The 57,671-nt window shown below is 33.2% G+C and carries 56 protein-coding genes and 1 tRNA gene (2 of these 57 running past the window's edge); 31 read left to right on the top strand and 26 right to left on the bottom strand.

Annotated elements, in window-relative coordinates; genetic code table 11:
- Window positions 1-329: the start of an MFS transporter gene (locus tag SD960_RS04885; protein ID WP_318801226.1), read on the bottom strand. 934 nt of this gene lie to the left of the window's left edge; the window shows 329 of its 1,263 coding nt (coding positions 1-329); its start codon is at window positions 327-329; its stop codon lies off the left edge, out of view.
- Between the two features lie 154 nt (window positions 330-483).
- On the opposite strand from SD960_RS04885, the gene SD960_RS04880 reads away from it, so the two are divergent.
- From SD960_RS04880 to SD960_RS04865, 4 genes are all read left to right on the top strand, one after another.
- Complete coding sequence (locus SD960_RS04880; protein WP_318801225.1) at window positions 484-846, top strand: DUF2200 domain-containing protein; 363 nt, start codon at window positions 484-486, stop codon at window positions 844-846.
- 216 nt (window positions 847-1,062) lie between these two features.
- Window positions 1,063-1,869: an SDR family oxidoreductase gene (locus SD960_RS04875; protein ID WP_318801224.1), complete on the top strand. Its 807-nt coding sequence runs from the start codon at window positions 1,063-1,065 to the stop codon at window positions 1,867-1,869.
- 12 nt (window positions 1,870-1,881) lie between these two features.
- The gene (locus SD960_RS04870) at window positions 1,882-2,208 is read left to right on the top strand and encodes a hypothetical protein (protein ID WP_318801223.1); all 327 of its coding nucleotides are present in this window, start codon (window positions 1,882-1,884) and stop codon (window positions 2,206-2,208) included.
- Entirely contained in the window at window positions 2,205-3,119 is a 915-nt protein-coding gene (locus SD960_RS04865; protein WP_318801222.1) for a helix-turn-helix transcriptional regulator, read from the top strand. The genes SD960_RS04870 and SD960_RS04865 overlap by 4 nt, the downstream gene beginning before the upstream one ends.
- Window positions 3,120-3,390: 271 nt before the next feature.
- Here SD960_RS04865 and SD960_RS04860 read toward each other — a convergent pair whose 3' ends face one another.
- Genes SD960_RS04860 through SD960_RS04845 form a run of 4 tightly spaced genes read right to left on the bottom strand, consistent with a single transcriptional unit; the run spans window position 3,391 to window position 11,393 of the window.
- Complete coding sequence (locus SD960_RS04860; protein ID WP_318801221.1) at window positions 3,391-5,808, bottom strand: ABC transporter permease; 2,418 nt, start codon at window positions 5,806-5,808, stop codon at window positions 3,391-3,393.
- Entirely contained in the window at window positions 5,809-8,217 is a 2,409-nt protein-coding gene (locus SD960_RS04855) for an ABC transporter permease (RefSeq protein ID WP_318801220.1), read from the bottom strand.
- A 47-nt stretch (window positions 8,218-8,264) separates the two neighbouring features.
- Window positions 8,265-10,676 carry an ABC transporter permease gene (locus SD960_RS04850; RefSeq protein WP_318801219.1) on the bottom strand — a complete coding sequence of 804 codons (2,412 nt, stop codon included), beginning with the start codon at window positions 10,674-10,676 and terminating at the stop codon, window positions 8,265-8,267.
- Between the two features lie 3 nt (window positions 10,677-10,679).
- Complete coding sequence (locus tag SD960_RS04845) at window positions 10,680-11,393, bottom strand: ABC transporter ATP-binding protein (protein ID WP_318801218.1); 714 nt, start codon at window positions 11,391-11,393, stop codon at window positions 10,680-10,682.
- Between the two features lie 276 nt (window positions 11,394-11,669).
- On the opposite strand from SD960_RS04845, the gene SD960_RS04840 reads away from it, so the two are divergent.
- The 3 genes from SD960_RS04840 to SD960_RS04830 all read left to right on the top strand — a co-directional run bounded on the left by SD960_RS04840 (window position 11,670) and on the right by SD960_RS04830 (window position 14,949).
- Complete coding sequence (locus SD960_RS04840; RefSeq protein WP_318801217.1) at window positions 11,670-13,025, top strand: sigma-54 dependent transcriptional regulator; 1,356 nt, start codon at window positions 11,670-11,672, stop codon at window positions 13,023-13,025.
- Between the two features lie 259 nt (window positions 13,026-13,284).
- Window positions 13,285-14,616: a HAMP domain-containing sensor histidine kinase gene (locus tag SD960_RS04835; RefSeq protein ID WP_318801216.1), complete on the top strand. Its 1,332-nt coding sequence runs from the start codon at window positions 13,285-13,287 to the stop codon at window positions 14,614-14,616.
- An 81-nt stretch (window positions 14,617-14,697) separates the two neighbouring features.
- Window positions 14,698-14,949 (top strand): FUSC family protein, encoded by a 252-nt coding sequence (locus SD960_RS04830; RefSeq protein ID WP_318801215.1) that lies wholly within the window; start codon window positions 14,698-14,700, stop codon window positions 14,947-14,949.
- Between the two features lie 19 nt (window positions 14,950-14,968).
- Here SD960_RS04830 and SD960_RS04825 read toward each other — a convergent pair whose 3' ends face one another.
- Window positions 14,969-15,553: an HD domain-containing protein gene (locus SD960_RS04825; protein ID WP_318801214.1), complete on the bottom strand. Its 585-nt coding sequence runs from the start codon at window positions 15,551-15,553 to the stop codon at window positions 14,969-14,971.
- A gap of 600 nt (window positions 15,554-16,153) precedes the next feature.
- On the opposite strand from SD960_RS04825, the gene SD960_RS04820 reads away from it, so the two are divergent.
- The 4 genes from SD960_RS04820 to SD960_RS04805 all read left to right on the top strand — a co-directional run bounded on the left by SD960_RS04820 (window position 16,154) and on the right by SD960_RS04805 (window position 20,744).
- Window positions 16,154-17,296, top strand: coding sequence for a helix-turn-helix domain-containing protein (locus SD960_RS04820; RefSeq protein WP_318801213.1), 1,143 nt, complete (start codon window positions 16,154-16,156; stop codon window positions 17,294-17,296).
- 153 nt (window positions 17,297-17,449) lie between these two features.
- Window positions 17,450-18,916 carry a serine hydrolase domain-containing protein gene (locus SD960_RS04815; RefSeq protein WP_318801212.1) on the top strand — a complete coding sequence of 489 codons (1,467 nt, stop codon included), beginning with the start codon at window positions 17,450-17,452 and terminating at the stop codon, window positions 18,914-18,916.
- A gap of 261 nt (window positions 18,917-19,177) precedes the next feature.
- Window positions 19,178-19,996 carry a DUF5694 domain-containing protein gene (locus SD960_RS04810; protein WP_318801211.1) on the top strand — a complete coding sequence of 273 codons (819 nt, stop codon included), beginning with the start codon at window positions 19,178-19,180 and terminating at the stop codon, window positions 19,994-19,996.
- A gap of 40 nt (window positions 19,997-20,036) precedes the next feature.
- Window positions 20,037-20,744, top strand: coding sequence for a DUF6090 family protein (locus tag SD960_RS04805; protein ID WP_318801210.1), 708 nt, complete (start codon window positions 20,037-20,039; stop codon window positions 20,742-20,744).
- A gap of 256 nt (window positions 20,745-21,000) precedes the next feature.
- Here the strand turns inward: SD960_RS04805 and SD960_RS04800 are convergent.
- Window positions 21,001-21,078 (bottom strand) — tRNA-Val (locus SD960_RS04800).
- Between the two features lie 178 nt (window positions 21,079-21,256).
- Window positions 21,257-22,483, bottom strand: a complete 1,227-nt coding sequence (locus tag SD960_RS04795; RefSeq protein ID WP_318801209.1) for a folylpolyglutamate synthase/dihydrofolate synthase family protein — start codon at window positions 22,481-22,483, stop codon at window positions 21,257-21,259.
- A 130-nt stretch (window positions 22,484-22,613) separates the two neighbouring features.
- Here SD960_RS04795 and SD960_RS04790 point away from each other — a divergent pair, with 130 nt between their 5' ends.
- Both SD960_RS04790 and SD960_RS04785 read left to right on the top strand, forming a co-directional pair.
- Window positions 22,614-23,309 (top strand): MotA/TolQ/ExbB proton channel family protein, encoded by a 696-nt coding sequence (locus tag SD960_RS04790; RefSeq protein ID WP_042565805.1) that lies wholly within the window; start codon window positions 22,614-22,616, stop codon window positions 23,307-23,309.
- A 4-nt stretch (window positions 23,310-23,313) separates the two neighbouring features.
- Window positions 23,314-23,709 carry an ExbD/TolR family protein gene (locus tag SD960_RS04785; RefSeq protein ID WP_073395636.1) on the top strand — a complete coding sequence of 132 codons (396 nt, stop codon included), beginning with the start codon at window positions 23,314-23,316 and terminating at the stop codon, window positions 23,707-23,709.
- 455 nt (window positions 23,710-24,164) lie between these two features.
- On the opposite strand, the gene SD960_RS04780 is transcribed toward SD960_RS04785, so the two are convergent.
- The 3 genes from SD960_RS04780 to SD960_RS04770 all read right to left on the bottom strand — a co-directional run bounded on the left by SD960_RS04780 (window position 24,165) and on the right by SD960_RS04770 (window position 27,365).
- Entirely contained in the window at window positions 24,165-25,067 is a 903-nt protein-coding gene (locus tag SD960_RS04780) for an energy transducer TonB (RefSeq protein ID WP_318801208.1), read from the bottom strand.
- Between the two features lie 349 nt (window positions 25,068-25,416).
- Window positions 25,417-26,643, bottom strand: coding sequence for a Glu/Leu/Phe/Val dehydrogenase dimerization domain-containing protein (locus tag SD960_RS04775; protein ID WP_318801207.1), 1,227 nt, complete (start codon window positions 26,641-26,643; stop codon window positions 25,417-25,419).
- Between the two features lie 146 nt (window positions 26,644-26,789).
- Window positions 26,790-27,365 (bottom strand): chalcone isomerase family protein, encoded by a 576-nt coding sequence (locus SD960_RS04770; protein ID WP_318801206.1) that lies wholly within the window; start codon window positions 27,363-27,365, stop codon window positions 26,790-26,792.
- 461 nt (window positions 27,366-27,826) lie between these two features.
- Here SD960_RS04770 and SD960_RS04765 point away from each other — a divergent pair, with 461 nt between their 5' ends.
- The 13 genes from SD960_RS04765 to SD960_RS04705 all read left to right on the top strand — a co-directional run bounded on the left by SD960_RS04765 (window position 27,827) and on the right by SD960_RS04705 (window position 36,925).
- Window positions 27,827-28,969, top strand: coding sequence for an acyl-CoA dehydrogenase (locus SD960_RS04765; protein WP_318801205.1), 1,143 nt, complete (start codon window positions 27,827-27,829; stop codon window positions 28,967-28,969).
- Between the two features lie 103 nt (window positions 28,970-29,072).
- Window positions 29,073-29,750, top strand: coding sequence for a Crp/Fnr family transcriptional regulator (locus SD960_RS04760; protein WP_318801204.1), 678 nt, complete (start codon window positions 29,073-29,075; stop codon window positions 29,748-29,750).
- A gap of 89 nt (window positions 29,751-29,839) precedes the next feature.
- Window positions 29,840-30,436: a peroxiredoxin-like family protein gene (locus tag SD960_RS04755; RefSeq protein ID WP_318801203.1), complete on the top strand. Its 597-nt coding sequence runs from the start codon at window positions 29,840-29,842 to the stop codon at window positions 30,434-30,436.
- A 5-nt stretch (window positions 30,437-30,441) separates the two neighbouring features.
- Window positions 30,442-30,903 (top strand): YHS domain-containing (seleno)protein, encoded by a 462-nt coding sequence (locus tag SD960_RS04750; RefSeq protein ID WP_318801202.1) that lies wholly within the window; start codon window positions 30,442-30,444, stop codon window positions 30,901-30,903.
- A 5-nt stretch (window positions 30,904-30,908) separates the two neighbouring features.
- Window positions 30,909-31,295, top strand: coding sequence for a DoxX family protein (locus SD960_RS04745; RefSeq protein ID WP_318801201.1), 387 nt, complete (start codon window positions 30,909-30,911; stop codon window positions 31,293-31,295).
- A gap of 2 nt (window positions 31,296-31,297) precedes the next feature.
- Window positions 31,298-31,786 carry a DinB family protein gene (locus SD960_RS04740; protein WP_318801200.1) on the top strand — a complete coding sequence of 163 codons (489 nt, stop codon included), beginning with the start codon at window positions 31,298-31,300 and terminating at the stop codon, window positions 31,784-31,786.
- The gene (locus tag SD960_RS04735; RefSeq protein ID WP_318801199.1) at window positions 31,774-32,484 is read left to right on the top strand and encodes an NRDE family protein; all 711 of its coding nucleotides are present in this window, start codon (window positions 31,774-31,776) and stop codon (window positions 32,482-32,484) included. Before SD960_RS04740 ends, SD960_RS04735 begins: the two co-directional genes overlap by 13 nt.
- Window positions 32,485-32,494: 10 nt before the next feature.
- The gene (locus SD960_RS04730) at window positions 32,495-33,529 is read left to right on the top strand and encodes a D-alanine--D-alanine ligase (RefSeq protein WP_318801198.1); all 1,035 of its coding nucleotides are present in this window, start codon (window positions 32,495-32,497) and stop codon (window positions 33,527-33,529) included.
- Between the two features lie 2 nt (window positions 33,530-33,531).
- Window positions 33,532-34,188 (top strand): hypothetical protein, encoded by a 657-nt coding sequence (locus tag SD960_RS04725; RefSeq protein WP_318801197.1) that lies wholly within the window; start codon window positions 33,532-33,534, stop codon window positions 34,186-34,188.
- A 25-nt stretch (window positions 34,189-34,213) separates the two neighbouring features.
- Window positions 34,214-35,185: a M20/M25/M40 family metallo-hydrolase gene (locus tag SD960_RS04720; protein WP_318801196.1), complete on the top strand. Its 972-nt coding sequence runs from the start codon at window positions 34,214-34,216 to the stop codon at window positions 35,183-35,185.
- Between the two features lie 37 nt (window positions 35,186-35,222).
- The gene (locus tag SD960_RS04715; protein WP_318801195.1) at window positions 35,223-35,900 is read left to right on the top strand and encodes an SDR family NAD(P)-dependent oxidoreductase; all 678 of its coding nucleotides are present in this window, start codon (window positions 35,223-35,225) and stop codon (window positions 35,898-35,900) included.
- A 27-nt stretch (window positions 35,901-35,927) separates the two neighbouring features.
- The gene (locus SD960_RS04710; protein WP_318801194.1) at window positions 35,928-36,296 is read left to right on the top strand and encodes a four helix bundle protein; all 369 of its coding nucleotides are present in this window, start codon (window positions 35,928-35,930) and stop codon (window positions 36,294-36,296) included.
- 26 nt (window positions 36,297-36,322) lie between these two features.
- A complete protein-coding gene (locus SD960_RS04705) occupies window positions 36,323-36,925 on the top strand; it encodes a SprT-like domain-containing protein (RefSeq protein WP_318801193.1) in 603 nt (200 codons plus the stop codon).
- A gap of 98 nt (window positions 36,926-37,023) precedes the next feature.
- On the opposite strand, the gene SD960_RS04700 is transcribed toward SD960_RS04705, so the two are convergent.
- The 6 genes from SD960_RS04700 to gcvP all read right to left on the bottom strand — a co-directional run bounded on the left by SD960_RS04700 (window position 37,024) and on the right by gcvP (window position 44,726).
- The gene (locus tag SD960_RS04700) at window positions 37,024-37,788 is read right to left on the bottom strand and encodes an ABC transporter ATP-binding protein (protein WP_318801192.1); all 765 of its coding nucleotides are present in this window, start codon (window positions 37,786-37,788) and stop codon (window positions 37,024-37,026) included.
- Window positions 37,785-38,534, bottom strand: coding sequence for an ABC transporter permease (locus SD960_RS04695; RefSeq protein ID WP_318801191.1), 750 nt, complete (start codon window positions 38,532-38,534; stop codon window positions 37,785-37,787). The genes SD960_RS04700 and SD960_RS04695 overlap by 4 nt, the downstream gene beginning before the upstream one ends.
- Before the next feature lie 81 nt (window positions 38,535-38,615).
- On the bottom strand, window positions 38,616-39,464 hold the full coding sequence (locus SD960_RS04690) for a glycosyltransferase family A protein (protein WP_318801190.1): 849 nt from the start codon (window positions 39,462-39,464) through the stop codon (window positions 38,616-38,618).
- Between the two features lie 91 nt (window positions 39,465-39,555).
- Window positions 39,556-40,077: a methyltransferase gene (locus SD960_RS04685; RefSeq protein ID WP_318801189.1), complete on the bottom strand. Its 522-nt coding sequence runs from the start codon at window positions 40,075-40,077 to the stop codon at window positions 39,556-39,558.
- Between the two features lie 319 nt (window positions 40,078-40,396).
- Entirely contained in the window at window positions 40,397-41,458 is a 1,062-nt protein-coding gene (locus SD960_RS04680; RefSeq protein WP_318801188.1) for a ketoacyl-ACP synthase III, read from the bottom strand.
- A 418-nt stretch (window positions 41,459-41,876) separates the two neighbouring features.
- Window positions 41,877-44,726 carry an aminomethyl-transferring glycine dehydrogenase gene (gene gcvP, locus SD960_RS04675; protein WP_318801187.1) on the bottom strand — a complete coding sequence of 950 codons (2,850 nt, stop codon included), beginning with the start codon at window positions 44,724-44,726 and terminating at the stop codon, window positions 41,877-41,879.
- Window positions 44,727-44,944: 218 nt separating this feature from the next.
- Between gcvP and SD960_RS04670 the strand changes: the two genes are divergently transcribed.
- Window positions 44,945-45,751 (top strand): hypothetical protein, encoded by an 807-nt coding sequence (locus tag SD960_RS04670; protein ID WP_318801186.1) that lies wholly within the window; start codon window positions 44,945-44,947, stop codon window positions 45,749-45,751.
- A 207-nt stretch (window positions 45,752-45,958) separates the two neighbouring features.
- Here SD960_RS04670 and SD960_RS04665 read toward each other — a convergent pair whose 3' ends face one another.
- The 5 genes from SD960_RS04665 to SD960_RS04645 form a co-directional block, all read right to left on the bottom strand.
- Window positions 45,959-46,417, bottom strand: a complete 459-nt coding sequence (locus SD960_RS04665) for an SRPBCC family protein (protein WP_318801185.1) — start codon at window positions 46,415-46,417, stop codon at window positions 45,959-45,961.
- Between the two features lie 491 nt (window positions 46,418-46,908).
- Window positions 46,909-47,820, bottom strand: a complete 912-nt coding sequence (locus tag SD960_RS04660; protein WP_318801184.1) for a TIGR01777 family oxidoreductase — start codon at window positions 47,818-47,820, stop codon at window positions 46,909-46,911.
- Window positions 47,821-47,940: 120 nt separating this feature from the next.
- Complete coding sequence (locus SD960_RS04655) at window positions 47,941-48,327, bottom strand: hypothetical protein (protein ID WP_318801183.1); 387 nt, start codon at window positions 48,325-48,327, stop codon at window positions 47,941-47,943.
- A 19-nt stretch (window positions 48,328-48,346) separates the two neighbouring features.
- A complete protein-coding gene (locus tag SD960_RS04650) occupies window positions 48,347-48,694 on the bottom strand; it encodes a hypothetical protein (RefSeq protein WP_318801182.1) in 348 nt (115 codons plus the stop codon).
- 65 nt (window positions 48,695-48,759) lie between these two features.
- Window positions 48,760-49,266: a GbsR/MarR family transcriptional regulator gene (locus tag SD960_RS04645; protein WP_042565834.1), complete on the bottom strand. Its 507-nt coding sequence runs from the start codon at window positions 49,264-49,266 to the stop codon at window positions 48,760-48,762.
- A 292-nt stretch (window positions 49,267-49,558) separates the two neighbouring features.
- Here SD960_RS04645 and SD960_RS04640 point away from each other — a divergent pair, with 292 nt between their 5' ends.
- From SD960_RS04640 to SD960_RS04630, 3 genes are all read left to right on the top strand, one after another.
- Entirely contained in the window at window positions 49,559-50,248 is a 690-nt protein-coding gene (locus SD960_RS04640) for a glycosyltransferase family 2 protein (protein ID WP_318801181.1), read from the top strand.
- Window positions 50,249-50,522: 274 nt separating this feature from the next.
- A complete protein-coding gene (locus SD960_RS04635; protein ID WP_318801180.1) occupies window positions 50,523-50,936 on the top strand; it encodes a DUF1842 domain-containing protein in 414 nt (137 codons plus the stop codon).
- 240 nt (window positions 50,937-51,176) lie between these two features.
- Window positions 51,177-52,571, top strand: coding sequence for a hypothetical protein (locus SD960_RS04630; RefSeq protein ID WP_318801179.1), 1,395 nt, complete (start codon window positions 51,177-51,179; stop codon window positions 52,569-52,571).
- A gap of 93 nt (window positions 52,572-52,664) precedes the next feature.
- On the opposite strand, the gene SD960_RS04625 is transcribed toward SD960_RS04630, so the two are convergent.
- Together SD960_RS04625 and SD960_RS04620 are read right to left on the bottom strand one after the other, a co-directional pair.
- Entirely contained in the window at window positions 52,665-53,324 is a 660-nt protein-coding gene (locus tag SD960_RS04625; RefSeq protein ID WP_318801178.1) for a vancomycin high temperature exclusion protein, read from the bottom strand.
- A gap of 122 nt (window positions 53,325-53,446) precedes the next feature.
- Entirely contained in the window at window positions 53,447-55,474 is a 2,028-nt protein-coding gene (locus SD960_RS04620) for a M3 family metallopeptidase (protein ID WP_318801177.1), read from the bottom strand.
- Between the two features lie 218 nt (window positions 55,475-55,692).
- Here SD960_RS04620 and SD960_RS04615 point away from each other — a divergent pair, with 218 nt between their 5' ends.
- A complete protein-coding gene (locus SD960_RS04615; RefSeq protein ID WP_318801176.1) occupies window positions 55,693-56,364 on the top strand; it encodes a hypothetical protein in 672 nt (223 codons plus the stop codon).
- A gap of 57 nt (window positions 56,365-56,421) precedes the next feature.
- Here the strand turns inward: SD960_RS04615 and purE are convergent, their stop codons facing one another.
- Window positions 56,422-56,904 (bottom strand): 5-(carboxyamino)imidazole ribonucleotide mutase, encoded by a 483-nt coding sequence (gene purE / locus SD960_RS04610; protein WP_318801175.1) that lies wholly within the window; start codon window positions 56,902-56,904, stop codon window positions 56,422-56,424.
- A 131-nt stretch (window positions 56,905-57,035) separates the two neighbouring features.
- Window positions 57,036-57,671, bottom strand: the 3' portion of a protein-coding gene (locus tag SD960_RS04605) for a 5-(carboxyamino)imidazole ribonucleotide synthase (RefSeq protein ID WP_318801174.1). The gene runs 519 nt beyond the window's last position; the window shows 636 of its 1,155 coding nt (coding positions 520-1,155); its start codon lies beyond the right edge, outside the window; the stop codon is at window positions 57,036-57,038.

Below are 57,671 nucleotides of genomic sequence, written 5' to 3'. Positions count from 1 at the left end.
AAAATATAAATCTGGTTGAAAGTTGTGGCATAACCCATCGCCATAGTAACTCCGGACCAAATAAAAAGACTTCCTATGATTATTCTTTTTCGGTTAAATCGATCTGCTATAATTCCGGAAACAGGACTCATCAGCGCATATATCCAAAGAAAAATGGCCATTAAGAGACCGAAATTTTCAGCTTTAGCCAATTCAGGAATGTCATCCATCATCGCTGCTTTCATAGTAGAAAGCATTTGTCGGTCTAAATAATTCAACAACGCTACAAACCACAATAAGCCAACAACAATCCATGGATAGGATTTTTTTTCATTCAATTTTGCAATCATTTTCCTTTTTCAAAATAATGGCCGAATATACGAATTCAAACGTAACGGGTATAATTGTTTTTCCATCTGATTTTTGTAATTATTAGAATAAATATTTACGTGAAAATTATTATATTAGTATTGTAATCAGATTAATTGAAATTCAAAGAATATCATGACACCTAACGACAAACAAAATGAGCGTGTAGCCCAAATGACATTTGCTTCGGTTTATCCACATTATATTGCTAAAGTGGAGAAAAAAGGCAGAACCATAGCTGAATTGCATGAAGTAATCGAATGGCTGACGGGATATGACGAAAAAAAATTACAAGAACTGATTGATGAAAAAATAACCTTTAAAGATTTTTTTGAAAAAGCCAATCTTAATCCTAATGCTTCGCTCATTACGGGCGTAATTTGCGGGTACCGCATTGAGGAAATCGAGAATCCCTTAATGCGTCAGGTACGCTACTTAGATAAAGTAGTAGATGAACTCGCAAAAGGCAAAAAAATGGAAAAGATTTTGCGGGTTTAACAGATTTTGGCATCAACTAAAGAGATTTAATTGTTTTTTCATTCAGAATAATCTCTTCTCATACACTACAGAAACCTTACTTTGTAAAAAAACTTCATCAGCTGTGGCTAATGGAATTTTGTTATCCGTCATTTTGGCTAATTCAAACTTCAAAACGGCTAATTCCAACCTCATACTTCATCTGATCTTTGCATTATAAATTTTAAACAATTAAAAATGCAAAAGACAATTTTTATTACAGGCGCTTCATCAGGTTTAGGAAAATCAACAGCCAAATTATTTCAAAGCAAAGGCTGGCATGTAATTGCAACCATGCGTAATCCGGAAAAGGAAACCGAATTAAATCAATTAGAAAATGTAATTGTACTTCCGCTTGACGTTTCAAATTCGGAACAAATAAAAGCAACGATCAAAAATGTTACAGAGAAATATTCGGTTGATGTTGTGCTGAACAATGCCGGATATGGTTTAATTGGTGCTCTTGAATCTTTAAATGAAGAACAAATCGAACGTCAAATCGAGACTAATTTGTTGGGCGTTATTAAAGTTTCTAAGGCTTTTGTATCTCACTTTCGTGAAAAGAAAAGTGGCACTTTTATTAATGTGACTTCGACTTTCGGATTAATGGGATTTCCGACTTGTTCTATTTACAGTGCTACAAAATTTGCTGTTGATGGTTTCTCTGAAAGTTTAGCTTCAGAATTGGTTCAATTCGGGATTCAGGTAAAAGTAATTGCACCAGGCGGAATGCAGACTGATTTTACCGCAAGATCTATGGATGTTGGTCAGCATGAAGCGTATGAAAAACTAACCGCTGAAGTAAGCAAAGGATATAGTGAAGAGCAATTTAGCAATTATACAAAATCCGAAGATGTTGCCCAAATTATTTACGAAGCGGCAACTGACAATAAAACGCAATTGCGATATATTGCCGGAAAGGATGCAAACGCTTTATATGATGAACGTTTGAAATTGGGTGCCGAAAATCAGGTGCAAAACATCAAAACCATGTTTACTTTTTAATTTCGAAATCAGATGAAAAATAAAGCAATAGAATTGACTACTTTTAAACTGAATGGTTTTACAACACAACAATTTATTGACGCCAATGCCGAAATTGATGATTTTTTAAAACGACAAAATGGATTTTGTTCGAGAACTATTTTCGAATTAAAAAAAGGTGTTGTTTACGATATGCTCGTTTGGGACAGCACCGAAGACGGCACAAATGCAATGCATAAATTAATGACAGAATTAAGCGATTCGGTCGTTCATGATATGATCGATCAAAGTTCGGTAAGCTGGAATATTGCGCCAGTAGAACATTTTGTAAATTTGTATACTAGTATTGCTAAAAAATGAAAAATCAGCCTCAAATATTCCAGTCGATATCAGAATTGCATAAAGCGATGGGACAGCCAAAACCCATGCATCCGCTAATTAGCGTTTTAGATTATGGCAAAGCGATTTTTGATCCGAAAGATTTTGAGCAGGGAATTATTTTAGATTTTTACAAGATATCTTTTAAAACAAATTTCTCCGGAAAATTGCGATACGGACATGGTTTCTACGATTTTGAAGAAGGCGGAATGTCATTTGTGGCACCCGGACAAATCCTGAAAATGCAGGAAGAAGAAGCCGATTACAGCGGAATGTCGCTGAATATTCATCCTGATTTTATTCGGCCTTATACTTTAAATGAGAATATTAAAAAGTATGGCTTTTTCTCGTATTCTGCTGCCGAAGCTTTGTATTTATCAGAGAAAGAAAAAGAAACGATTCTGGCGGTTTTTGCTAATATTCAGGACGAACTCGATCAGCGAATTGACAATTTTAGTCAGGATGTAATTATCTCGCAATTAGAATTGTTGCTTAATTACAGCAATCGTTTTTACAACAGGCAGTTTATTACCCGAAAATCAGTTAATAATGATGTGCTTTCGAAACTCGAAAACCTTTTGGAAGATTATTTTAGCACTGAAAAACCTGTTGAAAATGGTTTGCCAACTGTCCAGTTTGTAGCCGATGAATTGCAATTGTCAGCAAGATATTTGAGCGATTTATTGCGAAGTGTTTCTGGACAAAATACACAGCAGTTTATTCATGATAAACTGATCGAAAAAGCAAAAGAATACATTGCAAAAGGAACTTTGTCTATTTCTGAAATTGCTTATAAATTAGGTTTTGAACATCCACAATCGTTCAATAAATTGTTTAAGAAAAAAACGAATGTTAGTCCGGTTGCTTTTCAGGAATTATTCAATAAAAATTAAGTATAAAACATATTATACGTAAATTGATAAAGAGTTTTAAACACATAGAAACATAGATTTTGTTTTGCTTATAAAAGATTATTAAAAGAAACTCGTTTCTCACACATAGCTATGTTTGTTAATGCAAGTGAAACGCCTTTTATAGATTCCAAAAAGCTATGTTTCTATGTGTTTAAAATTATACGCAACGAATTTATAACATCATTAAAAACAGAAAACTCCATTAGCAATAATGGAGTTTTTTGTTTTTAATGAATTAATAAAATGATTTTTACTCATATTTCAAATACCGTAAAATATCAGTTTTTGTTGCCGCATAAGCTCTTGAAAGCACAATGATTAAAGTTAGCATTAATAAAACAAGGAATCCTAAAACGAATGGAAACAAGCTAATATCTATTCTAAAAGCAAAATTCTCCAGCCATTTATTCAATAAATAATAAACAGGAAATAAAGCAATTAAGAAACCAATAACACAATACAAAACATATTGTTTTGATAATTCTTTCAGCAGAACATTTGTATCTGCACCAAGTGTTTTTCTGATGGCGATTTCTTTCATTCGTCTTTGTATCGAATAAGATGCTAAAGCGAATAAACCAAAAAGAGCAATTAGAATAACGACGATATTCAACATCGAAAATAAGTTTTTTTGCTTAATATAAGATTCATAAGTTCTCGCATATTCTTTATCTACAAAATCATATTTAAAAGGATATTCAGTATCAACTTTTGCCCATAATTTTTCAATACTTTTAATCGTAGTTTCCAGATTATCAGGTTTTACTTTTATGTAAACCCTGTTGATGTTGTGCGCCATATTAAAGGTTTTAATATGATAGAAAACAATTGGGGGCACTTTTAATTCCGGGCTCAGTAAATTAAAATCTTTAACAATACCAATAATTTTTAGTTTCTGATCGCGTATCAGGAGTTCTTTCCCAATAGGATTTTTAAGCTTCATTAAATTCAAAGCACTTTCATTTATGATTACCGAATTAACCGTATCCGAAGCTAATTTTCTATCGAAATTCCTGCCTTCTTTCATTTTAACATTCAGTATTTCAAGTAAACCATAGTCTATAGCGATACCTCTTTCTTTAAAAAGTTCATTGTTATAAAGAACGGGTGAAATCGAGTTATCAGATCCATCAAAACAAATAAGTCCGGTTGAAATTTGTTCAACGCCTTTAATTTTGCCTAATTCCTGTTTTAGAGTATTGTATTTAGTATAAATGGTTTGTTCTGCATTTTCGGATGTATATTCTGCCAACGGAATATTTAATGGAACTGTAATTACCTGATCACCTTTAAAACCAAGATCTTTATTTTGTAAATATTGAATTTGCTGATAAACGATATGAGAACCAATTATAAAAAAGGCCGCAATTGCAAATTGAAAAATCAGCATTCCGTTACGGAGCCAGATACCGTTTTTGCTTCTTTCAAAATTACCTTTCAGAACTTTAAAGGTTTGAAAATTGGCAACATAAATTGCAGGGAATAATCCTGCAGTAATAACCGTAATAATAAAAATCAAAACCAATTGTATATAAAACTGACTAGCCAAAAGAGTAATGTTTTTATTTAAAAAGTTGTTGTAATACGGTAAAGTAAGTTCAACAATTACTAACGCCAGTAAAATAGAAAAGCTGGTTGTTAAAACCGTTTCAAAAAGAAATTGTACAATAATATTACTTTTAGACGCACCCGAAATTTTACGTATTCCAACCTCTTTAGCCCGCTTTACGGCATTTGCCGTTGCGAGATTGATGTAATTAACAACAGACAAAATGAGTATCAAAACAGATAAGCCCATCATGATCATTAAAAACTGATAATTTCCTCGTGGCTCCGGGTAACCATCTGCTACAGAATGTAATCTGGCTTTTGATAATGGCTCAAGAACAACGTTAAAATAGCCAACTTTTTTTGCCATTTCTTTGGGTGTAAAACCGGCTTCTTTAGATAGTCGCGTAATAAAATCGTGGTTGTAAATTCTTTCGAGTTTCTGTCTTGTAAGATCAACTTTTGAAGGGTCTTTTACTTTTAAAAGTAATTTTAAAACAAAAGGATTTATCATTCCCGAAGTTGTCAGTTCCTTCATTTTATTGATGATGATGTTTGGCGCAATCGAAGAATTTCCGGGAATATGATACACGGCCCGTACAAAAAACAACTTGTCAAAACATTTTATTTGTTTTCCGATAGGATTTTCATTGCCAAAAATTCTCTTGGCAGTATCGTCAGAAATGGCAATACTCGAATCATCTTTTATGGCTGAAATCGCATTTCCCTGAATAAATTTGAAAGGAAAAAAAGAAAAGAAATTTTGTTCGACATTGATAATTTTATCTACAAATTGCTTCTTTCCGTTATAAATAATTTTATCCTTTTGATACCAACTGTCCGCATACATTATAGTTTCGATATTTGGATCTTCGTCTAAAGCAGGTTTCAGGAATAAGGCACAATCTGACCAGGCCGGCATATCGCTTAGTTGAATCAAAACCTGATAAACATTGTCTTTTTCAGGGTTCCAGTTGTTGTAGTTTTGTTCGTCGTTCCAGTAAAGCAACGCAAAAATTAATCCGGAAATACCAATTGACAATCCCAGAATGTTTAAGAAAGAGAAAAGCTTGTTGTGCTTTAATCGGTAAATAAATATATTGATATAGTTTAGTATCATTTATTCGTATTTTAAATATTTTAAGATATCAACTTTTGTTACTTGGTATGCTTTTGCCAAAACAACGGTAAGTGTCAGGAAAAGTAAAGACACAAAGGCAAGAATAAAGGGCAAAATCGGAATGTCGATGCGAAAGGCAAAATCTTCAAGCCAATTTTTTAATAAAATATAAGCTGGAAATATTCCGATTAAAAATCCCATAATGCAGAAAAATACATATTGTTTAGATAATTCTTTTAGTAAAATATTGGTCTCTGCGCCAAGCGTTTTTCTAATGGCGATTTCTTTGAATCTTCTTTCCATAGAAAAAGATGCCAGGGCAAACAATCCGAAAATGGCGATTAAGATTACTACAACATTTAACAGGGCAAATAAATTTCTTTGGTCTTCATATTTTTTGTAGGTTTTGGCGAAATTTTTATCCACAAAATTATATTCGAAAGGATATTCTGAATCCACTTTTTGAGACCAAAAATTCTTTAATGAAGCAATAGTTTTCTGAATGTCTTTTGGCGAAAGCTTTACAGAAACGTATTCTATATTGCCTTGCGTCCATTTTTGAGTATTTATATGAAATAAAATCATAGGATTAATTTCATTGTCTAAACCAGAATAATGAAAGTTTTTAACGATTCCCACAACTTTATATTTTTCGCCATTCCAGCCGATTATTTTATCCAAAGGATCTTTTTCCTGTAAAATTTTGGCTGCTCCTTCGTTCAGTAGAACATTAGAAATAGTATCTGAGGCAAGTTTTTCTCTTAGCGATCTTCCCTTTATAACTTTTATTCCCAACATTTCCAGCATCCCGAAATCAAACCCGATTTGCTGAATTACTGTCACTTTATTGTTATAAAATAAACCACCTTTTGAAATTTCGTTTTCTCCAATAGAAAATGCTCCGGCAGAAACAGCTTCGACACCGTTGATTTTTTGAAGTTCCTGTTGAATACTTTTGTATTGCTCAAATTTACCTTTGCCTTTTTGTTCCCTAAAAGCGATATTCATGATTTGAGATCCGTTAAAACCCAAATCTTTTTCTACCATAAAATTGACTTGTTGATAGACTATAAAAGAACCGATAATAAAAAAAGCAGCAATCGAAAATTGTATCACAAGCATGCTGTTTCTAATCCATATCCCGCTTTTACTGCGGGAAAAATTTCCTTTTAAAACATTCAAAACAGCAAAATTTGAAATGTAAAGTGCCGGGAACACTCCACAAACAAAGAGTACGATTAAAAAGATTAAAGCGAGCTGCACGCAAAATTGTGATCCTGCCAGAATTAATTCTTTGTTTAAAAATTGATTGTAAAATGGCAAAGAAATTTCTACAATTACGAGTGCCAATAATATGGCAAATAAGGTAATTAATGCGGTTTCAAACACAAATTGAAAAACAATTTGCAATTTTGTAGCTCCAATAATTTTTCTAACGCCTACTTCTTTTGCGCGTTTTATGGCATTTGCCGTGGCTAAGTTGATGTAGTTTACAATTGATAATAGTAAGATCAAAATTGACAGCACCATTAATATTTGCAAAAACTGAAGGTTTCCTGTTCCTTCCGGAAACGGATAATTTCCTTTGTAAAGCCTTGAGTTTTCAAACGGAAGTAATTTAACTTTGAAGGGTTCACCGTACTTTTTTATAAAAGCTTCAAGCGTCATGCCTTCTTTTTTTGCCTGCCTTTTATAATTTTTTTCGATAAACAGTTGTTCCATACTTTTAATGACAAGTCCTGCATCGTTTTTCTTTTTTAGTTTTAACATTAAACCAAAATTAAAACCCCAGTGGTCTTTAAGATGTTCCAGATCTTCTTCAATACTATTCGTGACTGCATTCGGCATTACAACTGATTTCCCGGGTATTCGATAAACACCGCGAACGACAAATAATTTGTCAGCATATTTTACCTGTTTGCCCACAGGGTTTTCATTTTTAAATAATCGAAAGGCAGTTTCTTCAGAAAAAACAATACTTTGAGGATCATTCAGCGCACTTTTTGCATCACCGTATTTGAATTCAAATGGAAAGAAAGAAAAAAAAGTCTTTTGGGCCGAAAACAGTTTATCGACTAATTCTATTTTGCCATTGTACTGTATGGTTTCTTTTGTGTAATAAGTACTGAAATAGCAATAGTTTTCTAAATACGGAGTTGTCGCTTTTAGAGCCGGCGCAGTAATAGCAGAGTTTGAAGCCATGATATTGCCTTCTCCCAAATCATTCAGCACGATAAATGTTTTATCATTTGATGTATTCCATTTATCATAAGAATGTTCATCGTTCCAATACAAAATCGAAAAAATTAATGCGGCAATTCCAATACTCAAGCCCAGAATATTCAAAGCTGTAAAAAGCTTATTGTTTTTAATGTGGTATATAAATATGTTTATCCAGTTAAGTATCATAGTTTTAGTTGTAGCGTTAAGAATAAAAAGAAGAGAATTATCTTTTTTTATTCATATTTCAGATATCTCAAAACATCAATTTTAGTCACCTGATAAGCTTTTGCCAAAACAATCGTCAAGGTCAAAAACATCAAACAAACAAATGCAGTAAAAAATGGAAGCAAAGGAATATCGATTCTAAAGGCAAAATTCTCCAGCCATTTTTGCAATAAAAGATAAGCCGGCAGTATTCCGATTAGAAATCCGATAATACAGAAAATCACATATTGTTGGGATAATCCTTTTAGTAAAGTATTGGTTTCCGCGCCAAGCGTTTTTCTGATGGCGATTTCGCGTAATCTTCTTTCCATAGAAAAAGAAGCCAAAGCAAACAATCCAAAAACGGCAATTAAGATTACTATAATATTTAACAAAGCAAATAAATCTCTTTGGTTTTCATATTTTTTATACAATCTGGCAAAGTTTTTATCTACAAAATCATATTCAAAAGGATATTCGGAATCTACTTTTGTTTTCCAAAACTTTCCAATATTATCAATGGTCTGGGGCATATCATTCGATGAAATTTTGACTGAGATTGTATGCATTTCACTTTGACTCCATGATTGTGCTTTAATGTGATAGAAAATCATTGGTCCAATTTTGTTTTCAAGGCCAAAAAAATTAAAGTCTTTTACAATCCCGACAACTTTATAATTGCCATCTTGCCAGTTTACTATTTTATTTAAAGGGTCTTTTTCTAATAATGTTTTTGCTGCAGTTTCGTTTAATAAAACATTTGAAATGGTGTCTGAAGAAATCTCTTCTCTTAAATCACGTCCTTTTATTACGTGAATACCCAGAAGCTTCAGCATTCCAAAATCAACACCCATTTGTTGCGTTATAACTTCCTGATACGTTTTGTAATGCAAACCAGCCCATGAATTTTCTACGCCTCCAATAGAAAATGATGCTGCAGAAACAGCCTCAACGCCGCTAATTTTTTGAAGTTCCTGTTGAACTGCCTTATATCGGTCAAACTGTCCTTTTCCTTTTTTAGATTTAAATGAAATGTCTATAACTTGTGCTCCTTTAAAACCCAAATCTTTTTCGGCCATAAAATTTACCTGTTGGTACACGATAAAAGAACCAATGATAAAAAATGTGGCAATAGCAAATTGTAAAACCAGCATTCCGTTACGAAGCCAAATCCCGCTTTTGCTTCTCGAAAAGTTTCCTTTTAAAACTTTCAGCACTTCAAAATTGGAGATGTAGATGGCAGGAATAACACCGGAAACAAAAACAACAAGAATGAAAATCAATACTAATTGAAGATAGAATTGACTTCCGATCAGAATAAGATTTTTGTTTAATAAAGCATTATAAAAAGGCAATGAAAGTTCTACAATTACCAATGCAAGCAATACTGAAAACAGCGTAATTAATACGGTTTCAAATACAAATTGCATGATGATTTGCAATTTTGAAGCCCCAACAATTTTTCTGACTCCAACTTCTTTAGCTCGTTTTACAGCATTTGCAGTAGCGAGATTAATGTAATTGGCGATTGATAATAACAAAATAAGTATCGATAAACCTATCAATATCCGCAAAAAAGTCACATTGGCATTTCCTTCCGCAAATGCTGTGTTTCCATTATATAGTCTTGCACAGGTAAGCGGTAACAATTGCGCTTTAATAGGTTGGCCGTATCTTTTTATGAACGACTCAAGATCTAAACCTTCTGCCTTTGCCTGTTTTTTGTAGTTTTCGTCAAGAAAGATTTGATCCAGTTTTTTAATAACCACGGTTGTGTCACTTGCATTTTTTAGCTTAAGCATTAATCCGTAATTCAAACCCCAGCTTTCTCTGTTTTTTTCTAAATCATCTTCTATTATCGTCGTAACGGCAGCTGGCATCACAGAAGATTTTTCAGATAATCGATATACTCCACGAACCACGAAAATTTGTTCAGCATATCTGACTTGTTTTCCCATCGGATTTTCGTTTTTAAACAAGCGTATTGCCGTTTCTTCAGAAATTGCAATGCTATTTCGATCGTGAATTGCGCTTTTTGCGTTACCACGAATAAATTCGAAAGGAAAAAAAGAAAAGAAACTGCTCTGCGCCGTTAAAATCTTATCAACTAACTCTATTTTTCCGTGATATTGTATTGTTTGCTTCGAGTAATTGGTTCTAAAATAGCAATATTCATCTAGGTAAGATGTGGTCGATTTTAAAATAGGAGCAGGAATTGCAGAAGATACAGCCCAGATATTTCCTCCGCCAAGATTACTCATTACCGAATAGATTTTATCTTTTTCGGGATTCCACTGATCGTAGGAGTGTTCATCATTCCAGTACAAAATCGCAAAAATTAATGCTGCAATTCCAATACTCAGACCCAAAACATTCAAAGCTGTAAAAAGCTTGTTGTTTTTGATATGATATATAAATATGTTTGTCCAGTTTTTTAACATGACTTAGTTGTTTAAGTTGACTGCAAAAACATCAACATTTCTATTGTTTACTTTTTCAGAAAGAATAATTCCGTCTTTCATTAAAATAGTTTTTTGCGAGAACGAAGCATCATAATCAGAATGCGTCACCATTAAAATCGTGGCTCCGTTGGCGTGTAAATCCGTTAGTAATTCCATGACCTCATTTCCGTTTTTACTGTCAAGGTTTCCAGTTGGCTCATCGGCAAGAATAATTTTGGGATCATTAATTAAAGCTCGTGCCACCGCCACACGTTGTTGCTGACCTCCGGAAAGCTGTTGCGGATAATGTTTTAAGCGATGCGAAATGCCTAGTTTATTAGCAATCGCATTTACTTTTATCTTTCTTTCAGCTGAAGGCACATTATTGTAAATCAATGGCAATTCGATATTGTCAAAAACAGAAAGTTCATCAATCAGGTTGAAATTCTGAAAAATAAATCCAATGTTTTCTTTTCTGGCTTTTGATTTTAGTTTCTCTTTTAATCCAATCATTTCCTGACCTAACAATTGATAACTTCCTCCCGAAGCGCTGTCCAGCAATCCGATAATATTTAATAAAGTTGATTTTCCGCTTCCGGATGGTCCCATAATCGAGACAAAATCGCCTTCGTTTATTGTTAATGAGATTTCACTTAATGCATTTGTTTCTACTTCTTCGGTTCTGAAAATTTTTGAAAGTTTGTTAATCTTGATCATAATTGTTGTTTTAGATTGATGTTTTTAATTTTTTTTATTGCCGAAGTAATAGAAACAGGCCCGAAATTAAGATAATTAACAATATAGTTGTTCAATATCTATTTTTGTTACTTTTACCAGCAATAATGGTTCACATATTTGATGATTTGTTAGTCTAAATGTGATTTTCATGCCAAAAAATTAAAGATTGTAACTGCCTTATTTTTACGTTTTTATTTTTTATAAAAAACCAGAAGTGTCCATTAGTGGACAGCTTTCGTCCAAAACCGAACAAAAATGAAAAAGACAAATGCCTCGATATTAATCATCGACGATCAGGAAGATATCCTTTTTGCGTCGAAAGTGTTCCTGAAAAAGTATTTTGAAAACATTTATACACTTAATAATCCCAAAAATGTTATCGAATTATTGTCGAAACAAACCATCGATGTTGTTTTGTTAGACATGAATTACAGAATAGGTTTTGAAGATGGAAGAGAAGGTTTGTATTTATTGAAAGAAATAAAAACGCTTTCGCCAAAAACCGTAGTGATTTTAATGACCGCTTTTGGAAAAGTTGAAACGGCGGTTGAAGGTTTAAAATCCGGCGCTTTTGATTATATCCTGAAACCGTGGGAAAACAAAAAACTGCTCGAATCTGTAAAACAAGCCGTTGATAAATCAAGAAAAGAACAGAAAAAAGATAAGAATATTGAAATACAGAACGACTTTTTTATAGGAACTTCTGATACTATAAAAAAAGCGTATTCTCTTGCCGATAAAGTAGCAAAAACCGATGCTAATGTTTTGATTTTGGGTGAAAATGGAACCGGAAAATTTGTTCTAGCGCATCATATTTATTCGCAATCGGAAAGAAAAAACAATCCTTTTATAGCGGTTGATTTGGGATCTCTAAATTCTAATATTTTCGAAAGTGAATTATTCGGTTACGCAAAAGGCGCTTTTACCGATGCAAAAATCGATACACCCGGACGGTTTGAAATGGCGCAAAACGGCACAATTTTTCTGGATGAAATAGGAAATGTTCCGCTGCATTTGCAATCAAAACTTTTGCAGGTTATTCAAACCAAAACCGTAACCAGATTGGGCGAAACAAAACCCAGAGCTTTGAATGTGCGCATTATTACGGCAACGAATTTGAATTTAAAACTGGAAGTTGCCGATAAAAACTTCAGAGAGGATTTGTACTATCGTATTAATACAATGGAAATTATTCTGCCTCCGTTGCGAGAAAGAAACGCAGATAAAATTCCATTGGCCGACTATCTTCTGGAAAAAATGATCGAAAAATACGGGAGGGATGAAATTACTTTTGATAAAAAAGTATTGGAACAAATTGAAAAACACGCCTGGAATGGAAACATTCGAGAAATGGAAAATAAAATTGAACGCGCTGTTATTCTTTGCGAAAACAACAAAATCACAGTAGCTGACTTGGATCTTGAAACCATTACGCTTTACGATGAAAATCCGGATGACATTCAGCTTTCATCTGTAGAAAAAACGACAATCGAACGGGCATTATTGAAACACAATAGTAATATCAGCAAAACCGCCGATGAACTGGGATTGTCACGTGGTTCTTTGTATCGCCGTTTAGAGAAATATAATATTAAAACAGAAGAGTTGTAATTAAAAATAAATTACATAAGTATAAAAACAAACACGAATTTCACTGATTGACACTAATTTTAGTTTGTGAAATTAATTTCACAAACTAAGCTCCCTATTAAAATTTGTGCAAATTCGTGACCCGAGCGATAGCGAACGGACGAAGTAAATTTGTGTTTAAAATTGATTATAATATTTGTGTCCAGATGGTAGCATAGCTATGAGAAAATTACAGTTCAGGATTTTTAATTTTTAATTCAAAATTTTTAATTTTAAAAATATGTTTAAAACATTTCAAACCTATAAACTTTTGTTTATACGATTAATTCTAATCATTGCAGCGATAGAAATTTCAGTTCATTTTTTTAAAATCGATTTGATTTTTACCGGCGTATTTGGTCTTTTTATTGTTTTTCTGCTTATTCGCGAAATTTATTTTTATGTTCGGAATTTTGTTTTGCTTTACGATAAAACCATCTCTTCGATCTTGCAAAATGATTTTACATCGGATTTTTCAAAACATAAATTCAATAGAAGTTACAATGATTTATTTCATTTATACGACACCTTAAAAAACAAGCAAAACGAAGAGGTTTCAAAAGATATAATTTACCGTTCGATTTTGAATAATATTGAAACGGGAATCATCATTTTGCAAAAACAAGACTCAGATTGGAATATTTTCCTGATGAACGAATATTTCTCCAAACAATTTAATGTTCCTAAAGTTTCAAAATGGAAATACCTCAAAAATCAATTGCCTTCGTTATGCGAAATTATTGAAGAAGATGATTTTCAGGAAATAAAAACATCGATAGAAATTAGTATCAACGAACAAAATAAGCAAACATTTGTTTTGCAGGCTTCGAGAACAGAAATTTTCGAGAAAGATTATTTTATTGTTTTATTAGATTCGATTCAAAATGTAGTCGAGAAAAAAGAGAAAGATGCCTGGGTAAATTTGATGAAAGTGATTTCGCATGAACTTTTAAATTCGATAACACCAATTCGTTCTATTTGCCAGAATCTGCAGGATTTGGTAGAGCAGGATTCTTTATCAGCAGAAGATTTAGAAGATATAAAAAACAGCGTTGAAACGATGTTAAGACGAAGCGATCATTTGCAAAAATTTGTTGAAGGATATAGAAAACTCGCCATGCTGCCTTCGCCAAAAAAGGAAGAAATAGAATTACAGCACTTGATAGATAATTGTTTACAAATCATGAATCCGTTATTTAAGGAAAATCAGATTGAAGTTTTAAGCAACATAGCTTTTAAACGCTGGATAAATGTCGATTCACAGCAAGTAGAACAAGTTTTGATCAATTTGCTGACAAATTGTATTTACGCTGTAAAAAATGCCGAATTAAAACAGATTATCATTTCGGCGGAAGCCAAAGAAAACCGAACTTTCATTAAAATTTCAGATAGTGGAAACGGTATTGAAAAGGAAATCGAAAACAAAATTTTCCTTCCGTTTTTTACCACCAGAAATGAAGGCGCCGGAATTGGTTTGACTTTATCTAAAAATATTATCGAAGCGCACGGCGGTTATATTTCTTTTAAAACGGAAGAGGGAAGAACTGTTTTTGAGATTTGTCTGGTTGAATAAGTATTTTGATTTCAATTAATTGTAGTAATTTTTTTATTATATTAGCTTGATTAAAAGCTATTTATAAAAATCAAATAACCAATGGATAAAAAACCACTATCAGATTTAACAGATCAGGAATTATTACAAGAGGCAAAAAAAAGAAAATCAGCTGCAATTACTAACGCTTTTCTAATTGGTTTTTTGATTGGAATTGTGTTTTACAGCGTTATAAAAAATACCTGGGGATTTCTTACGCTGATTCCTTTGTTTCTTGCTTATAAATTGATTAATAACTCAAAATACGAGAAAGAAGAATTAGAAAATCTTTTGAAAGAGCGTGGTTTGAAATAAATAAAGATCTGCGTTATTCTCACGAGTTAATTTCGGAAGTACTTAGAAAACGATGGTAGTCTTTAATTTTACCTTTTAATCTTTCAGCCAAATATTGGTTTCCGTCTTTTAATTCGTGGAAAATAACTTCGGCTTCTTCGATGTATTTCAACTTTTTTTCGTCTTCCCAATAATAGGGAGGCTGATACAAATTTGAAATTCGATCGGCCATTTTAACCGCCCAAATTTCTACAGGTTGCTCTTTAATTCTTTTAAGGCTGTCAAGCATTTTTTCAATTTGTCCCTCGATTTTGTCATTTTTTGTTAGTGCAAGAACTCCACGGGCAACTTCATGACCAAAAAGTTCATTTATTTTTTCATAGCTCGCGGCAGTGTCTTCAATAGTATCGTGTAGAATTGCGCATTTAATAGCTAAACCAGCATTCATATTTTCTGTTGATTGAATAGCATTTAAAATTTCAAAGACAACACTTCCAATATGATTTATGTATTCAACTTGTTCTCCATCTTTAAGACCGCCATATTTTTGTCCATTATGTAATTTCGAAGCTAGTTGCCAAATTTCCTGGATTTCATCTATTGACCAATATTTTTGTTTTTCCATATGTATAATAAATTAAGGCTTGTATGTTTATGGTAAAATACAAAAATATTCGGAATATTATGAAGTAATTGTGTAGTTTTTCTGGTTCTTTCTATACAATAGGAATTCCTATCCAATGAAATATAAAAATTAATGCGATTGTTATTCCAGTACTGCACAAAGTTAAAAGACGCCAATAAGTAGATCTTCCATACCCAAATCGCCAAATTCTTTCGCCAGTTTCTTCCCTGTTTGATTTTAAAGTTAATTTCGCGAGTATATACGTTGAAACAATAAAGATCAAAATTGTTATTAACCAAAATTTTATCATGATTTTTGTTTTTGAAATGTTGTTTAAATTTACTAATTTTTTTTCAAAATCTCTGGTTATGAGGACTTGTTATTTTAAAAATGCTTCTAAGCTTTTGCGTTCAGCCATGTTTTCTACACTCAAATAATACTTCGCTATTTCTCTTTGGCGCAAGTTCTTTTCTTAATGCATTTTTGGTAGCTTTATCTATAAATTTTTGTGGTAATAGTTTTAACTCGAATAAATGGAGCACAAATATTGCTTATATTCGTCTTCAATAATTATCAACCCAAACATACCAAGAAAAAGTAATGAAGGATAACATTAATGTATTACTTATTGTAACGGTAATTTCCTTGTTCATTTCGTTATTTCTTGCCTTTTTTCTGGTAACAGTTAAAACAAAATATAAAATAAGCAATTATCTTTTTGCTGCTTTTTTAATCATAACGGCTATAGATATTAGCGGTCCTTTATTTGAATTAGTTTCGGATGGACCTTCAAATTTTGGAATGTTAAGAAACAACCTTGCTTTTTTACAAATTCCTGCTTTTTATTTGTATGTTTTATCGGTTTGTTATTCTGATTTTAAATTAAAATTCAAACATCTCATACATCTTTTTCCTTTTATACTGGCCAACATTATTTTAGTGCCTCGTTTTTATATTGTAGATGGTACTTCTAAAATTAATTTTATTATAAACCGTCAAAGCAGGATAGAGCTGCAGTTTAGTCATATTCTGTTTCATCTTCAAACCGTTGTATATCTTGTTGCTGTTTTTATGCTATTGCGAAAGGCAAGAAAACTGTATTTAGAAAATAATGCCGGTACCAATATAAATTCATACAATTGGCTTTTTCAGTTTACGAGTGTACTGTCTGTTTTGTATTTGATTGTTTTGTTTAAAAATATTTTCAAATTTTCTGATTATCCCTATATTTCTGAATGGCTCAAACTTTTAATTTTAGTAGTAGAGCTTTTTATTATTTGCTGGTATTTGTATAAGGCATTAAATCACCCGGATTTATTTAGAAATATCGATTCAAAACTAAAACTCGTTTCTGATATTGTTTTAGAAGAAAAAAATAATGAACCAGCAGCCGAAAACGAAAAAGAATACAATGCCGCTTTATCAAAATTGAAGTACTATATGGTTGAAGAAAAACCATTTTTAAATCCTTCTCTAACCATTCAGGATGTCTCTGTAGCAATTGAAATTCCTGTTCGTGATTTATCTCTTTTAATCAATCATAAATTAGAACAGCATTTTTACGATTTCGTCAATACGTATCGAATAGAAAATGCGATGGAGATTTTGAAAGATGATGCAAAAAGTAAAGTAACCATTCTTGAAATCTTGTATGAAGTTGGATTTAATTCAAAATCTTCTTTTAATACCGCTTTTAAAAAACATACCGGAAATACACCAACTTCTTATCGTAAGCAATTGTAATTGAGTTTTTTGTGATTACTCGTACTCTTTGCTGAAACGATTCGTACTTATTTTTTTTAGACAAATGCGTTCGAATCTTTTCATTCGGTCGCGCAGGACTTGCTACTTCCACATCTTTGTATCGAAATAAATTTTTAACCAAAAATCGATACCATGAAAAATATTTTTTACGTACTACTACTTCTTATAGTAACAGATGCAAATTGCCAGACAAGCCATAAAGCATTAACAAAAAAGAAAGATTATAGCTTTTTGACAGATAGTTTAAATATTGAACAACAATTAGAAAAATACAAACTTCCAGGATTTAGTGTTGTAGTTTTTGAAAATTATGAGATTGTATATTCAAAGCAATTTGGTGTAAAATCAACAGATTCTAATGAAAAAATTGACGAGAATACTGCTTTTTCTACAGCTTCAATTTCAAAGCCAATCACGGCACTTCTTTGTTTTATGCTTGAAGAGAAAGGATTAATTAATTTAGATGCTCCAATAGACCCTTTCTTAAAACGCTGGCATTTACCAAAAAGCAAGTTTACTGAAAATAACAGCCCAACGTGGAGGCAATTTCTAAATCATACCGCTGGTACATCTCAGGATGGTTTTGAAGATCATTATGAGGGAGAAGCAATTCCAACAATCAAACAAAGTCTTTTAGGGCAAATACCCAGATATGATAAAGAAATAGAATTTTTGTTTGCGCCGGGAACTAGTTGGCAATATAGCGGTGGTGGCTATACCATTATTCAAATGGCATTAGAAGACACGTTTAATAAAACTATGGCAGAGCTTGCTGCAGCCTATATTTTTTCACCTCTTGGTTTGAAAAATACGACCATGATTCAGCCAAATGAAAATAGATTTCTAACAAATGTGGCGCTTGTTCATGATAAAGACGGAAAAGTAATTAAAACAGGTTTGCCCATTACGCCACAAGTTGCACCATCAGGAATGTGGTCTACGCCAACTGATTTAGCTAAATTGGCTATTGAAATGCAAAATGCCTTACGCAATAAAAACAATAAAGTGATTTCTCATAATGTAGCAAAAAAAGTAACAGCGGTAACCGCTCTAAAAAATGCTGTTGGAGGCTGGAGCTACGGATGGCAAAAGTCTTTTGGTTACAATAACTATGACTGGTTTTTTTGCAACGGATCTAATACAGGAGTAGGCGGTAATGTTGGCGCAACCATGACAGACGGAAATGGCTTTGCATTTCTGGCAAATGGCGAAAAACCAAATCGTTTTCCTGTAATGGCACACACTCAAAAAACGATTCTAAAACTGATGGATTGGAACAATAAAACACCTAATGAAAAGACTCAGGAAATCCCTTTATCGCTAAAAGAAAAACTAATTGGAACGTATGACGATTTTCTTTATGGGCAGGGCGTAGAAACCAAAATAGTAGAAAGAAACAACCGGCTGTATGTTGAATCTGTAATATTGGAACATTTTAAAGGAAAAAATGATAATGAGTTGGTGTATTTGAGAAATGGTTTATTTAAAATTATAGATTATCCTAACTTATTACAATTTGATTTCAAAGAGGGGAGACTAAATTCTGTAATCCTGAAAAGAGATAATATGAATGTTGAAATCCAAATAAAAAACAAATAAAACCATAAAAAAACTCCTTAAGAAATTAAGGAGTTTTTGTGATCTATGCAGAACTATTTTACAAGCTACTTGATAAAGAATTGATGAAACTTTCTAATAAAAATGTTAATTTTTTTTATATAGTATGTAAGAAATTAATAAAAGGTTGTACAAATAGTCTTATATTCGCTTTTAAATAAAAATCCGGTTTACGGCATAAAGCCAGCCCTAATTAGCCTTATTGAAGCTATCTTATAATGATAAAAACAAACTAAAAAAAAAATGACTTTCATTAAAACAATTTCTACATTTTTAATTACACTTTTAGTAGCAACCACAGCTTTTGGGCAAGAATCAAAACCTAAAACCAAAATCTTATTAATCGGTACAATTCACTTTGAAACGCCTCATTTAGATAAGTTTGAATTAAAGACAGACGATTTTTTAGCTCTTAAAAGGCAGCAGGAATTGGAAGCATTGACCGAAATTTTAAAAGGAACAAATGCTGATAAAGTGATGATAGAAAAACCACTTAAGCAACAAAAGCAAATTGATAGTTTGTATAAGGCGTATTTACAGAATAAGTATAAATTAACGGTTTCCGAGCGAGAGCAAATAGGTTTTAGATTAGCTAAAAAATTAAATTTAAAAGAGATAAATTGTGTAGATATTTTTTACGGAATGGAACACGATAGTTTACTTTCGGTAACTGCTAAAGAAAAAAATCAGTTGTATTTATTAAATGAATTAGGTACTAATGCAAATAATTTTTTACTTGAAATAGACAATGTAACAAAACGCAATTCAATTACAGAAGTACTAAAATATATAAACAAAAAAGAACTGTTACAGAAAAATTTATCACTGTACTTAAAATATATTGCAAAAGTTGGAGCAGGAGAAAATTATATTGGAGCAGAAGCTGTTTCTGATTGGTATTTGAGGAATTTAGCAATTTATGCTAATGTAATTACTCAAATAAATGCAAATGACAAATACGTTATATTAATATTTGGACAAGGCCATATTCCGATATTAAAACACCTGTTACAAAACAATGACGATTTTGAAGTCGTTGAAGTAAATAGCGTACTAAAATAAACTGCCACCAATAATCAGAGTTAAATTACAAAACTAAAATATGCAAGAAGAAATAACCAAACATTCAGAAAAAATTTATAAAACTGTGAAAAATTCAAAACACACATTGGGAGAGAAAGTAAAAGAAATCATTATAGAAATATGCATAATCGTTTTTGCAGTAACACTTTCAATAGGGTTGCACGGCTGGAGTGAACACAGGCATCAACAAGAAGAGGTATCCGTGTTTCTTGCTAATTTAAAGAATGATTTAAAGAATGACATAAAAAACATCGACGATGAAAAGAAAGCATACCAAAAGTCAAACATGAGCTATGAAAAAATTTTAGCATTAACGCCTCTTCAACTTGACAGTATTTATAAGTCTAAAAATATAGTTGATTTCCCAGTCCATTCACATGGGCACACAATGAATATTGGCAATTATGAAGGTTTTAAGTCAAGTGGTAAAATTGGCTACATTGAGGATGAAAAATTAAAACAGAAAATGTTAAGTTATTACCAAATATTTGTACCGGCACAGGACGAAGTTGATAAAATGTACAATGATTTTCTGTTTAAGTGTTTTGACAAAATGATAGAAAATGCCGATAAGCCAGAAGAAAAATTATATTCAGACCCAAAATTTAAAAAGACACTCGAATTTCTTGTCAGACTAGGTAAGAATAACATTAGGGTTTATAACGAAAACACAAAACCTCTAGCAGTTGAACTTATTAAAGATATTGAAAAAGAGCTGAATAAATAAAAACGGCACACAACATAATTCCATAAAAAACTCCTTAAGAAATTAAGGAGTTTTTGCTTTTTTAAAAGGTTATTTTCCTTTTATTATTTTTTCCAGATATTCGACTTTATCCTTTTCTGGTTAGATAAACGTTTGTAAAGCTTTTCTTTTTTGTTTGAATAATATTCTCTGATATATTTTCTGTTCCCGTGCCCGCAACAGCTAGAAACTAAAATATAGCCATAAAAAAAACTCCTTAATTTCTTAAGGAGTTTCTTGGTGGGCGATGAGGGGTTCGAACCCCCGACCCCCTCGGTGTAAACGAGGTGCTCTGAACCAGCTGAGCTAATCGCCCTATTTTACTAGGTTGCTATCGTTTGTGATTGCGAGTGCAAATATACGCTAGTTTTTGAGTTCTGCAAAGAAAATAGAATAAAAAAGAAAACTTTTTTTCAAATTCATTATATCTTGCTGTTTATGAATTTGTTATTAAAATGATTTTTTTAAACTTTTTTCTGCAAATTTCCTTTTCCTCAGTTCAAAGGCAATTCTGCTACAACAAAAGTGCTTCCGCCAACATAAATAAAATCATTTGGTGAGGCATTTTTCTTTGCTTCCGCGAAAGCGAGCTCAACCGATTCGTATTTTTCTCCCAATAAATTATACTTTTTGGCTGCATCCTGGAGAATTTCAGTACTTAATCCTCTAGACGAATTCGGCCTGCAGAAATAATATTGTGCTTTCTGAGGGAAAAGCGGCAAGATAGAATCAAGATCTTTGTCATTTACGACTCCCAAAACAATGTGCAGCTTTTCAAAAGTTTCTTTCTGAATCTGATTCATCACAACCGCCAAACCATGTTTATTGTGCGCCGTATCACAGATTATTTTTGGGTTTTCGCCCAATTGCTGCCATCTTCCCTGTAAACCGGTGTTTTTTACCGTGTTTAATAAACCGCTTTTTAGATTGTCAATCGAAACTTTAAAATCGGTTTGTGAATTTAAAACTACAACAACCTGCTGAACCGTTTTTTTATTGTGAAACTGATAATCTCCGAGTAAATCAGACGGAAAAACGCCTGAAATCAAATCGGCAGCAAAATAAATTGGTGCATTATTTTCTTTGGCTTTTGCTAAAAAAACCGCTTCCGTTTCTTCGGTATATTCGCCAATTACGACAGGAACATTCGGTTTAATAATTCCGGCTTTTTCTCCTGCAATTGCCGTAGTGGTGTTTCCTAGAAATTGCATGTGATCCAAATCGATATTGGTAATCACCGAAACCAATGGCGTAATAATATTTGTAGCGTCCAGTCTTCCGCCCAATCCAACTTCTATAATTGCAATATCTGTTTTTTCTGCAGCAAAATAATCAAAAGCTAATCCAACAGACATTTCGAAAAAACTCATATCATTGGCTTCAAAAAAATCTTTGTGTTTGGCAACGAATTCAATCACGAAATCTTCAGAAATATCCTGACCGTTGATTTTTATTCTTTCTCTAAAATCTTTTAAATGTGGCGAAGTATACAATCCAACTTTATATCCCGCTTCCTGCAAAACCGAAGCCAACATGTGCGAAGTAGAACCTTTACCGTTTGTTCCGGCAACATGAATACACTTTAATTGGTTTTGTGGATTATCAAGATGCGCCGCAAGCAACTTAATGTTGGTTAAATCTTCTTTGTACGCCGAAGCACCCTGAAGTTGATACATGGGCAATTGGTTAAACATCCAATTTGTGGTTTCCTGATAGTTCATTATATTTGGATAAAATAGTTAGCGATTGAAATAATTTCCGGTTTTTTTAGTTTAATATTACAGTGAAATTATCTTTAATGCAAAATTGAAATATTTTTTAGAATTAATTATTAAAAACAAGAATTAAAATATGTTTAGCTTCATTCAATTACAAGCAGATACTATCGCAAACGCTGCATCTAACGTAGTTATCGAAAAAATTGCACCAAATACCGAAATCTCTGTTTTAGGATTTATCTTAAAAGGAGGTTTTTTCTTAATACCAATTGCCATTTTGCTTTTTTACACTATTTACGTCATTTTTGAGCGTTACATGTATATCAGTAAAGCGTCGAAAATTGATGCAAGATTAATGCAGGATGTAGCTGATAAATTAAATGCAGGAAATATCGAATTAGCGAGAACCATTGTAGAAAGAAGCAATACAGCTGCAGGAAATATTTTAAAAGAAGGAGTTTTGGTAATCGGCAGACCAATTGCCGAAATTGAATCAAACATGGACCGTGCTGCCGATATCGAAATTGGCGAAATGGAAAGACATTTAGGTCACTTAGGACTTATCGCTGGTATTGCACCAACATTAGGTTTTATCGGAACTATTTCCGGAGTTATCAAGATTTTCTATAGCATTTCTGTAACTGAAAATATTAGTATCGGAAACATCTCAGGAGGTTTATATGAAAAAATGATCAGTTCAGGTTCCGGATTAATTGTGGGGATTATTGCCTATAGCGCGTACCATTTACTCAACGGAAAAATTGATGATTTTGCCTTGAAGATTCAGAAACAAATATTAGAATTTGTCAATATAATTCAAAGAGCATAAAGTTATGTCTATCAAAAGAAAAAGAAGATTTCATGCCGAAGTGGCGACTTCCTCACTTAGTGATATTATGTTTTTCTTGCTGTTGTTTTTCTTAATTATATCAACGCTTGCAAATCCTAATGTTATTAAAATGACATTGCCAAAAGCGAAATCAAATGAAAAAACCAATAAACAATTAATCAGTTTATCGGTTACAGAAGATAAAAAATTCTACATCGACAAACAGCCAGTTGAGTTTGAAGAACTGGAAACGAGTTTGATGGCGAAAATAGGAGCAGACAAACAACAAACCGTTGTTGTAAGAATTCCGTTTAATTTGCAGGTTCAGGATTTAGTCGATGTATTGCAAATAGGAGTAAAGAACAATTTGAAATTTGTAATTGCTACGAGTCCGAAGTAAATTTATCATTTGGGCGTGACCACAATAAAAAAATGGGCCAATCAGCATTGTGTTGATTCGCCCATTTTTTAATTCCGGTCGGGCTATCCGCGCTACTTCGGTAGCTTGCTCCTATCCCTCACGCAAACAGAAACTTAAAGTAAACCCGACAGGTTTTTAAAACTTTTCGGGTTTAACGGGAGATGTCTTTGCGAGGAACGAAGCAATCTCACTTGCTATGTCACGCAATCTTGTCATCCTGACGAAGGAAGGATCGCATTAGGAGTTCGACAAAGATGTTCGACAAAGATTGTGGAATTACTTAGCGGGGTTTCGCGTGTGATCCTTCCTCCGTCAGGATGACAAGATTGTGGTTACTTTGCAAATGACAAAAAGACCAATAAAAAAGGCTTTCTGATTTTTAGAAAGCCTTTTTTATGTTCATTATAATTCGTGAAAATCCGTGAATTCGTGTTTTAATTCAAACTAAAATTATAAATAATCTTACCGATTTGTTTTGCAGGAGCATTACTGTCAGCATCCCATTTAGTATTCATAGCAGCAATTTTTGCCTGATCCAATAAACAGCTTGCTGTATTGGTTGTTCCTTTTATTCCTGCTCTTGCACTTATTGTTTTTCCGTTTTGGTCGACTGTAACTTCCACGACAACTTTTCCTTCTTCGTTACACGTATATTTTGGTGCAGGTTTCGATAATGCTTTTCGGTTACCTAACGAGTATCCTGATCCACCGCCAGAACCTCCGCCGCTTCCGGCTCCGTAACCGCTTCCGGTACCAATGCCATTTCCGGTTCCGTTTCCTCCTCCGGTTCCGCCACCAGAACCTCCGGTTCCGTAATAGCCGTTAGATCCTAAACTTCCGTTTGCTTTTCCTTTATTTCCGGCTGCTTTATCATCGCCGTCTCCGCCTTTGTTCGATCCTTTTAAAATGCTTGATAAAGCATCGTTTGTAGAATTCGAAACTTTTGGTTTTTGAGGTACAGGCTTTGTTTCCGGTTTTTCAACGGGAGCAGGTTTTTTAGGTTTTTCCTTTACGGGAATAACGACGTCATTATCATCATCTGCTGTGTTTTCCTGGGTAATAATCGCTTCATCGGGCGTTGCTTTTGCACGCGTCGCTTTTGATTCGTTTTTAACGTTTAAAACTTCACTTTTATAATTCGCCCCAGATCCTACATCGCTATCTCCAAAATTTACAGTCACGCCACCGCCGCCACCGCCTTCTGCAAGTGCTGCGTTGTTTTCCGGATTGTATGGAGGCCAAAAGCGTATAAAAAACAGCAATAGTATTATTACCGCATATATCGCCGTGGTGAATAATAATGATTTCTTTTTATCTGAAGAATCCGTGGAACTCATTTTGATTCTGAATTTTGTAATGTATTTAATAAAAACGTTTAAAAGTAGTAAAAATTGTTTAGAATATGCGAGAGAATTTAACCGCAAAGTTCGCAAGGTTTTACGCAAGGAACGTCATTTATTTCTCGCAAAGACGCAAATCCGCAAAGTTTTTCTTTTTAAGTTTTCTTTGCGACTCTACGCCTTTGCGCGATTAAAACAAACAACTTTGCGAACTTAGCTTGAGAATCAACTCAATTAAACTTCGCGAACTTTGCGAAAAAACTTTGCGAACTCTGCGGTAAAATCGTTTGCAAAAAAAAACGAGCCAAAATTTTAGCTCGTTTAGAAATATAAAGTATAAAAAAAATTATACTAATTGTTTCAATGCAATCTCAAAAGCCGTTGCACTAATATTTGTTTTTGATGAATTTAAAGCGTGAGCTTTTACAATCGCATTTTTAATAATATCCGAAGTATCATTGAAGATCGCCTCATCTGTCATTTGAACTTTTTTCTCCATGAAATAAGCAAAAACACGCGCCATTCCGCAGTTTGAAATAAAATCCGGAATCAAGCTTACTTTACGGTCCACTTCTTCCATGATCGATCCGAAGAAAATTTCCTTATCTGCAAAAGGAACATTAGCACCACAGGAAATAACTTCTAATCCATTGGCGATTAAACTATCAATTTGCGTTTGTTGAACCAATCTCGAAGCAGCGCAAGGTGTGAAAATTTCAGCACCAATGGTCCATATTTTTGAGTTGATTTCTTCAAACGGAATCATATTGTCGGCAACTAATTTGTTTCCGTCTTTGTTTAAAAACAACGTTCTGATTTCTTCAAAAGAAAAACCTTCTTCTTTAATTAAACCTCCGTCACGATCAATAATTCCGATCACTTTTGCGCCCATTTCGGCTAAATAAAAAGCCGCTGCAGAACCTACGTTTCCGAATCCTTGTACGATTGCTTTTTTGCCTTTTATGTCTCCGCCGTAAGTCGCATAAAAATGACGAACAGCTTCAGCAACACCGTAACCGGTAATCATATCGGCAACAGTATATTTACGAGTTACATCCGGTGAGAATTTAGGGTTTTCGATTACCTTAATTACTCCTTGACGTAATTGACCAATTCTATTGATTTTATCGGCTTCAGTTGGTTTAAAATGTCCATTGAAAACACCTTCCTGCGGATGCCAAACACCACATTCTTCTGTCATCGGGATCACTTCGTGAATTTCATCCACGTTCAAATCTCCACCAGTTCCGTAATAACTTTTTAATAAAGGCGAAACCGCTTTGTACCAACGTTGTAAAACACCTTTTTTACGAGGATCGTTCGGGTCAAAATTAATTCCGGATTTAGCACCGCCAATTGCTGGACCTGAAACCGAGAATTTTACTTCCATAGTTTTGGCCAGTGATAAAACTTCGTTCATATCCAAGCCTTTTCTCATTCTTGTTCCACCACCCGCGGCTCCTCCACGAAGTGAATTAATTACTGTCCAACCTTCAGCTTCAGTTTCAGAGTCTTTCCAGTTAAAAACAATTTCAGGTTCTTTATTTTCAAATTGCTGTAATAAATCTTTCATTTTGTTAAGATATGTTTATTTTGCGTAAAAGTATAAAATAGAATAATGCGAATAATGTATTTTGAAGCAATTTTATTCAACAAAATAAAAAAGCCGAAAACGTAATAGTTTTCGGCTTTGAAATTTATATAATTCAGATAATTAAATTATTGCCCTAATAAATGTTTTTTTAAGGTATCATCAACCGGTTTGTCAGATAACCAGATTCCGAATAATGCTTTTTTGAAATCAAATCCAGGAATTTTTCCTTTTAAAACATCATTTTTAATTACGTTGATCGTTTGATCAAAAGGATTGTATGCCAGAATAAATACATCTTTTTCTGTGATAACATCACTTAATAATTTTTTAAAATCTTCGATTCTTGGTTTTAGTTCATCAAAATTACTTCCGGCCGATTTTTCAAAACCTGCATTCATCGCTTTGGTTAATTTGTTTGAAGAAACCATTGATGAGGTAATTTCAATTCGAATCGCCATTTCAGTATCGCTGTCAATAATGAATTTTGGATCCTGGCTTAATTGAGATAAATACAAAGCCTGAACATAAACTTCTAACCACATTTTAGATCTTCCGCCCGCGCCATTAAGCTGTAAAGTTTTGTTTTGAAATTCAATTTTTCTGGGTACAGTAACGCCGTTTACCTCAAGGTGAGTTTGTGCGGAAACTGTTGAAAACTGAAGGCTTAAAATGAATGCAAATAATAGTAAAATCTTTTTCATACTCGATCGATAGTTTATTTTTTTTAGGCAAAATTAATGTTAATTTTCCGATATTTTAACATATTAAAATTATTTTTTTTGATGTAGTGTATTCATAATCAAATTAGTAAGACTTGTTTTACGTACATATACGTGTTTTTGAAGCTTTTGGTTTTTGTGAGATTGATATTATTTAAACGTGTAGAATTTACGTTTTTTATCCATAACTTAATTCTCAAATTTTGAAGAAAATGTTGCAAATTTGACGTTATAGAGACTAAAATTCAACATAATTACGAAAACGTTATCGTGATTCTTGCTAATATCTTAAAATTATATGCACGCATTGTTAATTCGACTTTAAAAATTATCTTTGAAAGCCTTTATTCAGGTGAAGAAAGAGCAATTCAAAAACACAAAAAACCACTAGCTGAACTACTATTTTTAATTTGGTTTAGCAAAAACAAAAAATAAACGACACTATGGATTTCAATCTTACCGAAGAACATTTAATGATTCAACAAGCTGCGAGAGATTTTGCACAAAACGAATTGTTGCCGGGAGTTATCGAACGCGATGAAAAACAAATTTTTCCAACAGAACAAGTAAAAAAAATGGGACAACTCGGGTTCATGGGAATGATGGTTGATCCTAAATACGGCGGAAGCGGTTTAGACACCATTTCGTACGTGATTGCAATGGAAGAAATTTCAAAAGTTGATGCTTCGGCTTCTGTAGTAATGTCTGTTAATAATTCATTAGTTTGCTGGGGGTTACAAGAATTTGGAACCGAAGAGCAAAAACAAAAATATTTACCGGGATTAGCTTCTGGCGAAATTCACGGCGCTTTCTGTTTAAGCGAGCCGGAAGCGGGTAGTGATGCCACTTCGCAAAAAACAACTGCTATTGACATGGGCGACCATTATGTGGTAAACGGAACAAAAAACTGGATTACGAACGGAAATACAGCATCTGTTTATTTGGTAATTGCACAAACACACGCTGAGAAAAAACATAAAGGAATCAATGCGTTGATTATGACCAAAGATATGCCTGGTTTTTCTGTTGGTCCAAAAGAACAAAAAATGGGAATTCGTGGTTCGGATACACACTCTTTAATGTTTAATGATGTAAAAGTTCCAAAAGAAAACAGAATTGGCGAAGATGGTTTCGGATTTAAATTTGCAATGAAAACCCTTGCGGGTGGACGTATCGGAATTGCTTCTCAGGCTTTGGGAATTGCTTCGGGAGCTTACGAACTGGCATTGAAATATTCGAAAGAAAGAAAAGCTTTTGGAACTGAAATCTGCAATCATCAGGCAATTGCTTTTAAATTGGCAGACATGGCTGTAAATATTGAAGCGGCGCGTCATTTATGTATGAAAGCGGCCTGGGATAAAGACCAGCACAAAAATTACGATGTAAGTGGAGCAATGGCAAAATTATTTGCTTCGCAGGTGGCAATGGATACAGCTGTTGAAGCTGTGCAGATTCACGGTGGAAACGGCTACGTAAAAGAATATCATGTAGAGCGTTTTATGCGTGATGCAAAAATCACTCAGATTTACGAAGGAACTTCAGAAATTCAAAAAATTGTAATTTCAAGATCGGTAATTGCAGGATAATTTTCCTTACAAAAATAAAATTTAAACCCTTTCAGGCTTTTGGCTTCGAAAGGGTTTTTTGTTTGCTTCCTAAATTTGTTACATTTACAGAAAGCAAATTTATATGTACGAAGATTTAAAATATTGGTATTTGCGTGATCATAAATTGTTTAGAACATTGAGTTTTTCTCAAATAAAGCAATTGTGTATTATTACAGGTTTTAAAAAAGCATCAAAAGGCGAGATTATTTATTTCTCTTCTTCGGATGTTCCGCGTATATTTTTACTTAAAAAAGGCAATATTAAAATTGTTGCTATTGATGAAGATGGCAACGAAACCATAAAAGATATTATCCAGAAAGGAGATTTATTTGGTGAATTGACTCTGGAAACCGATGATAAAGTCGAAGAATATGCCAAAGTACTTTCTGATGATGTGGCTATTTGTAGTTTTTTAATGTCAGATTTTGAAGATTTATTGCTTCGAAATCCCTCATTGGCACTTTCATATACCAAATTTGTTGGTTTGAAAATGAAACGCATCAAAAACAGTTATTCTAATTTAATTTCTAAAGATGCCAAAACCAGAATGTACCAATTTCTAAAAGACTGGGCCGAAAAAGAAGGCGTGAGAAAAGGAAATATGGTGGCCATCGAAAATTATTTGACCCAAACAGATATCGCGCAAATTATTTGTACTTCAAGGCAAACCGCCACTCAGTTATTAAATGAAATGGAAAATAATAACCTTTTGCATTATAGCAGGAGTGAGATTGTGATACAGGATATTACCAAGTTATAATTATTTTAGGCTAAGTGTAAATTAGCCGACATTTTGTTTTTTGAGACCAAAGTAGTTTTACATCATCAATAATGATAAATGTAAAAACTATGAAAAAACTAATTTTTATGCTTTTGGCAACGTTAAGTTTCGTTGCTAATGCGCAAGACGCAATTCCTAAAACTGCGACAGATATTGCTCCGCTATTAATAGGAGAAAAAATTCCGGATCTTACTTTAAAATCATCTGAAAATAAGGATGCAAAACTTTCTGATTTATTTAAAAATAAAAAAACAGTTTTGGTTTTTTACCGTGGCGGCTGGTGCCCGTATTGTAATATGCATCTTGCCGCTTTGGCTGATGCCGAAAAAAAAATCCTGGATTTAGGTTATCAAATTATAGCGATAAGTCCGGATACTCCTGAAAATTTAAAAATTACGGCAGAAAAAGATAAGGTAAAATACACATTGCTTTCTGACTCAAAAGGCGATTTAATAAAAGCAATGGGAATTATTTTTGAAGCTCCTGAAAACTATAAAGAAGTAATTAACGTACATTCTAATGGGATGAATACGAGTTTTTTACCGGTTCCTTCTGTTTTTGTGGTAAATACGGATAGTGCTATTTTGTTCGAATATATTTCGCCGGATTTTAAACACCGAATCTCATCTGAATTGTTGATTTCGGTATTAAAAAACTTAAAATAAATAAGATGAAAAAGTTATTAGTATTCGTATCACTATTTATTTCTGTTGTTTCATTTTCGCAAAACGATTCAAAGCGTGTCGCTCAATATAATGTAGAAAATAAAGTGGCGATCCAGGGTTATGATCCTGTTGCTTATTTTAATCAGGCGAAAGCAATAAAAGGAAAAAAAGAAATTTCGGCATTGTATCAAGGCGTGATTTATAAATTTTCATCTAACGAAAATAAGGATGCTTTTTTAAAAAATCCTTCCAAATACGAACCTCAATATGGTGGATGGTGCGCGTATGCGATGGGAAGTTCAGGTGGAAAAGTTGAAATAAATCCCGAGACTTTTAAAATTATTGATGGAAAACTTTATCTATTTTACAATGAATATTTTAATAACACATTGAAAAGCTGGAATAAAGACGAAGCTAATTTAAAGTCGAAAGCAGATACAAACTGGAAGAAATTTTATAAAGGATAGAAATCATGAAAAGAAAAAAAATAATCTGGTTTTTAAGAATAGTGGCTTCTTCTATTTTATTGCAGACACTATTTTTTAAATTCAGCGGTGCTGAAGAAAGTGTTTATATTTTTTCGAAACTAGGAATGGAACCTTACGGCAGAATTGGTTCCGGAATTGTAGAATTGATTGCTGCTACTTTAATATTAATTCCGAAAACAACCTGGATGGGCGCTTTATTAGCGTGCGGAATTATGACGGGTGCTATTCTTTCGCATTTATTTATTTTGGGAATAGCAGTTGAAAACGACGGAGGATTACTCTTTGTATTGGCATTGATCGTGTTATTGAGTTGCATAGAATTAATTAATCTGAGTAGAAATAATTTTTTTAACCCTTTAAAAACAAAATAATTATGTTGATAAAATCGATACATCGCAGTTTAGATGAGCTAATTAATTTGTTAGGTCAGCTATCAGATCATGATTATTCAAAGCCATGTGAAGCTTTAAGTAATTCAAGTATTGGAGAACACACCAGACATATTCTTGAGATGTTTCAATGTTTGGATAAAAGCTATGAATCAGGAGTTTTAAATTATGATCAAAGAGAAAGAAATATACAAATTCAAACCGAAACAGATTATGCAAAACAATGCATTTTTGAAATAAAAAGAGGTTTGAAAAGCGAAAATAAAATACTTTATCTGGAGCATTTTATTGATGGACTAAACATGCGAATTCAGACCAATTATTATAGAGAATTATTATACAATCTGGAACACTGCATTCATCATCAGGCTTTGATAAAAGTGGCAGTTTTGCAATATAAAAACGTTATGGTAAACGAAAATTTTGGAGTAGCACGCTCTACAATAGAATATAGGAAACAATGTGTACAGTAAGTTTTGTAAATAATAATGGCGTTGTAATAATTACTTCGAACCGTGACGAACAACTTATTCGGCCAAGCGCAATCGCACCAAGAAACTATAATCAAAACGGAAAAAATGTTATATATCCCAAAGATCCAAAAGCGGGCGGAACCTGGTTTGCTGTTGATGCAGATAAAACAGTTTTAGTGCTTTTAAATGGTGGTTTGGTAAAACATGAAGCGGCTTTCTCCTATAGAAAAAGCCGCGGATTGATTGCTTTGGATATTATATACAGCGATTCTCCTAAGGATTTTTGGTCTGAGATTGATCTCGAAAATATCGAGCCATTTACATTGGTTTTGTATCAGGAAGAAAAATTATATGAACTTATCTGGGACGGTTTCGGAAAAAGAATGACAAGGCTAGACGAAAATAAAAATCATATTTGGTCGTCGGTTACTTTATATCCAGGCGAAATAAGGAAAAAACGCTCGGATTGGTTCACGCAGTTTTTAAAAGATAAAAGTGAAATTTCGCCACAGGATATGTTCCGTTTTCATCGAAATACACAAGATGACGATACCGAAAATGGTTTAGTAATAAACAGACAGGATATTTTAAAAACATTGAGTATTACACAAGTCACAATAGAACAAAACAAAGGTATTATGAGACATTATGATTTGATTAATGCAGAGGATTTTTCAACAACATTTATTAGTATTTAATAAAGTAATCATGAAGCTATTTTTTCATAAAATCACCAATTGGGAATACTGGCCATTTCAGGTTTTGTATATTCCTATTTATTTTCTTTGGGCTTATTATGCCATCAAAGCAAGATCTATCTTTTTCTTTAATGCTTCAAATCCGAAAATTAAGAATGGAGGATTTATGATGGAAAGCAAAAAACAGATTTACGATTTACTGCCCAGAAAATATTATCCTAAAACGATATTGATTAAGGAAAATACAGATTTGAAATATATAGTAGATACAGTTGTCGAAAAAGGAATCTATTTTCCATTGATTGCAAAACCGGATATTGGTCAGCGAGGCTCAGGTGTAAAAAAATTAAAAACAGTTTCTGAATTAAAAGAGTATGCAGAAAAAGCAAATTTCGACTTTTTATTGCAGGATTTGATTCCGTTTAAAAACGAAGTTGGTGTTTTTTATGTACGTCATCCACATCAAAAAAATGGAAAAATTACGGGAATCGTTTCAAAAGAATTTTTGATTGTAAAAGGTGACGGCGTTTCATCAATTGAAGATTTAATAAATAAAACACCACGGTTTAAGTTTCAGTTTGAAACTTTAAAAGAACAATACGGAGATCAATTGAAACGCGTTTTAAGAAAAGATGAAAGCATAAACTTAGTTCCGTTTGGTAATCATGCGCGAGGCGCTAAATTTTTGGATGGAAGCGATTTAATTACACCAAAACTAACCGCGATGATTGATCATATTGCAACTCAAATTCCGGAGTTTTACTTCGGGCGTTTTGATATCATGTACAACACTTTTGAAGAATTAGAAAGAGGAGAAAACTTTTTAATTGTCGAACTTAACGGCGCCGCGAGCGAACCAACACATATTTATGATCCTAAACATTCCGTTTGGTTTGCCTGGAAAGAACTCGCCAGACATATTACGTATATGTACGAAATAAGCGTTGTGAATCATAAAATGGGTGTTCCGTATTTAGATTATAAAGTAGGGATGCGGGAATACAAACTGCATCTTGTCCAGAATAATAAGATTATGAATATTTAAAAATGAAAAGATTAAAAAATATCTGCGTTGGTTTCCTGGTGAGTTTCATCGGTTCAATTCCGCTTGGATATTTAAATCTCGCAGGATTAGAAATTTATTCAAGATCAGGACTTCATAATTTAGTTTTATTTTTATTCGGAGTTATTTTTGTTGAAACATTTGTGATTTATTTTACGCTGCTTTTTGCCAGACAATTGGTTAACAATAAAAGATTAATGAAAATTATTGATTTTTTTGCTGTTGTATTCATGTTTGTTCTGGCTTACTTATTTTATTCAAATTCCAATCAAACGACATCTGCAAATAGTCATATAAATCAATTTTTAAGGTATTCACCATTTGTAATTGGCCTTATTTTAAATTGTATCAATTTTTTGCAAGTGCCATTCTGGACGAGTTGGAATCTATATTTAATTAATGGAAAATATATTGCAACCGAAAAACAGCTAAAATATTATTATATTGCAGGAACTTTAATTGGTGTCTTTTTAGGAATGTTGAGTTTGATCGTAACATTGCAAACCTTTTTTCAAAAAACAAACCCATTTTCAAAGTATATAATGCCTGTTTTTATTCCGTTGTTTTTCATTCTATTGGGAAGTATTCAGGTATTTAAAGTGTATAAAAAATATTTTAAATCATCTGCTTTAGGGATTTAGGTTCTAAAGCTAAAACTCTTCATCCATGAAAAAACTATATTTTCTTCTTCCGTTTGTTTTGTTGGCATGTAAATCGAATACTACAGTAGGCGATAAATCGTCAAAAGAAACATCAAAACCAATTGAAATAACATACAAGGTTCAGGAAACTGAGGTTTCGGATTTCTTAAAATATCTTTCTTCAGATGAATTAGAAGGCCGCGAAACCGGAACAAGAGGAATAGAAAAAGCAGCAGTATTTTTAGAAGATTTCTTAAAAACAAATAATGTAAAACCCTATTTTAAAACCTATCGCGATACACTTACCAATTTTAAATTGCCGGCTTTTAATATCGTTGGAGTTATTGAAGGAACAGATCCCGTGCTAAAAAAAGAGTTTGTGGTTTTAAGCGCACACTACGATCATATTGGTTTAGAGAAAAAGAAACAAGATGATGTTATCAATAATGGAGCAAACGATGACGCTTCGGGCGTAACGGCTGTGGCTCAAATGGCAAAATATTTTACAGAAACAAAATCGAATAAACGAAGTATTTTGGTTGTGTTTTTTGCCGGAGAAGAAAAAGGACTTTTGGGTTCTAAAAGTTTAGTTCAAAAACTAAAATCACAGGATTTTAATTTATATGCACAATTGAATATCGAAATGATTGGTGTACCGATGAAACGAGATTATTTGGCATACATTACGGGTTTTGATAAGTCAAACATGGCAGAAAAAATAAACCAGTATACGGGAAAAAATACAATTGGTTTTTTACCAAAAGAAGCAGAGTATAAATTGTTTTACAGATCGGACAATTTCTCTTTTTATGAAGCATTCAAAAAACCATGTCAATCGATAAGCACTTTTGATTTTGAAAATTTCGAATTCTATCATCATGTTTCAGATGAATTTAAAGTAATGGATATTCCGCATATGACCGCTTTTATTCAGGAATTTTTACCAGCCGTAACGAAAATGGCAGATACTCCAACAGAGGAAATTACAATGAAATAATAATAACTCTTTTTGTTGGATTGCTTATTTTTGCCACATGAAAAATATTATTGTTACCGGAACGAGTAGAGGAATTGGTTATGAATTGGCTTTGCAGTTTGCTAATGCAGGCCATCAGGTTTTGGCTATTTCGAGAAATACACCTCAGGCACTTTTACAACATCAAAATATAACTTGCCTTTCAGTTGATTTGGCAAACGAATCAGCATTGCAGATTGTGGATGATTTTCTTTCTTCAACATGGAAAAAAGTGGATGCCGTTGTGCATAACGCAGGAGCGTTGTTATTAAAACCTTTCGCAGAAACTACCCAGGCAGATTTTGAAAGTATTTACAAAGTGAATGTTTTTGGAGTTGCCAATCTTACGAGAATCTGTTTGCCGTATCTTCAAAGCGGAAGCCACGTTGTAACTATAAGTTCAATTGGCGGAGTTAGGGGAAGTCTTAAATTTGCCGGATTGGCAGCTTACAGTTCAAGCAAAGGAGCCGTAATTACTTTAACAGAATTATTAGCCGAAGAATACAAAGAAAAAGGAATTTCGTTTAATGTCTTGGCTTTAGGTTCTGTTCAGACAGAAATGCTAAATGAAGCTTTCCCGGGATATCAGGCGCCAATTTCTGCCGAAGGAATGGCCACTTATATTTATGATTTTACTTTAAACGGAAATAAATATTTTAATGGGAAAGTGTTGGAAGTTTCTTCTACCAATCCTTAATTAATTATGAGTTATAAGTTATGAATTATGAGTGAGAGTATTGTGAAGGTTAAGAGTTTTGAATTAGCTATTAGAGGAGTTAATTTTTACAAATGGTTAGTCGCTGAGAAGAAAGAGTTTGTGATGAGTAAACAATTTTTACGTTCAGTTACTTCTGTTGGTGCAAATGTTAGAGAAGCTGTAAATGCACAAAGTAAAGCTGATTTTATTCATAAATTATCAATTTCCCAGAAAGAATGTGATGAATCAATGTATTGGCTGGAAATATTAATTGGAACAAATTATATTTCTCAAATAGAATTTGAGTCAATGCATAATCAATGTAGTGAAGTTTTGAAAATCATAAAAAGTATTATTATTACATCAAAGAAAAATAACAAATTAGTAAATTCATAACTCATACTTCATAACTCATAATTATTTTGAACGAAACCTTAGCTAAATATTTACCGGAACATGCTGTAAAGCCTGCATTTGAGTTGATTGTTGCCAATCAGGTTCATCTCAAAATTGTCAATGAGCGTCAAACGCGTCATGGCGATTACAGACGTGGACATACCGGTAAGCATGAAATTACGGTAAACGCAAGTTTAAATAAATATCGTTTTTTGATGACGTTGATTCATGAAATTGCACATCTGGTTGCTTTTGAAAAGTTTGGACGAAATATAAAACCGCACGGGGATGAATGGAAATTTACTTTTCAAAGATTAATGGTTCCGTTTATTCGTCCGGAAATTTTCCCGGGACAATTATTACCGTTGTTAGCGAGGCATTTTAAGAATCCTACGGCAAGTAGTGATACCGATACTACTTTGTCTTTGGCTTTAAAGCAATATGACAAGGAAAACGATAAAAACTATGTTTTTGAGATTCCATACGGAAGTGTTTTCAGAATAAAAAACGGAAAGATATTCAAGAAACTTGCCGTGAGAACAAAACGTTTTGAATGCATCGAAATAAGCTCAGGAAGGACCTATCTTTTTAATCCAAATGCTGAAGTTGAACTGATCAACATTCAGTAGAAATTCCAATAAAAAAAATCCAAATTCCAAAACTAAGCAAGTTTGGAATTTGGATTTTTTTATTGGAATTTCCTGTATATATTGGAATTTGAAAAAGCTTACCCTTCTCTCAAATACGCTTCTCTTACTTTTTTAAACAGGTTTGAAGAATAAACAAACTTCACAATATCTTTATTATCAGTTCTAAAGATTTCTTCTTTGGTTCCCTGCCAGGCTTTTAAACCTTTTTTAAGGAATACGATGTTTTCACCAATTTCCATAACCGAGTTCATATCGTGCGTATTAATTACGGTGGTGATATTATATTCTTTAGTGATTTCCTGAATCAGATTATCAATCAAAGTAGAAGTATTTGGATCTAAACCAGAGTTTGGTTCATCACAAAACAAATATTTCGGATTGTTTACAATCGCGCGTGCAATAGCTACACGTTTTTGCATACCTCCTGAAATCTCTGAAGGTAATTTTCTGTGCGCATCGACAAGATTTACTCTTTCCAAAACAAAATCAACACGCTCTTTGATTTTCGCTTTATTATCGTTGGTGAACATTTTTAGAGGAAAAGCTACATTTTCTTCAACAGTCATCGAATCAAATAAGGCACTTCCCTGAAAAACCATTCCAATTTCCGTTCTTAATTCTCTTTTTTCATCCGGATCTAAATCAGCATAAACTCGTCCGTCAAATTCAATAGTTCCGGAATCAGGAATATGAATTCCTAATAAACTTTTTAATAAAACAGTTTTTCCAGATCCACTTTGTCCAATAATTAAGTTGGTTTTTCCAGTTTCAAAAACTGTCGAAACCCCTTTTAGAACTTTGCTATCTCCAAATGATTTTTCTAAATTTTTTACTTCTATCATGATCCCAGTAACAATTGTGTTAGTATATAATTAAAAAGAATGATTGAAACTGATGTCCAAACAAACGATACTGTACTTGCTTTCCCAACCTCTAAAGCTCCACCTTTCATATAATAACCATGAAATGATGGAATTGTTGCCAATAACATAGCAAAAATCAAGGTTTTGATAAAAGCATAAACAATATGAAACGGAATAAATTCCATTTGTGCACCATCAATAAAAGCGGCACTGGTTGTAAAACCACCGTAAACTCCGGCAAGCCATCCACCAAAAATCCCTAAAAACATACTGATTCCAATAACAAAAGGATATAATAGTAAGGCAATAATTTTAGGAAAAACAAGGTAGTTTAATGAGTTTACACCCATAACTTCTAAGGCATCGATTTGCTCTGTAACACGCATTGTACCAATACTTGACGTAATGAAAGATCCCATTTTTCCGGCCATAATAACCGAAATAAAAGTAGGGGCAAACTCTAGAATTACAGATTGACGAGTAGCAAAACCAATTAAATATTTTGGAATTAAAGGATTAGTTAAGTTTAAAGCTGTTTGTATGGCAACAACTCCTCCAACGAAGAAAGAAATAAAACAAACAATTCCGAGTGAGTCAATAATTAAATCATCTATTTCCTTGAAAATTAAGTTTCTCATTACAGGCCATTTGGTCTGTTTATTGAAAATTTCTTTCAGCATTAAAAAATATCTTCCTATCTGAGATAAGTAACGAATTAGCATCATAAGTTTTACAAATATTGGCTAAGGTAAAAATAAGTTATGAGTTTTGGGTTATGAGTTATCGATTTTCGGTTGTTTTTCGAATCAAATTAACTTTTGTTTCATTTTCTCAAAACGATATTTTCTTATAAATTTAGCCTGTTCGGGGGTGACTAATAAAGGGGTTTTTGCTTTTTTTGCTTTCCAGAATCCTCTGATATAATCAAAAAATAAGAATGGTTTTTTCTTCATCATAGCCAGTTTTGCCGAAGCAATTGCCGTGATCCAGAAACCGTATCCTAAAGTATAAAAAGCTTCGCCTTGTTTATAACGTGCTGTTTTATTGTAATTTGCACCTGTTGGTTTTAAATGTTTTACATGTAAAGAAGCGTCTGTAACTATTTTCCAGTTATAGTATTTGCAAAGTAATTCATCAACGGTATCCCAGCCCATTGCGGGTTTTAAACCTCCAATTTGCTGGAAAGTTGCTGCACGGTATGCTTTCAATGCACCGCGAATATGATCTTTATCCGTCAGGTTTTCTAAAACCCAATCGCCATTTTTTTCAATGTAGCAAAATCCGCCCACCATTCCGATTTTTGGATCAGATTGGAAATGATTGATAATAGTCTCGAAATAATTGGAAGGGAAAATTAAATCGCCGTCTATTTTTACAATAATATCATATTCTGAATCCAAAGTTTCAAAGCCTTTCTGAAAAGCCTGAATCACTTTGCTTCCCGGCATGTGAATCGCATCTGAAGTTTTATTCACAACAGAAATAAACGGATTTTCTTTTGCAAAACCCAAAACGATTTCTTCTGTTTTATCTGTTGAATTGTCGTTTACAACTACAATTTTTGAAGGTAAAACAGTTTGCGAAACCAAAGATTGCAATGTCAAACCAATCAGGTCTTGCTCGTTGTGCGCGGGAATAACGATGTAATATTTCATTTAAAAAATTTTAGATTTTAGATTTTAGATTTTAGATTTTAGATTTTTTTGCTTTTATCTAAAATTTAAACCTAAATCATTAGTGTAAGATCTAAATCTTCTCCGCAACAACAATATAATATCTCGGAGTGAAATATCTTAATAAGGGTCTAAAACCAAACTTTTTTACAGGATGTGTAAATTTTTGGCGATCGGTTATTTTCCAGCCGGTTTTTTCTAAAAGCCAGTCCAATTGCCAGTCTTCAAATTCATGATAATGTCTGTCCCACATATCTGTTTTTGAACGGTATGCCGGAGAAAACCACAAACGCAACGGAATTGAAATTAGCAATTTGTTACATTTTACGTTTTGTAAAATAGTGTAAGGATTTAATAAATGTTCGAAAATTTCAAATGCCGTAAAAACAGTATATTCTTCTGTTTGTAAAGCCGTTTGGTCGTTATCTAAATCTTCGCCTTTTGTGTTTTTTACGGTATAACCATTCTCTTCCATTATTTTAGAGAACGGATTGGGTACGCCAAAATCAAAAATGGTTTCTGAGGTCTTGACATGTTTTTGTAAAAATTCTAAAGTAAGTTTGAATCTTTTATTGGGAAACGTTTTTTCGTACATTTTTTATGTTTTATCGGCAAAGGCGCAAATATACAAAGTTATCTTCTTTTTTGTATTTTTTAATTAGAATGAAAATCAAAAGTCCGCATTTAAAATATGTTTTCAAATGCGGACTATAATTTTATGTGATTTACTAATAGCTACGTAGAATCGTAATCTTTATAGATGATTAATAGATAATTAGGTAATGGATTTTAGAACTCCATCGGAGCGATATGTTTGCACTTGCCGAAATATCGCTCTGATGGAGCTTTTTTCCAAAATGAATTATTTGTTCTATAAATATGACATCTCACAGGGACTTATTATGTAACTTAAATTAATATCGGTAAACAAAAGCATTAACGTTCATTCCGGCTCCTACAGAAGCAAAAATGACAACATCGCCTTTATTAATTTCGTGATTTTCTAATTTTCCTTGTATCAAAAGATCATACAAAGTAGGTACGGTTGCTACGCTCGAGTTTCCTAAATCGTGAATACTCATTGGCATGATATCTTTAGGTGCAGTTTTGTCGTACAGTTTGTAAAAACGCTCTACGATAGCTTCATCCATTTTTTCATTTGCCTGATGAATTAAAATCTTTTTCACCTCATCAATTCCAATTCCGCTTTTGTCAAGACAATTTTTCATGGCACATGGAACCTGACTTAATGCAAACTCGTAGATTTTACGACCGTACATTTTTATGTATTTAATATCCGGATCTAAATCTGGATTATATGATTTTCCGAAGTATAAAAAGTTGGCTTCGTCATTGGCAAAAGTAGCGCTTTCGTAAGATAGTAAACCAGTTTCATCATCTTCAGAAGCTTCTAAAATCGAAGCACCGGCACCATCAGAATAAATCATCGAATCGCGATCGTGATCGTCTACCACCCTTGATAAAGTTTCAGCTCCAATAACCAAAACTCTTTTTGCCATTCCGGATTTGATAAATGCATTGGCTTGCAAAACACCTTCAATCCAGCCCGGACATCCAAAAAGAATATCATAAGCGACACATTTAGGATTTTTGATATCCAGTTTGTTCTTAACGCGTGTTGCCAAACTTGGTAGAATATCGGTTTGATTTGTACCAGTTTTTACGTCACCAAAATTGTGCGCAAATATGATATAATCTAAAGTTTCACGATCGATATTAGCATTTTCAAGCGCTCTTTCGGCAGCAAAAAATGCTAAATCAGATGAAGTATGATGATCTTCGGCATAACGGCGATTTTCAATTCCGGTAATACCTTTAAATTTTTTAATTACAACTTCATTCGGGTATCCAAAAGGAGTTCCGTCTTCATTCAAAAAAATATGTTTATCAAAGTCAGTATTCTTAACTTCTTTATTAGGAATGTAACTTCCTATGCCTATTATTTTTATTTTCATTATTCCTTAATTATCCGATAAATTTATTGCTAAATTATAAATAAATTTATGATAACTACCATAAAAAATACTATGCATGCATATAATTATCAAATAATAAATTTTTTATGGATATATTGTTTATTTTCTAATGATTTTGTGATTTTATCGAGATTTCAAACGTTTGCGAATTGTTTGCGAATTAATTTTTATTTCGCAGATTTCTTAAAGTCATTTTGATTTTGTTACAAATGAAACGGAAGATTTTAAAAGTGTTAAAATAGAAAACTCAATAGTTTTGTTTCAGGTTTCAGGTTTCACGTCACGCTCGAACTTGAAACTTGAAACCTGAAACAAATGGTAACTAAAAACAAAACCCGACAAGTTTTAAAAAACTGTCGGGTTGGAGAAATGTATTATTTAAAAGAAAACTTATTTTTTAGTTTTCCATGTAAGCTTCAATAGGAGCACAGCTGCAGATTAAGTTTCTGTCACCGTATGCATCATCTACACGACGAACAGATGGCCAGAATTTATTATCAGCAATATATTCTAATGGGTAAGCCGCTTTTTCTCTTGTATAAGGGAAATCCCAATTATCAGTAGTCAACATTGCCAATGTATGAGGTGCATTTTTCAATACATTGTTTTTATCATCGGCTGTTGCAGCTTCGATCTCTTTTCTGATGGAGATAAGAGCATCACAAAAACGATCTAATTCTGCTAAATCTTCAGATTCAGTTGGTTCGATCATTAAAGTTCCGGCAACCGGGAAAGAAACCGTAGGAGCGTGGAAACCATAATCCATTAAACGTTTTGCAATATCACCAACTTCAATTCCGTTTTCTTTAAACGCACGACAATCTAAAATCATTTCGTGAGCTGCTCTTCCACATTCTCCTGTGTAAAGAATTGGATAATGACCTTCGAAACGGGCTTTCATATAGTTAGCATTCAAAATAGCGTGTTCTGTAGCGCTTTTTAATCCTTCAGCACCCATCATTGTGATGTAACCGTAAGAAATTAAACAAACCAAAGCTGATCCGTAAGGAGCAGATGAAATTGCTGTAATAGCTTGTTCACCACCAACTTTTAAGATTGGATTAGTTGGTAAAAATGGAACTAGTTTTTCGTTCACGCAAATTGGTCCAACTCCAGGTCCGCCACCACCGTGAGGAATAGCGAATGTTTTGTGTAAGTTTAAGTGACAAACGTCAGCACCAATTGTAGCAGGATTTGTTAATCCTACTTGGGCGTTCATGTTTGCACCGTCCATATATACTAATCCTCCGTTGTCGTGGATTAATTTTGTGATTTCAATAATTGAAGATTCAAAAACGCCATGAGTAGAAGGATAAGTTACCATTAAACAAGATAAATCGTCTTTATGTTCAATCGCTTTTTCTCTCAAATCTTCTACATCAATGTTTCCTTCCGGAGTAGTTTTTGTAACAATGATTTTCATTCCGGCCATTGCTGCAGAAGCAGGATTTGTTCCGTGAGCAGATGATGGAATCAAACATACATTACGGTGGCTATCACCTCTTGATAAATGGTAAGCACGAATCGCCATTAAACCTGCATATTCTCCCTGAGCTCCAGAGTTAGGCTGTAATGTTGTTCCGGCAAATCCGGTAATTACATTTAATTGTTGCTCTAGTTTTTTAAGCATTGTGATATAACCTTCAGCTTGTTCTACTGGTGCAAAAGGGTGAATGCTGTTCCAGTTTGGCATTGACAGAGGCAACATTTCTGAAGCTGCGTTTAATTTCATTGTACAAGAACCTAATGAAATCATCGAATGATTCAATGATAAATCTTTACGCTCTAATTTTTTGATGTAACGCATGATCTGACTTTCCGAATGATGATTGTTGAATACATCATGCGTTAAGAAAGAAGATGTTCTTTCTAATGAAGCCGGTAATTGGCTTGCAGCAGTTAATTCAGAAACGGTAAAAGTTTCTTTTCCTGTAGCTTCAGCAAAAATGGCAATAATTTGGTTGATGTCAGCGATAGAAGTTGTTTCGTTGAATGAGATCGAAATCGTATCGGCATCAACATAAAAGAAGTTTACTTCGTTTTTCTCTGCTACAGCTTTTACTTTTTGAGCATCAGCTTTGACTAAAATAGTATCAAAGTAAGCTGTGTTGGTTTGGTAAACGCCTAATTTGTTTAAAGCTTCAGCAGCAGTAACTGCCGATGCGTGAACTTTTCCAGCTATATATTGTAATCCTTTTGGTCCGTGGTAAACCGCGTACATTCCGGCCATAACCGCTAATAAAACCTGAGCCGTACAAATGTTAGAAGTTGCTTTTTCACGTTTAATGTGCTGCTCACGAGTTCCTAAAGCCATACGTAAGGCACGGTTCCCGTTTACATCAATAGAAACTCCAATAATACGACCTGGCATAGATCGTTTGTACTCATCTTTAGTTGCAAAAAAAGCAGCGTGAGGACCACCGTAACCCATTGGTACACCAAAACGTTGTGTAGTTCCCACCACAACTGCAGCTCCCATTTCTCCCGGAGAAGTTAAGGCAGCCAATGATAAAATATCAGCAGCAAAGGCAACTTTGATTTCGTTTTCTTTTGCTTTGGCAACAAAAGCGCTATAATCATTTACCTGACCATATTTTCCCGGGTATTGCAAAATAGCTCCGAAAAACTCATTAGAAAAATCAAAGTTTTCGTGGTTTCCAACAACCAATTCAATTCCAATAGGAGTTGAACGTGTTTGCAGGATAGATAAAGTTTGTGGTAAAATTTCTTCAGAAACGAAGAATTTGTTTGTATTGTTTTTCTTTTGGTCACGAGTACGAACGTCAAACAGCAAAGCCATAGCTTCTGCAGCTGCAGTTCCTTCATCTAGTAAAGATGCGTTTGCGATTTCCATTCCTGTTAATTCAATAACAGTAGTCTGGAAATTTAAAATAGCTTCAAGACGACCTTGAGCAATTTCTGCCTGATAAGGTGTGTAAGCTGTATACCATCCTGGGTTTTCGAAGATATTTCTTTGAATTGGAGCCGGAACAATAGTTGGATGATAACCCAAACCAATGTATGATTTGAATACTTTGTTTTTCTTTCCCAGTTCCTGAATGTGATTTGCAAATTCGTATTCCGTCATTGCAGGATCCAAATTCAAAGGCGCTTTTAAACGAATATCATCCGGAAGAGTTTCGTAAACAAGTTTTTCAATCGATTCCACTCCAATAGTCTTTAACATGTGTTGAAGATCTGTTTCTCTTGGGCCAATGTGTCTTAAAGCAAAAGCATCTGTTCTCATTTGTAGCTATCTATTTTTTTAAGGGCAATGTAATTAACAGCGCGTAATCTTCATTTGATCAAGTCTACACAAGGTTTATTACATTTTATAGTAAATGTGTTGTTTTTTGTGGCGCAAAATTAAGTATTATTAATAATTTAATAGGTATTTTTAACTTCAATTTTTATGAAATTTCTAACTAAAGAGTTGATTTGTTAATAATTGATTAGATTTAAGAAATGAAAGTGTTGAAACAAATATTCGATTTTTACCTCCATAGCAGTATTCATGTGGCTTTGTCGTGTTACGCATTAGTTCATATTACATTTTATTTTTTTCATATTCAATATGATGAGCCAATGGCTTTGTTCGTTTTTTTCGGAACAATTGTGGGGTATAATTTTGTTAAATACGATGCTTTGGTTCGGGTGAAAAAAAAACCAATCGGGAATCAGTTAAAAATTATAGCTGTTTTAAGTTTCGTTTCGCTCATTTTGGTTGGCTATTATTTTTTTCAATTAAAAAGAATAACCCAAATAGTCTCTTTTGGAATATTTGCCATAACCGCACTTTACACACTTCCGTTTTTTCCAAATCGAAAAAATGCCCGAAACTGGGCTGGCGTAAAAATCTACATCGTATCACTTTGCTGGGTAGGGGCGACGTTGGTTCTACCTTATATAAATGCAGAAATTCCTTTTACAGGTAATTTTTTCATCAAATGTATTCAGCGTTTTGTACTGGTTTTTGTGCTGATTTTAGTTTTCGAAATTCTAGATTTAGCCAATGATGATCCGCACTTAAAAACCGTTCCGCAGACAATTGGCGTAAAGAAAACCAAGATTTTAGGTTTCTTATTATTGATTCCGTTTTGGATTGTCGGCATTTTGAGTTTTACTTTTCACGACCTCATGATCAACCTCATCATGGTCACTATGCTCATGTTGTTTATCGCTTTTGCAAACCCAAATCGGTCCAAATATTATACTTCTTTTTGGGTCGAAAGTGTGCCAATTTTTTGGTGGCTGATGATTGTTTTTCTTTAAATAAAATTTTAAGAATAAAAAATCTAAAGTCTAAAGTCTAAAATAATAGGGGCGTGCCACCATCCCGATAAGTGGGCAAATTACTTTGCGCTTATACGCCCACTTATCGGGATGCTGTCGGGCTATCCACACTGCTTCGGCAGTTAGCTCCTATCCCTCACGCAAACCGTAAAGCGAGAAAATTCATTTTTCAAAAGAAATATGATTTTAAAATTTGCTTTGTTCAGAAACTTCTTTTAAGATTTTGTTTCTCTCTAAAAGAAAGTGAGTGAGATGTTTTTCCAGAAATAAAATATCAAATAATTCTCCAAAAATTCCAAACGGAGTTTCATATTGCAATTTATCTTTCATAACGGTAAAACCATTTTGTTGTTCAAAAAAATGCTCATGTCTGAAAGATTTGAATTTGCCACGCTCCATTTCATCCACAAAATAATCGTAGAAATCGATAGCAGTAATTCGGCTTTTGTGTGTGAGATAAAACCCGAAATGTTTGCCACGCCAAGTTACGGTTTCGTTTAAATTTATTAATCCCGAAGTTATTCCGGCGATTGCTTTTTCACTTGTTTTACTCGCAGATTTCTGGTGAATATCAATATTTCGTGAAGCATCAAAAACGGTTTGTTTTGATGCTTTTATTTTTGTTGTGAGGTTTATTGTTGTCATAATTAATCAGCGTATTTCAAGTCCCAGCGGGACGTTATATTTATAGAACCATTAAAAAAGGTTTTGAACCCCAGCGGGGTGGCATGTTTTAGGAATAATCAGAAAGCAAATATATCGCTCCGCTGGAGCTTAAAAAAACGACGCATTTTTATTTTTTTTCTGAAGTTGTGCGCGTAATTTTTTTTTTCATTTGATTTGCTTGCAGATTTTTGATGAATATCGATATTTCTTGATGCATCAAAAACAGTTTGTTTTGATGCTTTATTTTTGTTATTATTTATGGTTGTCATTTGATAAATTTGTTATTAAGTCCCAGCGGGATTTTATATTTATAGATGTAACGTTCTCGTAGTTAAAACCCCATCGGGGTGAAATGTTCTACTAATAACTATATCGATAAAGATGTCGCTCCTCTGGAGCTTATTTAAAGGCGACATTGTGTTTTCTATAAACATTTTGCTCCGCTGGAGCACTAACAAGAAAACAATAAATTATTTGCTTAATAAATTTTCAAAGGTCTTATCAATATCTCCAAACTTAAATTCAAATCCATTTTCCAAAAGTCGTTTCGGAATCACATTTCTGCTTTTCAAAACCAATTCAGCTTCTGTTCTAATAAAGAAAGACCCAATTTTCAGCAGAAAAACATTCATCGGAATTCCAAAAGGGAAACCAATTGCTTTTCTAAGTTTTTGCATAAAATTGAAATTACGAACAGGTTCAGGAGAAACCACATTTATAACTCCGACAATTTCTTTTTGAATGATAAAATCAACTGCGTTGGCAAAATCTTCTTCGTGAATCCAACTCACAAACTGATTTCCTTTTCCTCGTTTTCCTCCAAAACCAATTTTTGCCAATGTCTTTAACGGAATGAATGCACCGCCATTTTTACCTAAAACAATCGAAGTTCGCAAAGCCGTTTTTAAAGTATTTGGAGTTTCGGTTTTAAAGAATGCTTTTTCCCAGGAAAGCGCAACATTAATGGAAAAATCATTTCCGATTTCGCCATTCACCTCTTCCATTTGTTTATCCAAAGAAAAACGATAAATAGTAGAAGTCGATGAATTCAGCCAATGTTTCGGCGGATTTGCACAATTTAAAACTGCTTTGTTTAAAATCCTGGTGCTTTGAATTCTTGACCACAAAATCTCTTTTTTATTTTCTTTCGTATATCGGCAATCAACAGATTTTCCTGCGAGATTAATTAAAACGGTTGCATTTTCGAGTTCGTTTTCCCAACCAGAAAAAGTTTTTGCATTCCAGTTTACGTATTTGATTTTGTCAATTGTTTGAGATTTTCCTCTTGTCAGAATTACAATTTCATCAAATTTATCTTTGAAATGATGGATTAAAACCTGTCCTAAAAATCCTGTTCCGGCTGCGATTATGAGTTTGTTCATTGGTGTTTTTTTTAGCCACGAATTGCACAAATTTTCGCTAATTTTTGAATTTCGACTTTAGTGGTAAAATTAAATTCGTGAAGATTCGTGAAATTCGTGGCAAACTTTTAGTAAAAATAATTATGCTTTAAAAACCAGTCTTTCTTCTCGTTGTGCTTCTTTTGCTTTTCTTTTTCCTCTAAAGAAAAAATACAAATTGAAGAACAACATTACTCCCAAGTAAATAGAAAAACCGCCAATTTTATAGCTTAATCTTTCAATCAATTCCTGATAACTGTTGTTGCTTAATTGCATTTCCAGAATCATTAAAGCAAAACCAATATTTAAAAGATAAAATCCGGTTTCAAAAAGTTTGTTGGTGGCTTCCGCAATATCTTCGCGGCCTTTAAATATGTCCAGCATAAATATTTTTCCGTTTTTAAAAAGAGTTTTAGAAACATAATAAGTAAGAAATAATGCGATTGGTAAATAAAGTCCGTAACCGATTAAAATTTTTGTAGTTTCCATGATATTTAAATTTAAGGTTTTATTTAATTAATTTATGAATGTACTTGGTAAGAATAATGATATTGAGATAATGTAATATTGAAATAATAAAGATTATAATTGCTGTTTTTGTTCCGATGGTTTCTATTAATTGCGTTGAAGATGAAATTTTTTGCCAGGAAATAAGCGTCATTGCGCAATACCCAATGTTTAAAAGATAATATCCCAATAGCAAAACCTGATTAATTTTCTGGCAGATATCCGCATGATTCGGGATGAGTTCTGCGACGTAAATATTTCCGTTTTTATAGCATATTTTTCCAACTTTCAAAATGATGAAAACCGTAATGCCGAGATAGATAAAATAGCCGATAATGTTGAGATTCATGATTTTTATTTTTAAACTTTCAGAAAAAAATGAAAGTTATAGTTAAATTTTTTTAGATTGAAATTTTACTTCATAATTTTTAATACCAAACGTCCAAGCCAATTCTCGTTGAATTCTGTTATTTTATCTAACATATTATCTGCTTTTAAAACAAAATCATACAATTTAGAAGTTTGATCAACAAAGTGTTTTTCTTCTGCAGAAGATTCTTTTGCTTCAATAGTCGAGACTTCTTTTAAAATTTTAAGAGCAGGTTTGATTTCTCTTTTACTTCTTTCTCTTGAAATTTTTACGGCCAATTCATCCAGATCCTTTTCGGCAGTAAAAAACTCTCTTCTTTCTCCGGCTTTGTATTCTTTATAAACAATTCCCCAATCCATTAAAGCTCTTAGGTTCATGCTGGCGTTTCCGCGCGAAATTTGTAATTCTTCCATAATGTCTTCCATAGAAACAGCTTCGTTTGAGACCATTAATAAAGCATGAATCTGTGCCATGGTTTTATTAATTCCCCATTGAGAACCTAATGCTCCCCAGGTTTGTACAAACTTATTTTTTGCTTCTTTGAATTCCATAGATCAAATGTAAATAAAAGTTTTTAAACTTTCAAAAATAAATGAAACTTATTTTGAAAATATATTATTTTTTAAGAATAGTCTTATGTATTATTTTTTATGTTTTATAGCAAAAAATGTTCTTTCTGTGACATTTACGAACTTCAGTGTAATGATCTGCAATAGTTTTGATATAAAACAATTCGATTTAATTCAAATAATAGAGAGGAGATCAGAATGCACGTAAAAAAGCGAATGGCTGTAAAGGTTGGTGAGATTAAGCTTTGATATCCAATTTGAGACTAATAAATTTATGAAACATACCATAGTTATTTCTCTTTACAATACAGAAGCTTTCATATTTGACGCTATTACTTCTTTGGCTTTTCAGGAAAAAAAACCTTCGCAAATTATTATTGTTGATGATTGTAGTACAGATAAAAGTCTGTTTCGTTTAAAAGAAGCTTTGTTGTTTTTTGCTCCGCAATTTTTGCTAACGGATATTCAAATAATTGAATTGAAAGAAAATAGAGGTTCAGGAAATGCCAGAAACATAGGTCTTGAACGTGCAAACGGAGATTTGATCAGTTTTTTAGATGCGGATGATTATTACACTTATTATTGTTTAGCTGAAGTTAGCGCTGTTATGCAGCGAGAAAACATCGTTGTTTTAATACTTGGAGTTCTTTTGGTTCCATCAGAAAATTATCTTCCAAAAATAAAATCATTTAAGACGGAACTGGATTTTGTTTCAAATGGTTTGTTTTTAATACCCAATGCATTACATACAATTTTCTCGTCAGATCTTATAATTGGAAATAATGTTGTTATACAAAGAAAACACCTTAAAAACTTTCGATTTGAAACTCATAATGCTTTCGGTGGAAAGATTAATTTTTGGTTTCGTGTTTTAGAAAACTTAGACAAAAACAAGCACGTTGGATTACTGAATAAGGCTTGTGTTGAAATCAGAGAAATTAAAGGAAATGATTCATTTTACTAGTTTCTAAAAAATTCATTCCACATATTATTCACTTCATGGATAAAAAAACCTGTCTCATGACATTTTTTTATTCGTGATTTCATCTCCATTGTAATTTTAATCACGAAAATAAAAATGACAGTTAAAAAAACATAACTGTTGAACCGGAAAATCTGTTTGTTACAAAATATACTTTAAAAAATAAAAAGAAAGTGGAGCAGAAACCACTAAAATAAACGAGGCGGTTTCTGAAAAGCCTTACGAGTAAGAAAAACAACACCAAAAAACTATCACCATGGAAAATTTATTAGAAGGAGCTTATTTAGCAAAAGGCACAATCGGAAATGTTGGAATGCCAGGCGCTCCAATTGCAACATTTAGTTTAGTAGTAGTACCATCACAACATACAGTATCCGGTACAGTAGTTATTACACAGGCTATAAACGGTCCTAATAATCATATTGTTGTTTCTGTAAAAGGAAAAATATATGCAACAGGATTTGGACAATTTACTCAGGTAGTTAGTTTACACGGACAATACGTTCAATCTTTCCCACCTCCGGCAATTGGTTCTTTCTTAGCTGATTTCGATGCTCATTTTGCTATCGATAACGCATGGAACGGAACTGGAGGATTTTCATATTTCAACCACCAAATTGAAAACGTACCTGTCGCTACAGCAAAAAATTTACAAGAACAATTGGCATAAAAACTAATTTTCTCTGAAAACAAATCTCATTAAAAAGGCTCGTCTGTTTAGGCGGCCTTTTTTGTTAAGCACTTTCTTTCGGAAAGATCTAAAAAAAATAGCTTATTTCATCTACAATTATTCTGTCCTCAATAATTAATCACCAAAAACAAAATGAAAAGAAAACCTATTATAATTACTTTATTAGTTGTTTTCATAATAGCAGCGGTTACCTTATTTTTTTTCAATAAGGAAAAAATAATGGAAAAGTTCGGAGTTTCTTCCGGCTATACCGCTTCAGCAACTGATTCCTGTCATTGTGAAACCAGCTGGTTTCCGCACGAGCAAACGCCGGCACCGTCAGAAGGCGATGGAAGTCCGTTTGATAATGCAAATACAACAAATTGTGATTTTCACCAATGGTCCTGGCAAAAGTTTTTGTGGGTAACCAAACCATTGCCAAGCGGAAATCCATTCTTCTTAGATTCTCTTGACTTAGTAAGCCCGCAAATGGAAGATGTTGTGCCGCAGTTGGGCATGAAATTAACTCTGAGTTCTATCAACCAGGCAGGATCTCATGGTGTTTTGCTTTCAAATCCTAAATTTAATAATGCTGCAGATACCGTGTATTATTCTATTCATGTTAATACGCTGCTAAAAGATAAAGCAGTTACAATGGCGTCTTTAATCAATAGTGGGAAATTACCTGTTTCAAATTCAGAAATATTTCCTGTTGGGGCTTTAGAATTAAAAGTTTCGTGGATTAATATAAATGCAATTGCAAAAGCACAGCAACAAAATTATTTTACAACGAAGGCCGCTGTTCTAAACAGCAACGGACAATATGTTGAAAAAACCATGGCCTTATTAGGTATGCACGTGGTAGGAGTTGTAAAAAATCATCCTGAATTTATCTGGGCAACTTTTGAACATCAGGATATGGCGCCTGTTTATGATAAAAAGAATAATTCGGTAACTTCTGTAAATGAAAAGTTATTTTACGAAAAAGGAACAACTACAGGGTTAGATGGAATAACATGGATTAAAAAAGGAACTTCACCTGTAGTTCCTAATAAAGCATTTATCCTTTATGAATACGGAGTGCCAAGGGATTTAAAAACTGGAAATTTTATGGCGACAAGCCAAAAAGAACCTGATAATTTTAATAACATAGACAATATCAATAAGTGTGTTGCGGCGAATTTGAAAGATGTTTTTAGAAATTATTTCTACAATGGTTCTATCTGGTTAAATTTTGATGGTGTTTCTCCAGAAAATCAAGTAAAAGCAATTGTTACAAGAGATATTGCAAGTGCGCTTCCGGATTCGCTGGCCAGAGGTTCGGTTAATTTGTCAAACATTACGATGGAAACCTACACGCAGGCTTCTCAAAAAGATATACATGCTATTAATAATAGTAATTTAGTAAATTGCCTTTCCTGCCATACATCTGCAAACTTTGATACAACCAGACCCGGCAAATCTCCTTTGTTTTTAAGCCATTTATTTGGAGATTATTTATTGTTTACCAAACCTCCAACAAAGGTTACGGCTAAAAACACAAATAGTTTAAACAACTCAAGAGCAAAACGTATTGAAGAAATCGAAGCATTGAAAATAAAGCAGTTTGAAGAATTTATTAATTCAAAAAAATAAAAAATATTATTGTAAGTAGGAGTTCAAATTAAAAAGTGAATTTATAAAATTGCATAAAAAAATCCGAAGTAATTTTTACTTCGGATTTTTTGTTTATCGTTTGTCTTCTTTAGAATAATTTGAAGGTCCATTGATATTAATTGGATTTCCTAAAAAACGAGGTTCCCGATTTCTCAAAACATCCAAAAAGGATTTAAAAATAGAAAGGTATTCTCTAAAAGTAACATATTTATATCCCAAATATTCGCCCTTATTAGCAGAATAACCAACTGATTTTATTCCGAGTTTTTGGCCAATATAAATCGCTCTGTTTAAATGATATTCCTGAGAAATCAAGGTTGCTTTCTTAATTTTAAAAATATGTTTGGCACGATACATTGTCGAATAAGTGTCGAAACCTGCATAATCGATGAATATTTTTGTTGTGTCAACGCCATGTGTAAAACAATAATTTTTCATGACGGTAAGTTCATCATATTCCTGACGTCCATTATCTCCGGACAACAAAATTTTATTGATTCTTTTTGTCTTATACAATAAGATTCCGGCGTCAAGTCGGTCTTTTAAATATTTGCTTGGCTGATTTCCGTTTATTCCCGCACCAAAAATAATTCCCACATCATTTTTCGGGAATCTTTTTAATGTATGTGAAATGTATTTTTTAGTCGAAGATTTCACGTATACATTTACAGCTATAATCGAAATTAATCCAAGAATAAAAAGATAAAGAATTGGTTTTAGATATTTTTTCAATGTATATTTTTTGTAAGATTAAGTTTAAAAAAAACGCGAATATAAGTAAAAAGTTCAATCAAAAATAAATAAAAAAAACCGAAGTCAATCTTCGGCTTTAATCTAAAATCAGAAATCTAAATTTACAAAAGTCCAGCCCTCTTCAATAAAGCTTCAGGTTTTGGTTCCTGACCTCTAAAACGTTTGTATAAAGTCATTGGATGTTCTGTTCCTCCTTTTGAAAGTACATTTTCTTTGAATTTCGTAGCAACCTCAACATTGAAAATTCCTTTTTCCTGAAAATATTCAAAAGCATCTGCATCCAGAACTTCAGCCCATTTGTAGCTGTAATATCCAGAAGAATATCCACCTTGAAAAATATGTGAAAAGGCAGTACTCATTGCATTTTCTTTAACATCAGGATACAATTGTGTATTGGCAAATTGTTCTGTTTCGAAAGCTTTTAAATCGGTTATGTTAGTCGGATCTTGTCCGTGCCATGCCATATCCAATAAGCCAAAACTCAACTGACGCAAAGTTGCCATTCCTTCCTGAAAACTTGCACTTTCCTTGATTTTTTGCACATATTCAATCGGAATAATTTCTCCGGTTTCATAATGATTGGCAAACAAAGCCAAAGCTTCCGGTTCGTAACACCAGTTCTCCATAATCTGACTTGGCAATTCTACAAAATCCCAATAAACAGAAGTTCCCGATAAACTCGGATAAGTTGTGTTTGCCAGCATTCCGTGTAATCCGTGTCCAAATTCGTGAAACAAAGTTGTTACTTCATTAAATGTCAATAAAGATGGTTTTGTTTCTGTAGGTTTTGTAAAATTACAAACGTTCGAAATATGCGGTCTTTCATTTACGCCATCTTTTATAGATTGAGATTTGAAAGAAGTCATCCACGCACCGTTTCTTTTTCCTTTTCTTGGAAAGAAATCAGCGTAGAAAATCGAAACCAAATTGTTTTCAGCGTCTGTTACTTCATAAGTTGTAACTTCTTCGTGGTATTTATCAATGTCAAAAACTTCCGTAAAAGTTAATCCGTATAATTTTTGAGCAACCGTAAAAGCGCCGTCTAAAACTTTTTCTAATTGAAAATAAGGCTTTAGTTTTTCATCATCTAAATTAAAAAGCTGTTGTTTTAATTTTTCAGAATAATAAGCGCCGTCCCATTTCTCCAATTGTTCAATTCCGTCCAGTTCTTTAGCGAAAGCAGTCAATTCTGCAAATTCTTTTTGGGCTGCCGGTTTTGCTTTTGCCAATAAATCATTTAAGAAAGAGAAAACTTTTTCAGGGCTTTGTGCCATTCTTTCTTCTAAAACAAAATGGGCGTGTGTTTTGTATCCTAATAAATTGGCTCTTTCAAAACGTAATTTTGCAATTTTTAAAACATTTTGCTGATTATCAAATTCGTTATTTTGAAATGCTTTTGCTCCAAAAGCAATCGCCATTTTTTTACGCAATTCACGATTATCCGCATAAGTCAAAAACGGAACGTAACTCGGATGATCCAGCGTAAAAATCCAGCCTTCTTTTCCTTTTTCTTTGGCCAATAATCTTGCGGCTTCAATTGTTCCTTCCGGTAAACCTGCTAAATCTGTTTCGTCAGTCAAATGCAATTCAAAAGCATTGGTTTCTGCCAAAACATTTTCGCCAAATTGTAAACTCAATTTTGATAATTCTTTATCGATTTCTCTTAATTGATCTTTTTTGTCTTCCGGTAAATTGGCTCCGTTTCTGGAAAAGCTTTTGTATTTTTTGTCAAGAAGTGTAGTTTGCTCCGGAGTTAAATTCAGATTTTCTTTTTGTTCGTAAACCTTTTTTATTTTTGCAAATAAAGCAGCATTTAGCGTAATGTCATTTCCGAATTCTGATAATAAAGGCGAAACTTCCTGAGCGATTTTTTGCATTTCGTCATTCGTTTCTGCCGAATTCAGATTGAAGAAAACACTTGAAAGACGATCTAAAATATCTCCGGCAAAATCCATTGCGACAACAGTGTTTTCAAAAGTTGGTGCATCTGTATTGTTTACAATAGCATCGATTTCGGCTTTAGCCAAAACAATTCCTTCTTTAAAAGCCGGAACATAATCTTCGATTTTAATTTGCGAAAAGGGTGCTGTATTATGTTTAGTATTGAATTTTGAAAGTAAAACGTTCATTATGATGTAATTATTTTTATTAATTGAACTCAATATTTTTGAATTCCAAAGATAACAATTTATAAAAATCCAGCGACCTAAACAAGATCGATTCTAAGTATAAAGACATAGATGGATTATGTTATAGATATGTTATTTATTGCTAAGGCGGTTTTAAAAAGCGTAAATTGAAAAAATAGATTAGAATTATAAAATAATGATCATAATTAAAATAAAAAATGATGAACTATCAAATTGTAATAAAGAATATAGATACTGTTAATGAAGTAGAAGGATATTGGTCTGATCAGGATTTTATTCAGTTACTGGGAAAATTCAATTATCCTGATGGCGCAACAGCCGAGAAAAGCAGTTTGCCGGAATTATTAGAAATGGCTATTTCTGATTATGAGCCAAATGAAGCTGCGGCAATAGTGTTGGATTATAAATTGGGAAATCAACTAAGCGAAGGGCAGATTGAGCAAATATCAAACAATATGTTGATCGATAAAGTTTGTGAGGAATATCCGGAAATACACATGCAAGGAACTTTGTTTCATGTCAATCAATTGCTTTTTAAAGCTTATAACGGAAAATTTCCAAATGCAAAAGCATCGGTTGTTCATTTTTCAATGACTCCAACAAATGGTGATCTAAGAAAATTGACGGCGGAAAATGTCCTGAAATTATTGAACAATGGTTTGTCTGACAGAAATCTTATTAAAAGATTGTTTGAAAGTCAAATATCTCAAAATATTCCGTTTCCTGAAGCTGAAGCTATTATATGGGAATTGACAACAGAAGATAATGTAAATTATGATCTGGTTACTTCAGAAAACTGGATAAATAAAGAAGATATAAATGAATACGAATTTGAGTCTGTTCTGGAGGAAGTTGAAGACGTAGCTTAATTTTAGTTTTCAGTTTTCAGTCACAGTTTACTAAAAACCGTGACTGAAAACTGAAAACTATTTCAATCCTTCAGCCGCCTTATTAACCGCTGCTTTCAATTCTTCTTTATAAGAAATAATAGTATCAAGTACTTTTTTATCATAGCTTCCAATGATTTGAGCGGCTAAAATTCCGGCATTTTTTGCTCCGTTTAGTGCAACAGTTGCAACAGGAACGCCACCCGGCATTTGTAAAATTGATAAAACAGAATCCCAGCCATCGATAGAATTACTTGATTTTACCGGAACTCCAATTACAGGAAGCGGTGACATCGAAGCGACCATTCCAGGTAAATGTGCTGCACCTCCAGCTCCGGCAATAATAACCGAAATTCCGCGAGTATGTGCATTTTTACTGAAATCAAATAATTTTTCCGGCGTTCTGTGTGCCGAAACGATATCTACCTCAACTTCAATATTAAATTGTTTTAATATGTCGATGGCATCCTGCATGACTGGCATGTCTGAGATACTTCCCATTATGATGGCTACTTTGCTCATGTTTTTTTGTTTGTTTGAAAACTGTTTTTTTTGTTTCAGGTTTCAGGTTTTGAACTGTGACTGAAAACTGCTTGTTTGTTTATTTTGTTTTAGTTCAGGTTTTACTGCGACTGAAAACTGCAACTGAATAACTAAACACTAATTACCTTAATGGTATTCTTAACCTGCTCAGCAATTTTTCTTGCCTCATTCATATCTTCATTTACAATCGTAACGTGACCCATTTTTCTGAACGGTCGTGTTTGTTTTTTTCCGTAAATGTGTGGCGTAACACCATTCCATCCTAAGATAGTTTCGATGTTTTCATAAACAACATCTCCGGAAAAACCTTCGGCGCCAACTAAATTTACCATAACTCCGGCAACTTTGCTGTCTGTATTTCCTAACGGAAGATCGAGAATCGCACGTAAATGATTTTCGAATTGTGAGGTGTAACTGGCTTCGATAGAATAATGACCTGAATTGTGTGGGCGAGGAGCCACTTCATTTACCAGAATTTCATCTTCGTTGGTTTGAAACATTTCTACAGCCAAAAGGCCAACGTGATTAAATTTCTCCGAAACATTCAACGCAATTGCTCTTGCTTTTTCGGCTACTTTTTCATCAATTCTTGCGGGACAAATTACATATTCTACCTGATTGGCTTCAGGATGAAATTCCATTTCTACAACCGGATACGTTTTTATTTCTCCGGATGGATTTCGAACTACAATCACCGCCAATTCATTTTTGAACGGAACCATTGTTTCTGCAATACATTCTACATT

Origin of the sequence: Flavobacterium sp. MMLR14_040 (assembly GCF_033657265.1) — a bacterium.
In the GTDB taxonomy this organism is placed as follows: Bacteria; Bacteroidota; Bacteroidia; order Flavobacteriales; family Flavobacteriaceae; genus Flavobacterium.
Note: the sequence above shows the minus strand (reverse complement) of the source record. Positions and strands in the feature narration are given on the sequence as shown.

What these genes read in the sequence shown, in the direction of transcription:
- SD960_RS04755 (WP_318801203.1), top strand. Translation starts at nt 29,840, where the DNA reads ATGAAAAAACTAATTTTTATGCTTTTGGCAACGTTAAGTTTCGTTGCT.
- SD960_RS04760 (WP_318801204.1), top strand. Translation starts at nt 29,073, where the DNA reads ATGTACGAAGATTTAAAATATTGGTATTTGCGTGATCATAAATTGTTT.
- purE (WP_318801175.1), bottom strand. Translation starts at nt 56,904, where the DNA reads ATGAGCAAAGTAGCCATCATAATGGGAAGTATCTCAGACATGCCAGTC.
- SD960_RS04850 (WP_318801219.1), bottom strand. Translation starts at nt 10,676, where the DNA reads ATGTTAAAAAACTGGACAAACATATTTATATATCATATCAAAAACAAC.
- SD960_RS04630 (WP_318801179.1), top strand. Translation starts at nt 51,177, where the DNA reads ATGGAAAAGTTCGGAGTTTCTTCCGGCTATACCGCTTCAGCAACTGAT.
- SD960_RS04735 (WP_318801199.1), top strand. Translation starts at nt 31,774, where the DNA reads ATGTGTACAGTAAGTTTTGTAAATAATAATGGCGTTGTAATAATTACT.
- SD960_RS04740 (WP_318801200.1), top strand. Translation starts at nt 31,298, where the DNA reads ATGTTGATAAAATCGATACATCGCAGTTTAGATGAGCTAATTAATTTG.
- SD960_RS04640 (WP_318801181.1), top strand. Translation starts at nt 49,559, where the DNA reads ATGAAACATACCATAGTTATTTCTCTTTACAATACAGAAGCTTTCATA.
- SD960_RS04805 (WP_318801210.1), top strand. Translation starts at nt 20,037, where the DNA reads ATGCAAGAAGAAATAACCAAACATTCAGAAAAAATTTATAAAACTGTG.
- SD960_RS04865 (WP_318801222.1), top strand. Translation starts at nt 2,205, where the DNA reads ATGAAAAATCAGCCTCAAATATTCCAGTCGATATCAGAATTGCATAAA.
- SD960_RS04660 (WP_318801184.1), bottom strand. Translation starts at nt 47,820, where the DNA reads ATGAACAAACTCATAATCGCAGCCGGAACAGGATTTTTAGGACAGGTT.
- SD960_RS04645 (WP_042565834.1), bottom strand. Translation starts at nt 49,266, where the DNA reads ATGGAATTCAAAGAAGCAAAAAATAAGTTTGTACAAACCTGGGGAGCA.
- SD960_RS04690 (WP_318801190.1), bottom strand. Translation starts at nt 39,464, where the DNA reads ATGAAATATTACATCGTTATTCCCGCGCACAACGAGCAAGACCTGATT.
- SD960_RS04620 (WP_318801177.1), bottom strand. Translation starts at nt 55,474, where the DNA reads ATGAACGTTTTACTTTCAAAATTCAATACTAAACATAATACAGCACCC.
- SD960_RS04700 (WP_318801192.1), bottom strand. Translation starts at nt 37,788, where the DNA reads ATGATAGAAGTAAAAAATTTAGAAAAATCATTTGGAGATAGCAAAGTT.
- SD960_RS04750 (WP_318801202.1), top strand. Translation starts at nt 30,442, where the DNA reads ATGAAAAAGTTATTAGTATTCGTATCACTATTTATTTCTGTTGTTTCA.
- SD960_RS04635 (WP_318801180.1), top strand. Translation starts at nt 50,523, where the DNA reads ATGGAAAATTTATTAGAAGGAGCTTATTTAGCAAAAGGCACAATCGGA.
- SD960_RS04710 (WP_318801194.1), top strand. Translation starts at nt 35,928, where the DNA reads ATGAGTGAGAGTATTGTGAAGGTTAAGAGTTTTGAATTAGCTATTAGA.
- SD960_RS04845 (WP_318801218.1), bottom strand. Translation starts at nt 11,393, where the DNA reads ATGATCAAGATTAACAAACTTTCAAAAATTTTCAGAACCGAAGAAGTA.
- SD960_RS04725 (WP_318801197.1), top strand. Translation starts at nt 33,532, where the DNA reads ATGAAAAGATTAAAAAATATCTGCGTTGGTTTCCTGGTGAGTTTCATC.
- SD960_RS04715 (WP_318801195.1), top strand. Translation starts at nt 35,223, where the DNA reads ATGAAAAATATTATTGTTACCGGAACGAGTAGAGGAATTGGTTATGAA.
- SD960_RS04870 (WP_318801223.1), top strand. Translation starts at nt 1,882, where the DNA reads ATGAAAAATAAAGCAATAGAATTGACTACTTTTAAACTGAATGGTTTT.
- SD960_RS04790 (WP_042565805.1), top strand. Translation starts at nt 22,614, where the DNA reads ATGTTTAGCTTCATTCAATTACAAGCAGATACTATCGCAAACGCTGCA.
- SD960_RS04680 (WP_318801188.1), bottom strand. Translation starts at nt 41,458, where the DNA reads ATGAAAATAAAAATAATAGGCATAGGAAGTTACATTCCTAATAAAGAA.
- SD960_RS04765 (WP_318801205.1), top strand. Translation starts at nt 27,827, where the DNA reads ATGGATTTCAATCTTACCGAAGAACATTTAATGATTCAACAAGCTGCG.
- SD960_RS04825 (WP_318801214.1), bottom strand. Translation starts at nt 15,553, where the DNA reads ATGGAAAAACAAAAATATTGGTCAATAGATGAAATCCAGGAAATTTGG.
- SD960_RS04875 (WP_318801224.1), top strand. Translation starts at nt 1,063, where the DNA reads ATGCAAAAGACAATTTTTATTACAGGCGCTTCATCAGGTTTAGGAAAA.
- SD960_RS04665 (WP_318801185.1), bottom strand. Translation starts at nt 46,417, where the DNA reads ATGACAACAATAAACCTCACAACAAAAATAAAAGCATCAAAACAAACC.
- SD960_RS04780 (WP_318801208.1), bottom strand. Translation starts at nt 25,067, where the DNA reads ATGAGTTCCACGGATTCTTCAGATAAAAAGAAATCATTATTATTCACC.
- SD960_RS04615 (WP_318801176.1), top strand. Translation starts at nt 55,693, where the DNA reads ATGATGAACTATCAAATTGTAATAAAGAATATAGATACTGTTAATGAA.
- SD960_RS04830 (WP_318801215.1), top strand. Translation starts at nt 14,698, where the DNA reads ATGGATAAAAAACCACTATCAGATTTAACAGATCAGGAATTATTACAA.
- SD960_RS04795 (WP_318801209.1), bottom strand. Translation starts at nt 22,483, where the DNA reads ATGAACTATCAGGAAACCACAAATTGGATGTTTAACCAATTGCCCATG.
- SD960_RS04840 (WP_318801217.1), top strand. Translation starts at nt 11,670, where the DNA reads ATGAAAAAGACAAATGCCTCGATATTAATCATCGACGATCAGGAAGAT.
- SD960_RS04785 (WP_073395636.1), top strand. Translation starts at nt 23,314, where the DNA reads ATGTCTATCAAAAGAAAAAGAAGATTTCATGCCGAAGTGGCGACTTCC.
- SD960_RS04655 (WP_318801183.1), bottom strand. Translation starts at nt 48,327, where the DNA reads ATGGAAACTACAAAAATTTTAATCGGTTACGGACTTTATTTACCAATC.
- SD960_RS04835 (WP_318801216.1), top strand. Translation starts at nt 13,285, where the DNA reads ATGTTTAAAACATTTCAAACCTATAAACTTTTGTTTATACGATTAATT.
- SD960_RS04860 (WP_318801221.1), bottom strand. Translation starts at nt 5,808, where the DNA reads ATGATACTAAACTATATCAATATATTTATTTACCGATTAAAGCACAAC.
- SD960_RS04720 (WP_318801196.1), top strand. Translation starts at nt 34,214, where the DNA reads ATGAAAAAACTATATTTTCTTCTTCCGTTTGTTTTGTTGGCATGTAAA.
- SD960_RS04820 (WP_318801213.1), top strand. Translation starts at nt 16,154, where the DNA reads ATGAAGGATAACATTAATGTATTACTTATTGTAACGGTAATTTCCTTG.
- SD960_RS04745 (WP_318801201.1), top strand. Translation starts at nt 30,909, where the DNA reads ATGAAAAGAAAAAAAATAATCTGGTTTTTAAGAATAGTGGCTTCTTCT.
- SD960_RS04855 (WP_318801220.1), bottom strand. Translation starts at nt 8,217, where the DNA reads ATGATACTTAACTGGATAAACATATTTATATACCACATTAAAAACAAT.
- SD960_RS04650 (WP_318801182.1), bottom strand. Translation starts at nt 48,694, where the DNA reads ATGAATCTCAACATTATCGGCTATTTTATCTATCTCGGCATTACGGTT.
- SD960_RS04815 (WP_318801212.1), top strand. Translation starts at nt 17,450, where the DNA reads ATGAAAAATATTTTTTACGTACTACTACTTCTTATAGTAACAGATGCA.
- SD960_RS04770 (WP_318801206.1), bottom strand. Translation starts at nt 27,365, where the DNA reads ATGAAAAAGATTTTACTATTATTTGCATTCATTTTAAGCCTTCAGTTT.
- SD960_RS04810 (WP_318801211.1), top strand. Translation starts at nt 19,178, where the DNA reads ATGACTTTCATTAAAACAATTTCTACATTTTTAATTACACTTTTAGTA.
- SD960_RS04775 (WP_318801207.1), bottom strand. Translation starts at nt 26,643, where the DNA reads ATGAAAGATTTATTACAGCAATTTGAAAATAAAGAACCTGAAATTGTT.
- SD960_RS04695 (WP_318801191.1), bottom strand. Translation starts at nt 38,534, where the DNA reads ATGATGCTAATTCGTTACTTATCTCAGATAGGAAGATATTTTTTAATG.
- SD960_RS04730 (WP_318801198.1), top strand. Translation starts at nt 32,495, where the DNA reads ATGAAGCTATTTTTTCATAAAATCACCAATTGGGAATACTGGCCATTT.
- gcvP (WP_318801187.1), bottom strand. Translation starts at nt 44,726, where the DNA reads ATGAGAACAGATGCTTTTGCTTTAAGACACATTGGCCCAAGAGAAACA.
- SD960_RS04880 (WP_318801225.1), top strand. Translation starts at nt 484, where the DNA reads ATGACACCTAACGACAAACAAAATGAGCGTGTAGCCCAAATGACATTT.
- SD960_RS04685 (WP_318801189.1), bottom strand. Translation starts at nt 40,077, where the DNA reads ATGTACGAAAAAACGTTTCCCAATAAAAGATTCAAACTTACTTTAGAA.
- SD960_RS04670 (WP_318801186.1), top strand. Translation starts at nt 44,945, where the DNA reads ATGAAAGTGTTGAAACAAATATTCGATTTTTACCTCCATAGCAGTATT.